Genomic DNA, 57176 nt, shown 5'->3' on the forward strand with positions numbered 1-57176 from the left:
TACGCGTGGAAATTACGGGTGGATGTTTCCATGCTGAAAGAGGGCAAATACGCGGCGTGGTTCAGAACCGCGCACGCGCAAGGCACCGGGATCGTGCATCTGGCCCAGGGACGGATCTCGGGCAGTGACAGCTTCTTCAACTATGGCGGCTCCTATCAGTTCGACAACGACCGGCATTTCACGGCCGTCCTGACCACGCGGCGACATGCCGACGGGCCGCCGACCGTGTTCGGGCTCGACGAGGTCGAGGTCGAGCTCTCCGGCGTTTATAGCGGGGCGATGGCGACCTGTTCGGGAACGGCCCGCCAAGCGCCCGACGTGAGATTCGAAGCGACGCTGATCTACAGCCAGGAAGAGGCGCCGGCTCCCGACCCCCGGGGCGCGGTCGTGAAGCTCAAGGCCGACAAGCTGCCCAAGAGGCTCGACAGCCGTTCACGGCCGCGGCATCCGTTCACGACGGGCGCGCCCAAGTGACCGTGGATCGGCAACAAGCTGCGGCGGTTCACCCGGGCTCGCGTCTGCGCGGCGCTTAGCATTGCGTTGACGTTGTTGGCTCGAATTCGCGCTGCAGCAACTCCGCATTCAGAAGCGAGAGCTATCTAGTCTGCGATAGATCAAGCGTGGTGGAAGAACATGCCTCAAATCTGGATGACATATGACGAACTCGGCGCGCTTTGCGGCTGCGATGCAACGGAAGCCCGGGACCGCGCCATCCATCTGTCGCTCGATCGTCGCAGGAGTCGCGACGGTGCAACGCGCGTCAAGCTCGATCTGGCGCTGACGGCCAAGTTCTTCGCATCCGTCCGCGAGGCGGATTTCGATCTCGACTGCGCCATCGAAGCGCTGCACGACACCCACCGGAAGATGGCCGAGCTCCTGGTTCCCTCCGAGCGTCACACGGGGCGCGGGGCGGCTTGAGCGGCGCGTGATGCGCTTGCGAAGGCCAATTCCTGCGAGCGTTGTCCCGAATCAGCATAAGCTCTGCGGTGGAATGTCCGGCAGTCCTCGGTGTTTTTCATCGCCGGAACCAACGAAATCCGCAGGAGGAAGTGCATGAGCAAAGCCGTGTGTCGACGGTCCGTGGCACTGTTGGGGGCATTGGCGCTGGTCGGAGGCGTCAGCGCGACGAGCGGAACGGCAGGTGCGGAGGTCGTGAAGCTGCGAGCGGAGCTCAAGGGAAGCAATGAAGTGCCGCCGAACAGCTCGACCGGGTCGGGCAAGGCGGAGGCGAGCTACGACACCGAAACGAAGGTCCTGACCTACCTCGTCACCTTCACCGGGCTGACGGGACCGGCGATAGGAGCGCATTTTCACGGCCCCGGCGAGGCCGGGAAGAATGCCGGCATCGCCCTGCCGTTCAAGACGGCGCAAAGCCCGATCGAAGGCAGTGCCACCCTCACCGAGGCGCAGGCGGCTGATCTGTTGGGCGGAAAATGGTACGCGAACATTCACACGGCCGCCAACCCAGGCGGTGAGTTGCGCGGCCAGATGATGAAGTAAGGACCGGGTCGCCCGCTCATTCCGCCGAGGCAAGCTCGCCGTTTCAGGCAGGTGGTCTGGGCAGGAACGCCAGGATCATCTGGGCGAGCATGACGCCCACCGTGCCCCCTGCCGCCTTCTGCAGCACGTCGAGAAAGCCCGGATCGCGGTCGGGTATGAACGCTTGCATCAGCTCCAGCCCCATGGCGACCGCGATAACGAGCGCGCAAGCGAGGCTGAACCGTCCCGGCAGCAGGAACGACAGCAGGAAGCCGAGCAGGCCATAGGCGCTGAAGCGCTCGATCACGACGACCCAATAGGCCTCGTGGTGACCCATGAGTGCAGGCCGGCCCGACAGCTTCGCCAGCGTGGCGTAGACGATCAGCGCCAGACAGATGCTCGCGGCTGCTATGAGGTGGCTCCTGCTCATGGTGCCAACATACAAGCTTGCTCGCCGCTCCGGTTCGAAAGCCGAAAACATCGTTAGAAAGTATCGTTAAAGCCTCTGCGGCGTGGAAGTTTATCGCATTTGAGAGTTTTTCGCTGCGGCCATCCTTCGAGACGCCCGCTTTAGGCGGGCTCCTCGGGATGAGGGCGGAGTGCGCGGCAGCAGTTTCAACGGGCACTGACGCTGATTAGCCTCATCCTGAGGAGGCGCGTCAGCGCCGTCTCGAAGGACGAGGCGTGCGCGCAGGCCGCCGCCACAAGTCATATGCGATAGCCCCTGTGCGGCGATGGGGCCGGCCAGTCAGGCCACCAAAGCCGTCGTACCGGATGTCGCCGTGCCCGGCTGCGCAATCCGACGCGACTCGATGAGCTCATTGAATTTGGCGGCCGGCAGGGGCGGCGCAACCAGATAGCCTTGGCCTTCCTCGACGCCGGCGGCGAGCAATGCGCGGAGCTGCTCCTCGGTCTCGATGCCTTCGGCGACCACGCTCATATTGAGGTCATTGGCGAGCGCCACCAGCATCTCCACGATCGTGGTCGTCGATGCGTCCGCCGTGATCGTATCCACGAAGAACTTGTCGATCTTGATCGTATCGGCGCCGAGGCCCTTCAGCCGCGACAGTCCGCTATGGCCGACGCCGACATCGTCGATGGCGACGCGGAAGCCGCGGTCCCGCAGCTCGGCGACGACCGAAGCGGCGCGCGCGAGATCATCCAATTCATCGCGCTCGGTGATCTCGACCACGATCTGGCGCGCGGAGACGCGCGCCGTCAGAACCGTGCGCCGCAGTGTTTCGATGAAGCCGGCACTCAGGAGGTGCTTGGGGACGACGTTCAGCGACAGCTTGAAATTCTTGTCCGCCCTGAGCAAGGGCCTGAGCTCGGTGAGCGCCGATCCCAGGATCTGCCAAGTCATCGCCTGGATGCGTCCGCTGGATTCGGCGAGCGGAATGAAGTTCATCGGCGGGACCACCGAGCCGTCGCGGCGCAGCCAGCGAACCAGAATCTCGCAGCCATTGATCCGGCCTGTCCGGAGATCGAAGATCGGTTGGTAATATGGCTTGAATTCGCCGGCCGTCAGCGCCCGGTCGAGATCGGCGACAGGCCCCTCCATGCGGCGGTTGCGTGCCAGCAGGACGCCGAAGATCGCGCCAAGTCCGAGCGCCACTGCGAGCGTCGGCCAATAGGCCTCGTTGTTCCAGCTCGACAGCACCGCGTGCTCGACATGGATCCTGGCATGAAGCGGGAGTCGAGCGGATGCTCGCTCGAAGCCGATCGGCGCCGGCAGAGACTTGCCGGCCTCGGTCTGGAATTCGCCGAGCTTCTCGCCATTGCTCAAGGCGAGGATCACCTGGCTGTGCGCGCGCAGCTCGGCCGGCATGATGTCGAACAGGCTGGCATTGACGCCGACAATGGCGACCAGGGCGGAGTTGCCATTGACGTCCCTGAGCACGCCCAGGGCGTCGCCGCCGAACTGCTCGACGCGGAACAGGGAAAGCGTCTTGTCGCGCGAAGGCAGCATGTCGCGGCGATCCACCCATCCCTTGTCGAATTCGAGCGTCTCGGAATAGGCCGAGCAGATCACCGAGCCGTCCGGCTTGACCAGGCGGACGTCCTTGATCGTCGAGCGCTGGTAGACGTGCAGGCGGATGGCTTGCAGCGCCGCTGGCTCGCAGTTGGCGAAATTGCGCCGCGCGAGCTCGTCCAGGCTGCCCGCAGCGAAATCGACCGCAAGCTCCGATCGGCGCAGAACCACCTCGGTGAGCTCATTGAGCTGATGCGCCTGGTGCTGGCGAATGACGGCGCCAGCGGCGAAATGGCCCGCCAAGGCGAATGCCATTGTGCTCGCAAGCACGAGCGCCGCAAACGGAAGGCTTGGTCGCAGCAATCTCATCTGGCTCGGGCGAAAAAGGGCGGGGCGGAATTTTTGAGCAAGGCGTTGAGATTGATCCTAGCCAGCGGGGGCTAAGATAGGGTTTAACGTAAAGACCAGCCCGAAGGCCTGCCCCCGCCAATCGTCTGGCGGCTCAGGGCGAGAACCAAGCATGGAAAGTTGAGCAATATGATCAGGACGTTAAGTTTCGTCGTGGCGTTGACAATCGGGAGCTCTGTGGCCTCGGCGCAGGGGACCAAGGACCAGCCATCGGGAACGCAGCCCACGTCCGCGACGCGCAGCGGCACGGGCACGAATTCCGGATCTGACACGATGGGCGGAGCCTTCAAGGGAACGGGGACGCCGAGCTACGGAACCAGCCCCGGCATGGGGTCCCAGAAGAGGACGCATAATTAGGTTGGGGCGGCTGGGCGGGCCGGAGCAGGCAACCCGCTCGATCGACCTTACTGTCCGAGGCGATGGCGGACCGGAATGCCTCCCGGATAAGGGCGGCTGGCCCTGTCGATGCGGGGCGCCGCGCCATCGCGGGTGGCCTGCAGCCGGAGCACCACGAAGGCGATGTTGAGCGCCAGCCAGACCAAGACTGCGGAAATGGCAAAGTGGAGCACTGCCAGACCTCGCTGTGAGAGCCGGACCAACATCCCAAGGTTGATTTTGTTCCGGTTCGCTTCGGCGATGCTGTGCCGCGCTCGCGCAATCAGCTTTTCTTGGCCGCCTTCGACTTCAGCGAAAGACCAAGCCGCAACGCCATGCGCCTGATCGCATCGGGCGAGCGCCCGAGAACTTTCGCTGCCTGCTCCAGCGAGGTTGAAGACTTGGCCAGCTCGATGAGCCGGCGATCTTCCTTGAACGACCAGGGCCTGCGCGCCATAACCGAAATGATCCTCTCGTCGACACAACGACAAAGCCGCCAAGCGGACCCATGTTCGCTCGACGGCTTTGCTTGGGTGGGGCCGAGCTTGGGGGAGCCCGGTGCGAGATGGATAAACAATCGCCGAAAGTTCGCAACAAACAACGCGGGTTAAGCTAACCTCTCAACCTTACCGCGATGAAGTTGGTGCATGGCGCTCCGTAGAAGCACGGATGTTTCGTCAGAATTGTTGTCTGCGATGGCCGCCAGAAACGTTCGAGAAACATATCGGCCTCTCGTGCAGATCGCGGCTGTGCCCGACGACAACGCATCCAGCTACTTCGTTCGAAGGCTGCTGCCGCCGTGAACACGGGTTAACATCGCCCGCTGGATATCGCCCTCGAACGATGAGAGATTTCGTCATCCTCTGGGGCTCGCGGTTCGTGCAACGACCAAACTTCAAGCACCGCGTTGCACAAACTTCATCTTCCTCTGACAAAACTTTCAGCGCCGATGATCTTGAAGTTCTCAGAACATCACGTTGAAATGTGCCGGGAGGAGCGTTCCGATCATTGGGAACATTCCAAATGCTTGCAATTCTGGTTTTGATTTCGATCTTTGCAGCTGGTTTTTGCTGCGGCTTTGGCGTACGGGCGTGGCGCTCGCGCAGGCGATCGGCGCGATATCGTCTCTATGCGCCCTACACGCCGGCAGCGATGGGGGCCAAGCAGAGCGAGCACCCATCGTAGTGGCACAGCCTGGCCGCGATGAGAGTGCACGCCGATCCTGCCGTGGGTCGGATAACCATGCGCAGTTAGGTTAACGCGCTGCGGCGCTTGAGAGCTTCGGAAAGGCAACCTAGAACGTAACAATTCATGGCGAGAGTTTGGCCGCCTGTATTTTTCGCGGCTCGCATAGGTGGGCGTGAATGGCGTATTTGATTGCGTTGCTGGGCGTGACTTGCGTCCTCATTTTGATCGCGTTTGTTCGTAGCTTTGAGCGGCGACTGAAGGATCGTTCGGGGCCTTGGATCATGAACGAGGGCTCTGCGAATGACTGATCAAATGACCGATCAAAAGCACAACGCGCCGCGCAGGTATTTCGTCGACGCCCAGGGGCATCGCGTGCTGATTGGCCTGTCTCCGAAAGAGACGGCGGAGTTCGAAGCGCTGGATCTCGAATCGAACGAGACAGGGCAATTCATATCCGAGGTCCGTGCGCGAAAAGGAGCCGCTGGCGACGGCGAGGTCCGCTGGCACGAGCTCTATTCCAAGCACGAGCGAGCTTGGCGGGCATGGATTGCACAAAGCCAGACCGGACGGGCGCCGGATTCAGGATTTGTTAACTACGTCTGACCGATGGTACCCGTCTGGATCTCGTATGTGGGATGGCCCGGATGTTTCAGCTGTTCCTGAGAGCGCGCGCACACAATCTTCTCGGCTCCCGCCGCGAGGACAAAACCTTCAAGGCCCGCTCGGCCGAGCGTGATGCGGAGACCGACCGCGTGCGGATCGGTGCCGTTCTGGCCGCGCTCGAAACGGCCTTGCAGGAGGCGGAGAGGGAGCAGGCCGGACTCAACCGGCGGGTCGACGATGCGCTTGCGCGTGCCTCCGTCACCTTCGGAAACGGCACCGATGAGTATCTCGAGCGGGAGGCGCTCGATAATTATCATCAGGATCTCTTCGCGGCCGACATCTCGAACGGCCAGCGCCGGCTCAAGGAATTGGCGAGCAGCATTGCCCACTTGAAGTTCGTCAAGACGGCAATGCTCACGCGCTTTCCCGATTTCAAGCCGCCGCAGCTGAACAGCTAGTCACGCGTCTGCGGCCATCCTTCGAGACGCCCGCTTTCAGCGTGCTCCTCAGGATGAGGAGGGAATGCGCGGCAGCAGCAATTTCAACGAGCACCGACGCCAAATGGCCTCATCCTGAGGAGGCGCGCAAGCGCCGTCTCGAAGGACGAGGCGTGAACATAGTCGCCGTCAGGAGGCGCCGCGGTAGCCCTACCGGCACGTACGGCAGATCGCACGACACTTCACCGGTTTGCCGTTTGGTGCTTCGATCCTTTTTGATATGATTACGAAAATCATTGATGGATTGAAGGAGCGTAAGAGGTGCCAGTCAAAAATTTGCGGACGTTGGTTGGATTGACAGGTGCTTTGACATTGGCCGTGCCGGCGACGGCCTCGGCCATCACTGCCGAAGTGGCGCGGGCATGCGATGCCGCAGTGGCCAAGGCCTTCCCGCCCAGGCAGATCGGCAACCCAGCGGCCGGGAGCGCCAAGGGAACGGGCAAGGATCAGCGCGAATACTTCCAAAAATGCGTGGCCAACAACGGCAAGGTCGACGACATGCCGGCCGCCGCGCCCAAGGACAACAAGCCGGCCAAATAGAAGACAAAGGCTGTGTTAGCGCCGGGGCGGCGGGCAGGGCGAGTGGAACGCGCCGTTCGCCGCATTGATGCGCTCGACGCATTGGTTGGGATCGGTGATCGTCCCAGCGATGGTGAAGTCATAGCCGATGCCCCTGACCACCACGACGTAGCGGCCGGGCGCGAGCGTGAAGCCGTCTTGCTCCGGTTGCAGCAACAGCATTCTCGACTGGTCGTCAATCGGACCTACCTTGTAGGGGTAGGACATGCTGCGGATGACCCAGGAATCGCCGGCGCTGACCATGGCCGCCTTTCCGGTGGCATCGATGCCCATCGCTCGCGAGACTTTTGCGATCACCCGAACTTCGGTCCCGCTGGCGTCGATACCCCCGTCGGGCCTGAACACGATGAATTTGACGTCGCCGTTCATCAACGTGGTCGCGCTCGGCGTGTTGATGGCGGCCGAGATCGCGACCCGCCGGTCCGGAATTTTTCCGGGCACCGGCTTCAGCTCATGGAGCTGGCCCTCGCTCAAGGCGTAGACGCCGAACGTCGTCGGCAAAGGCATCGAGGGGTGCGCCGCCGGCGCCGGCTCCTTTGCGCTCTCCGGGATTCGTTCAGCGGTCTCGCTGGCCGAGGGAGTCGGAATTGCGGTCGGCTGAGGCTCCGGGCTCTTGGCTGTACGTTCAGGCTGCGCCACCTGCGATGATGCCGTCAGTTGTGCCTTCAGCCGCGGCCAATACACGACCGCGGTGCCGGCGCCCGCAACGAGCAGGAGAATCGCGGTCAATCGAATGAGAGACTTGAAAGCGCCGCTCCGTTTGGGTTGGTCCGGCGATCCCGGCGGTGCGGCAGGACGCCGCGGCGTCTCGGCAGCCATCGGAATGGCTGATGACGCCGAGGCAGCGAGCGTCGGAATGGGCGGGGGGACGGGGACGTTCACCGGTGGAGAATTCGCCACGGGGACCGAGGCATCCCCGGGGGGTGAAGACTTCTCGCTTCGCTCAAAGGCGCGTTCGACCTCCCGAATGGCGCGTTCGAGGACTTGCTGAAGCTCTCGCGCTTCCCGCGCGTCGGCGTGGGTGAATTGTTCCAGAAGCTTGACGCGAGCCAGCTCGTAGACGACATCCCGCATCTGCCTGGGGTCGCCGGAGACTTCGCGAATCCGCTCCGATAACAGGCGGACGAGTCCGGCCTTGATCTCTTGCGCCTGCGAGGCGTTGGCTGCGGTGTCGCCGGTCTCGGTCATCAAGACCGATCAACTAGCCCGGATGGTGCTGTTTCGCTAGGCTTTTTCACCCCGGCTTGCCTCTGCGGCGGTAGATCGCTTTGATGTTCCGATCCGCACAGCTCCCGGGTGATCGTCTCGAAGAGCTTGCTTTTGAGCAGAAACGTGTGACATTTCGTCCAGCTTATCTTTCCGGTGTTTGACCATGCGCGGCGTTTTGACGGCAATCATGTTTTCGGCCCTTCTGGTTCAGTCTGCGTCTGCGCAAGGAACCAAGGATCAGGCCAACACCACCAGCTCCAGCATCGTGACGACACCCGACAAGAAGAAACAGACCACACAGGCCGCCTCGCGGCCGACCGCCGTCCGGAATGTGTCGGGAAGCCTTCCGGCCGGACGGGCGGCCCAAGGCGTCTGGCGGAACGGCAAGCTGGTTGCCGTGCCTCGGTGAAGGCAACGCAACTGTGAAGGAACGGTGTTCACCTCCCTGACGTTCTTGCTCGGGAGATGCCGCATATGAAACGAATAGTCTTGATCACACTCGCCCTTGTCGTGCCCGGCGGCGCCTGGGCCCAGGGCGTCAGCGATCCGTCGACGCCCAATCGCAACGTGATCATCGTCAATCCGTCGCAGCCCGCGCGCCCCAACGCGACGCGGAATATTCCGAGCCGGATCGAGCCTCCTGTGACGACTTACGGACGGGCCCGGCCCTATCACGGAAACACAACGCGGGGCAGCGGCTCGAGCCGCCGCTATTAGGGCGTTTTCGGGCGAAGTGGATACCGTTCGCGTCGTGGGCCTGCCTATTGCGGATTGACCTCGACCTCCAGGGTCGACGTCCCGGGATCATGACGGTTCTTGCCCGAAATCAGCAGCGTGAACTTATCGGCGCCTCGCGCTTCGCTTTCTGCAGAATAGCGAAAGCCGGACCCGACCACCGCCAGCTGTCCCCGTGATGGCCCGCTCACGACGGATACGTTGAAGATCTGCATGTATGACCAACGCAGTCCCTGGATGCAGTCTGCGCCAGGCGCGATCGACATCGTCCATTTCACCGTATCCTGCGACAAGGCGAAGGGCGTGCGCTCCTTGATGCACAGGGGGCTGGCGTGAGCCGTGAGGGCGGACATGGCATACGCCGCAACGGCAACACGCAACAACGATACCAGGCTTGCACGCATTCTCGGCAACTCCATCGACTGATGCCGAAGTCTAGCAGCGATGGCCTAACGAGGCCTTAGAACGACGCCATTGTCCTTGCTGTGCTCATCCGATGCTGATCGCAGATGGTCGATCATCGGTCGGTCTCTCTCCGGATCATGGCATACTAGCCCTGTTTTGCCCGACGGATCAAGGCGGATTTCGGGAAATTCGTAACCCATTGATTCGGTTGGTGCCGGCTACTGTGCATGGGGTTGTTTTTCGTCTTTTTGAAAGGAGGGCCGCCGCGTTCCGAAAATGTTGCAATTGGCAGCCGCATCAGCTGAAATTGCGGCTGCCGCTCGGCCCCATCGGAGTCATCGGAGTCATCGGAGTGCGACTCGTCCGCTGCAAGTCCCTGTCAGACCGCCGGAGACCGGCGCGGACGCCGGTTCAGGCGGCTGTGGCAGCCGCTGTCGGATTGGCTCTCTATGCCTGCCCGCTCTCATGCCGAGCTCAGACCCAGCCGGAGCCGTCCATCAACGACTATCTGCCGCCAAGCGAGCCGGAAGCCTCGCGCGACGAATGGCGGCAGCGCATCGAGGATGCGCGGCGCCGTGCCAAGGAGGTTGCGCGCGCGCGGCGCGAGCATCCGGAGTTCTACAAGCCCGTTCCGGAAGATCCGGATATCGTCGCGACCGAACGTCTCCTCCGCGACGACAGCCTGCAGCAAGGCGACATCGTCGCGACCAAGAAGGGCATGTTCGTCTATCAGGGGCGATCCGACCAGCCGCGCCGCGATCAGGACTTCGTGCCGGTCAACCCGAAATCCGTGCGCTGAGCTAATACCGGCGCAGGATCTCGTTGAACTTGGGATCGGTGACCTTCGTTGACTCCAGCAGCAGCGACTTGCCTTGCGGATTTGCCTGCACATAGGCCGCGATCAGCAGCGGCTCGTAACGCGAGCGGCTCGCCAGCGCCGAGCGGATGTCGGATTGCGCCAGCAGCTTGATCTCCTCGTCGGTTGCAGCGGCGCTCGAGGTCACGGTGCGGACGCGTGAGAAGGCAACGTCGATCGGCACCGACCCGGTGAGGTACGACATCTTCACCGCAGGCGTGACCGCCTCGCCGGCCTGGGCCTGTAGCGTGCCGAGCGTGAGCCAGAGCGCCGGCCTGATCGGTGAGACTTTCAAGGCTGCCACGACGGCGGCTTGGGCCGTCTTGTTCTCGCTGGCCCTTCCGCCTGCCTCGGTCGACGGACGGTGCAGAACGTCGGCGGCCATCGCCGCCGCGTAATTCGCCAGGAGGTCGCCATCCCACGAAACGGATGCCAGGCTGCCCGCGGCCGCGAGCTTGGCCTTGTCAGGCGGAATCTCGCCCGAGAACAAGTCGCTGGCGCGAAAGTTCGGCCGTACGAGATCGCCATAGAACGTCATGCCGGCGTGGAGCGCCAGCGCGATCGCGGTCAAGATACCAATGGCGCGAAGCGTGATCACCGAAGTTGCGGCCTAAGCTTTCAAATGGCGAGAAGACTATCGCCTTGGATCGTCAATAGCGTCAAGTTGCCGGTCGCGTAGGCGCCGGTGTCGATGTTGATGCGGTTGGGGCGGATATCGGGCGCGCTGACCGGCGTATGGCCGTGCACGATATATTTGCCGAAGCGCTCCTCGGAGGCGAGGAATTCCTCGCGGATCCAGAGCAGGTCCTCATCCTTCTGGCGATCGAGCGGGACGCCCGGTTTGACGCCGGCATGGACGAAGAAGAAGTCGCCGCAGGTAAAGGACGAGGGCAATTGCTGGAGGAAGGCGAGGTGCTCCGGCGGGAGCGCACGTCTCAGTCCCTCGATCAATTCGACCTGCTGCTCCGCGGAAGGGTTCATGGTCGGCGTGACACCATAGGAGACCAGCGTCAGCAGGCCGCCATAGTGGCGCCACTCCTGCAGGCGGGCGGGGTCCTTGAGGACCTCGAGCAGGAAGACCTCGTGGTTGCCCTTCAGGCAGACCGTCTCGTGCGATTTCGAGCGCGCGATCAGGAGATCAAGAACGGCGCGCGAGTCCGGGCCGCGATCGACATAGTCGCCGAGAAAGACCTGAATGGCGCGTTGGGGAGCCGAGCGGGCGAGATCGACGTCGATCACGGTTAACAGCGACTGAAGCAAATCGGCACGGCCGTGCACGTCGCCGATCGCATAGACGCGGACGCCGTCGGGAAGCCGAGGCTTGGTCTTCTTTCGAAAGCGGGAGGAAAGGCCCATCAGGTCGGTCGAATCGCTTCCAGCGTCACGAGCGGAACGTCGTGACCGCTCTTAGCAGAACAAGTCACACATCGGTATTCTTAATTGTTTCCGACCGATGAGCCCGTATTTTGATTAAAGCCTCGCTTGGCCTTTGAGCCGTATTTCAAGAGGTCTCGCGTAGCGTCTCCCCAACAAGAACGGGGAGCGCGACATGCGCAAAGTGGTAAAGTTCCTGGCGGCCGTGGCCGCAATCGCGGTTGCTGCGGGGGTGCAGCAGAAAGCGGAAGCCGCCTTCGTCGGCGCGCCCCTGGGGCTGCGCGGCGCCATCCACTACATCAAGTTCGACCAGCCGACGTTGGCGCCGATGGCGTTCACCATCTTCTGCCTGAAGTACAAGGACGAGTGCAAACCACGTCCGCAGCAGATCGTCTTCCGCGGCGGCCGCCTGAAGCTCACGGCCGAGCGCATGGCGCAGATGCAGGAGGTCAACCAGCGGGTCAACACCGCGATCCGTCCCGAGCCCAACCTGGAAGGGCTGCGCGGCGAGAAATGGCTGCTGCATCCGACGAGCGGCGACTGCAACGACTATGCCGTGACAAAGCGCCACGATCTCATCGCCAAGGGCTTTCCAGCGCGCTCGGTGCTGCTGAGCGAGGTCGTCACCAGCTGGGGCGAGCATCATCTCGTGGTCGTGGTACGCACCTTCTCGGGTGATCTCGTGCTGGACAATCTCTCCGGCCACATCATGCCGTGGTCGAAGAAACCCTATCGCTGGGTCCGCATCCAGTCGCCCAAGAACCCGAACTACTGGGCCTCGCTCGGTGACCGCGCGGTCTGATCAACTGCGCGCTATCGTGATCCGGATTGGCTGACGCTCTGCGACAGTCCGAGGCCGACGATCACCGAAAGACAGAGGATTGCTGCCGGGTGCAGCAATCCGGGACCCGCAAAGCTCTGAACGAGCGCAAACAGCACACAAGCCGCGGCCGCCGCCGGAAAGAACGAGTCGCGTCCGCGCTGCAGGGCGCCGACGAACAGGCGCACTAAAGCGAGCAGGCTCACCGCAATCATGGCGACCAAGCCGACCCAGCCCATCCCCGAGAACAAGGATGTGGCCGCCGAGGGCGCGGTCAGGACGGCGCCGGCATCGCTCTGATAGATCCTGCCCACCGCAGCAAAAGTCCCGGCGCCGGCGCCGAACCAGCGGGTGTCGGCCAGCATCCGCTCAAGCGCGGCCTTCGTCTCGGCCCCCATCTCCGGGACGAGCCGCAGGAGTATCGGTCCGGAGCTCTTCTCGAACAGGAAGGTCAGCACGATCGCCGCGCCGGCCAGGGCTGCCACCGACAACGCGCTCGCGGCCAATGGCGACAGATCCAGTCTGCGGATCACGAGGATCAGCAGGATCAGCACGACGCCAAAGCTTGCTGCGACCGCATTGTTGGTGCCGGAAAAACCAAAGACCGCAGCTGCGCTGATCAAGGCCCCCGCAAGCCCCAATAGACCAAGCACGATCGAGCGAGGTAGCGAATGACGGGTTTCGGCTCGCTCTGCGGCAAGTTGCATGACCGCCAGGTTCAGGATCAGACCGAAACCGGCCAGAGTTGTTGCCAGCTCGGACGTCGCGGTGGCTCCTGCCACTGCCGGCGCGAGCCGATGCAGATCCAGGGTTAAGGCCGAGACGGCGGTGACGCCAGCCAGGACAAACAGCACCAACTCGGCGCGGCCACGATCGCGAACGACGACAATCGTTACGCCGAGCAGCGCGATCGCTGCCAGTGCCAGCACCAATGCATTCACCGTCAAGCCGATATCGGCCGTGATCGGCCCGAACGAGAGGCCACCGATCACCTCGTGGGCGCTGGCCCAGATCGGATGCGCAACGCGCAGCGGAAGCGAAGCAAGCTGGGCCGCGATGCACAGCGGAATGGCGACCAAAATCCAGCGGCCCCAGGAGGTCGCACGGAGATAGTGCTCGTAGTCGGCCTTTCGCGCGCTCAAGGCGGCGGCCAGCAGGCCTAACGCTGCGGCCATCGTCCCGAGCTGCGCCCCCAACGTGGCGCCGGCGATTTCGAGAGCGGTAGCGGAAACGATGGAAACGATGAGGGCGAAATAGGCGAGGGACAAACGGCGCTCGACAAGGAATCCTGAAACGGTCAGGTCACCATACAAGCGAGCCGTGCGTTTTCAAACAGAGGCCTGCGTCACGATCAGCGGGTGGCCTTGACCGGTCGACCGAAGACGCGGGTCGCGCGTGCGGCCGCAAGGGCAAAGCGCGCCCCCGAACCGAAGAGGTAACCGCCCTGGAGGGCGATGGCGGCAAATGCCGCGGCCTTCATGCCTCCAAGGAAGCCAAGGCTCGTCATCATGCTGACCGGCAGCATGGTGAGCACCAGCGCAATTGTGACCGGCAGGAGCACGAACACGCGAAAGCGTTGGCCCAGCACGGCACCCGTGAGAAAGCTGAAAATCAAAAAGGCGGTCATCCGAAACACTCTCCGTGCTCCGGACCCTAAGTTTCCCGCCTAAAAAGACCCTTAAGTTGTATGGCTAAATTTGGCCTATTGGCCGCAATTTGCCAGCAGCGCATGATAGGCCTCCCGCAGCCCGTTGAGCGCCACCATACCCTTGATCTCGCTGTCGCCTTCCCGGACCACCACGGCCAGCGAGGCCGTCGTCTGCCACTTCCCGGCGGCAAAGGCCGAGACCTCGTCGGGCAACAGCACGGCGGCGCCCGCGGCCGCCATGCTGGCCTCAAAGGTCAAGGTGCCGCCGCCGCTCGCGGCAATGGTCACCTTAGGCCGGCTCCGGGGCGGGAAGGGCCGGATCAGCGCCACTAGCACGTCGACCTTCCCCTTCGGGGCGCAGCGGACGATCAGGCCGGCGAAGTCCGGATCCGACTGGGTGGTGTCGGCGGTCTTCGTGATGGCCGCGAAGCTTTCGCCGTCCTTGGTCCCTTGGGTTCGGGTGAATTTCCACACGGAAGTGGACGCAGGGCCGGCCACCTCAACAGCGGCCACGCCGCGACACCGCGCCCCGGCGTTGCCAGGGCAGGCGACGGCGGGGCGATCGGCGGCGCCAAAGAGGGAGCCCGCCAACAGCGGGATCAGAAGGAGGCCAGACACGGGGTTTCCTGCTCTTAACGGCCCAGCCTTAGCAGACGGTGGCGAAGCCAAGAAGCCTTGCCTCCGCCACATCGAGCCCTTGAGTCGGGCGCTTTGCCCTCGAACCCGGCACACGAAATACAACAAATAGTCACAAAGGGTTAAACTAGGCTCCAAACAGTGGCCCACACGCAACACTGGCCGACGGATCGCCCCGTTAACCACCGGGAACCCTTGTCGCACCACCCCCTAGGCCGTACCAATTTACGTCACTTGGGGACCCACGGGCGCGATTCATGTCATCTATTGCCAAGACCTATGTGTTGAAGCCAGCTTTTCTGCTGGCCGCTTTAGCGCTCGGGGCCTGCTCGACCAATCCGGGGTCGGGACCGCTCACCGACGACGTCAACAACAAGATCCAGACCGAAAATGCGCCGGCCTATGAGCTGGTGCCGCTCAATCCGGCGACTGTGAAGATCCTGCACACGCACGAGCCCAAGGGCCTCGCCGGCGTCTTCACCGACCGCCGTCCGCCCGCGAGCATCGTGTTCGGCATAGGCGACGTCGTCAGCGTCACCATCTTCGAAGCCGCGGCGGGCGGTCTGTTCATCCCGGCGGAAGCCGGTGTCCGCCCGGGTAACTATGTGACGATCCCGGATCAGTCGGTCGACAATGACGGCTTCATCACCGTGCCCTATGCGGGTCAGATCAAGGCCGCGGGCCTGACGGCGGTCCAAATCCAGCGCGCGATCGTCGAGAGGATCGGCAACCGCGCCATCGAGCCGCAGGCGGTCGTGGCGATGTCCTCGCAGCGCACCCAGCTGATCAGCGTGCTCGGCGAAGTCAACTCGCCGGCGCGTTATCCCGCGAGCGCGGCTGGTGCGAAGGATCGCGTGCTCGATGCGATCACCCGCGCCGGCGGCATCAAGGGCCAGGGCTTCGAAACTTGGGTCATGCTGGAGCGTGGCGGACGACGGGCCACCGTGCCATTCGAAAATCTCGTGATGGCGCCCGAGAACAACGTCTATGTGCGCCCCGACGACAGCATCTACGTCTATCGCGAGCAGCAGAAGTTCCTGGCATTCGGCGCCAGCGGCCAGAGCGGCGAGTTCAACTTCGATGCCTGGCGCATCAATCTCGGCGAAGCGGTCGGCAAGGCTGGCGGCCTCCTGGATGGCCAGGCCGATCCGGCGGCCGTCTATCTCTATCGCCGCGAGCCGCGCGAGGTTGCGGCCCAGCTTGGCATCGACGTGAGCAGGTACACCTCGGAGACGATCCCAGTCATCTTCAACGTGAACTTCCGCGATCCCGGCGGCTTCTTCCTTGCCACCAAGGTCATGATGAAGAACGGCGACATCATCTACGTCTCGAACTCGCGCAACGTCGAAGTTGCCAAGTTCCTGAACTACCTGCGGGTGATCATGGCGACCGGCAGCGATAGCATCAATCTCGCCAACGACGCCCTGATCTTCCGCAACAACATCAAGCTGGCGCCGTAAGTCGCCGACTTGACCGGCCAAAAACGATGGCACCGGGGCTTTGTCCCGGTGCCATTTTCGTTTAGCAATCGAAGTGGTTCTGCTGCGCCGACGAGCCCGGGATCTGGATCAAGGCGCCACTCGGCGTGCCGGTCATCGGTCACCCCGCGGTCTTGCAAGGGGCTTCATGCGCTTTCGAACGTTTCGCCGTCTTCTGGCTCTGAGTCTTGTTGCCTCCGTCCTTGCACCGGTCGGGCCGGTGCTCGGCGCTGCCGCGGAGCTGGGCGTCCGCCACCGCATCGACGTGATGGTGTCCGCCGAGCCCGATGCTCCCGTGCTGTCGCGCCTCAAGGGCGCCAAGGGCGAGCTGTCCTTCACCGTCCGCCTCTCGGCGAACTCCAAGGAGAGCAAGTTCTTCGGGATGCTGCGCCCGTCCTTCCCCGACATCGTCGTGCCCGACGGGCCGGGCAAGCCGCTGGTGCATCAGACCAAGCTCTGGGAGGAGGAGATCTGCCATCAGCGCCGCGGCCTGCCGAAGGTCACGGTGACCCAACTCGGCGGGCATTTTGCGCAAGGCGAGGGGCGGATCGAGATTTCCGCCATCAACCGGCACATCGGCGTCCTGGTCCCGCCCGACGAATTAACCCCCGGAATAAAACTCGATCAGGGGAGTGATAGCTTTGGACTATTCTACGCGTTCCGCGCGCAGAGCCGGAACAGCCGCCTCAACGTGGATCTGAAGATCTATCCCATCGATTGCTTCCTCTAAGCCCAGAGCACAGCTCGCAAGAACGACGATGCGCCTTTGGCTTCCCAAAATTCGCTGGTCATGGAGCTTGCCCGCGACCTTCATCCTGTTCTTCGTGGCCGCCAGTGCGCCGTTTCCGTTCGGCTCGACCAATGATCTGTCGATCGCGTTCTGGTGCCTGTGTCTCGGCGTCGCGGTGATCTTCGCGCCGACGCGCGATCTGCGATCGCCGCATCTCTGGCTGCTCGCCGGTATCGGCGTGATCGTTGCCGCTTACGCCTTCGTGCTGCACGAGCAGCTCTCCGACCATCCGTGGGTCGCGCCATTCCAGCCGATCTGGAAGCAGGCCTCGGATCTGCTCGGCGTGCCGATCGCACCATCCGCTTCCATTGTGAAGAACGAGGCGTTGTTCGCGCTCGGCGCGCCGTTCGCCAACATCCTCGCCATCGTCCTCGGCATCACCGTCGGCGCCGACCGGACGCGCGCGCGTCGCCTGCTCTGGGTCATCGCGATCTCCGGCGCGGCCTACGCGCTCTATGGCGTGGCCTCGTTCCTGATCGAGCCCACCATGATCCTGTGGCGGGACAAGACGGCGTATCTCGGCAGCGTCACCGGCACCTTCATCAACCGCAACACGGCGGCGGCCTATTTCGGCTCCTGCGCCGTGATCTGGATGCTGCTGATCCTGGAGGACGTCCGCCGCCGCCTGCCGGAGCGGCATATCGAATGGCGACGTGTATCGCTCGATCTGCGCGCGATCCCGCCAAGAGAGATCTTGCCGCAGCTTGCATGCCTGTTGATCTGCCTGATGGCGATGTTCATGACGGGATCGCGCGCCGGCGTCGGCCTGTCGCTGCTGGCAATGATCGTCGCCTTCACGCTGTTCCTGCGCAAGGACCTGCCGCCGCGCACCGGCATCTGGATCTCGCTCGGCGCAGGGCTCGCCGTCGCGCTCGGCCTGTTGCAGCTGCTCGGCGGCCGCGTCTCCAGCCGCTTCGACAGCCAGGGCCTGGTCGACGAGGGCCGCATCGAAGCCTGGAAATCCACGCTGCGGATCATCGCCGACAACCCCTGGTTCGGCACCGGCATGGGCACCTTCCAATGGGCCTTCCCGCCGTACCGCAGCCCCAACATCTCGATTCGCGGCGTCTGGGATGCCGCGCATTCGACGCCGCTGGAGCTTGCCTCCGAGGTGGGCATTCCCATGGCGCTACTGGTGGCGCTCGGCTGGGCCGCCATGCTGCTCGTGCTGGCGAGGGGCGTGTTCAGACGGCGGCGCGATGCCATAATCCCGCTGGCGGCGGCGGCGACCGCAACGCTGTCGCTGCTGCATTCGTGCCTCGACTTCACGCTGCAGATGCCCGGCTACAGCATTCCGTTCTTTGCGCTTTTCGGCGCGGGCCTGGCCCAGTCCTTCTCCAGCCGGGAGAGCCGCGCGAGCGCGGGGGCCGGCGCCACCGCACCGCGAGGCGAGGGCCGCTTCGCAACCGCGCCTCCAGCTCCGCGCGCTCGGCCCGAGCTTCACAAAACTGTCTAGATTTGAAGCAGTTGCGCCGTTTACGAAGTTTTTAGTATAAATGGACAGTCCTTCTTTCTTTCGCTAGGTTCTTGCACTGCACAGCCATTTTGCCCGGGCCGAGGAAGCAGATCGGGGCAGCTGATTTTTTGGAGGTTGTTTTATGAGCGTTATCAGAAATGCGCTTCGCATGGCTGCCGCCGCGGCGCTCGCCGCGACGATCATATCGGCCGCCAACGCCGCCATTTACCCGCCGCAGCGCCAGCTGCCGGCCACCGTAATTTCCGAGTTCAAGGCGTCCCCCAACAGCCTGCTGCAGCAATATCCGACCGGCGGCCCGCAACTGATCTCGCGCGTGCGCGACCTCGGCGCCTCTGATCCGACCACGCTGCCCGGCCTTATCGCTCTCCTGAAGGATCCCGCGACCACCAAGGACCAGATGAACGCGATCGTCGCTGGCCTCGCCCTGGTCGCTCGGATGGCCGCGCAACAGGATCAGGCCTACGCCAATGAGATCCAAACGGCGATCGCCGGTACCGGCAATCCCGACTTGATTGCCGCCTACCAGGCCGCGATCGGCGACGTCGCGATCGCCGCGGCCGGCGGTGCGGGCGGTGGCGGCAGCGGCGGAGGCGGGCCGACAGGTAACGGCTTCCCCACCGGCGGCGGCAGCAGCGGCATCGTCGTGTTCGGCAACAACACGACCGCCAACATCCCGCCCGGCACCTTCGGCGTCGGTGTCGGCACCGCCGCCAACAGCGTCAGCCCGTTCTGATTGAGGCCGGCCCTTAGGCTGCATTCTAGGAGACGGCAGCGGCGCCAGCGGGCGCCGCTTTGCTTTTGGACCGTTAAGCTTCACATGAAATGTCACGCGGGGGACACTGCGCGGCACATCAGGCGCGTTCAATTGAAGACGAGAGTGTGCTAGTCTCTCGTGTGGCGCGGGTTTGCTACGAATGCAGCTGCGGCAGATAGTAGATTTTCCAATCCTCAAGAACGCATCGATCCATTTTCAGGAATTGCTAGATGTTGCAGGTGAACAAGCCGTCGTCGGAGATCAACCATGATTTCGCCGAGGCTGACGGCTCTGCGTCTCAGACGCTGACCTCCTACCTCGAGATCGTTCGCCGTCAGTTCCCGACCATGGTCGCGATCGTCTCGGCCTGCGTGATCCTCGCACTGCTCTATCTCTTCACCGCCGCGCCTCAATTCACTTCCGAGGCCTCGATGGTGATCGACACCCGCAAGGTGCAGTTGTTTCAGCAGCAGTCGATGCTTGGTGACGTTGCCGTAGATGCTGCAGCAGTCGAGACTCAAGTCGAGATCCTGAAATCTGAGAACATCAGCCTCACTGTGATCCGTGATTTGCATCTCGTCGACGATCCTGAATTTACCGGTTCGGACGCCGGCCTGCTTGGCTCGGTTCTCAGCTTTGCGGGCAGCCTGTTCTCCGAGCGGCATTCGCTGTCTGAATACGAGCAAGTCCGCAATGCGCTGGGACGCTTCGAAAAGAACCGCGACGTCACCCGCATCAAAGGCACCTATGTGATGGAGGTTGCCTTCACATCGAAGGATCCGGGGAAAGCGGCGAAGATCGCAAACGCGATCGTAGACTCTTACATCGTCGATCAGCTCGAGGCTAAATACCAGTCGACTCGCCGCGCCAGCGTCTGGCTCCAGGACCGTATCAAGGAACTGCGTACCCAGGCATCCGCCGCGCAAAAGGCGGTGGTGGACTTCAAGACCACTAACAATATCGTCGACACCGGCGGGCGGCTAATGAACGAGCAACAACTTGCCGAGATCAACAGCCAGCTTATCCTGGCGCGTGCAGCCACCGCCGAGGCCAGGGCGCGGCTTGATCGCATGAATGATATCCAGAAGCAGGATGTCCCTGACGCCAACGTTGCCGATGCGTTGAAGAATGAGACCATCGTCAAGCTGCGCGCGCAATATGTCGATATGGCTTCGAAGGAATCGATCTGGTCGGCCAAATATGGCCGGGATCATCTCGCGGCTGTGAATCTGCGCAGTCAGATGGCGGAGATCAAGAAGAACATCCGGGATGAACTGAGACGTATCCAGGAGTCTTACAAGAGCGACTACGATATTGCTGTGACCCGTGAGGAAAGCATCAAGTCGAGCCTCGCCAATGTTGTCTCGGAATCCCAGCTCACCAATCAGGCTCAGGTGCAGCTTCGCGAACTTGAGAGCAATGCGCAGAGCTACCAGGCGATGTACGACAATTTTCTGCAGCGCTACATGGAAAGCGTCCAGCAGCAGTCGTTCCCGATCACCGAGGCGCGCATGATTAGCGTAGCGACCATGCCGCTGGTGAAGAGCTATCCGAAATCTCTCCTCGTTCTGGCCGTCGGTCTGCTTGGAGGCTTGATGCTGGCCTCAGGTGTGGCGATGGCCCGGGAGCTGACTGATAAAGTGTTTCGTACCACCAAACAAGTCGAGGATACTCTCGGAGTCAGCTGTGTCGCGATTCTTCCGGCTCTGAGCACTTTACCTGTCGAATCGCGGTCCGGCTGGAAGATGCCGAGTGGTCGGGGATTTGGAAGTAGCAGCCAGCAGCCTGATTTGCTCCGCTATGTCGTGGGCAATCCGCTATCGCGCTTTTCCGAAGCCGTACGTTCGGTGAAGGTTGCTGCCGATCTCAATCAGATCCTGCGCGAAAATCGCGTGCTGGCGACGACCTCGACCTTGCCGAACGAAGGCAAGAGCACACTCTCGAGCAATCTCGCTCAACTCGCGGCGCATGGCGGTGCGCGCGTCATTCTGGTTGATGGTGATCTGCGCAACCCCTCACTCTCGCGTGCGCTGGTGCCGGACGCGAAGGTCGGCCTGGTCGACGTCATCGCGCAGAAGGTCAAGCTCGAGGATGCGCTGTTGGTCGATCCAGAGACGCAGCTCTCGATCTTGCCGGCCGGGACCACCTCCAAATTGTTGCACACCAACGAGATATTGGCCTCGAAGGCGATGCGCGAGCTAGTCGCCTTGCTGCGCACCCGATTCGACTACGTGGTGATAGACATGCCGCCGATGGCGCCGGTTGTGGACGTGCGTGTCACGGCCAGCTTTGTCGACTCTTACATCTTTGTGCTGGAATGGGGCAAAACCAAAATCGACGTCGTTAGGCATAATCTGCGCACCGCGCCCGAGATCCAGGATAAGCTGCTCGGCGTAGTCTTGAACAAGGCGGATACGAAGGCACTTGCGCGCTATGAATCATATCAGGGACGCTATTACTATCAAAAGTATTATGCGCGCTATGGATACGTGGAGTAGTGGGCCGTCCGCAGATTGGTTCTTGAGCTTCTTGAAATGGCGACTGGGATGTGAGCGATCTTCGTAGAAGATGCCTGGGAAGCGCGCTGCGCGTTTGCCTGCTTGTGTTCGGTCTGGTCGGCCTTTTGTGGACCGCGATCACTTCGCCGGCTTTTGTTTCAGCTTCGCCGGCCCGCGATATCATTGGTCGAGTTATGGCGGCTGAACACTTCAAGCAAGGCGCGCTAGGAGAAAGCCTGGCGTACCTCGAGGAAACATCGAGGAGCTTGATTTCGGAGCCATCGATTTCACGGGCGAAGGCTCTCATCCGTTTGGAATTGGCGCAGAGAGCAATGGGGCGTCCCGATGGAATGGATGATGGAGACCGCCAGATCGCTGATACCGAACTTGACCTGAAAACTTCGCTTGCCACGAATCCAAATGACGCTTTTCTGTGGATGTTGTTGTATTCGGTGGCGCTGACTAGAAATGGATTTGATCCTGCCAACATTAAGTATCTTGCTGCATCGTATCGGATAGGTCCGTGTGAGGGTTGGCTCGCTTTGCGCCGGAATCGGATTACTCTTGGATTATTTCCGTTTCTCGATGGCTCTCTCAGGCGTGTGGCTATCTCAGAGTTCGCTCAAATCGTCGATGCCGGTTTCAGCAGCGAGGCGGCTTTGATCCTGAAAGGGGTGGGCTGGGCACATCGAGAAGAATTGCTGCCGGCTCTCGTGCAGGCGAATTTGGTGTCGCGAGAAAACCTCTACAGACGCCTTGCTGCGGATGGCCTCAAGTTGAGAATTCCCGACGTTCCCTATGACGAGAGGCCTTGGAGATGAAACATTTCCGATCACGATCTTGGTCCGGCATAGCTACTTGGACCCTGCTTGTCACCGTGAATGTCGCGGGGCAGGCACAGTCCGCCTCTCCGACGGCAAGCTCTAGCCTGACGCTGCAGGGAGCAGCAGAGCAGACCACTGCACCGATTATCAAAAATGCATTTGGTCGCCCCTGTCTGGACGTGGAGGCGGCAGCAAGATCGCGTGTGGTGAATCCCAAGCTTATGGATCACGTCGTGAGCGTCAAAAACAGCTGCCCTCGCGCGATCGATGTAACGGTGTGCTATTTCAACTCAAGCAAGTGCAACGCATTTCATCTGTCGGGATATGGCCGTGTAGATGCGATCCTTGGAACGACGACGGAGCGGAGTTTTCGTTATTCGATCTCGCAAAAATAGCGGTTTTGATATTGGGCGGATTGCAAGCGGGTGTTCAAGAAATATTGCCTAACCAAGCCGAAGACCGGCTTTGCGACATGGAGTCTTCGGACTTGCGATCGATATGAGGTGCACCTTTGCACGTATATAAGGAGCAAGATGTTGATACTCGCTTTTGACGAATTGAGATTCTGGAAGGCTCAGAGCATTCAGATGCTCGGTAGCGAAGCGTCCGCATTCTCCCGGCCGCTTGAGCCCGACGACGCGTACTAGTCCATGAAATCGAAGATGATCGTTTGGACGGGCTCCAGGTAAACAACCCAGCTCTGCGTTCAGCATACCCATGAACTCTTGCGAAAAATCTCTCGTGATGTCGTCTTGCGCAGTCATCGTAGGAAGACAGGTAGACGGAATATGAAGCTTGCTTTCGTCGGTTGCGGCTATGTCTTCGACATCTATATGCGCACACGCTGGGCCTATCCGGAGATGGAAATCTGCGGCGTCTTCGATATCGACAGGTGCCGCTCTGAGATCGTTTCGAAACATTACGGCATTCATGTCTATGCGGACTATGACGCACTTCTCGCCGATCCGCGTGTGGAGATCGTCGTCAACCTGACGACGATTAATTCCCACTATGACGTCACTAGACGCGCTCTGGAAGCAGGCAAGCATGTCTACTCCGAAAAGCCGGTGACGACCGAGCTCAATACGACCAAGGAACTCTTTGCCCTGGCGGAGAGGCGCGGCATCGTACTTGCCGGTGCCCCTTGCAATCTCTACTGCGATTCCATCGCCACAATGTGGAAAGCCGTTCTGGACGGCGCAATCGGCAAGCCGGTTCTCGTCTATGCTGAGTTAGACGACAATCCCGCCCATCTGATGCACCTGGAAGAGATGGAAAGCCCGACCGGCGCGCCCTTCCCCTATGTGGAGGAGCTGCAGGAAGGCTGCACGGTGGAGCATCTAGCCTATCACCTTGTATGGATCTGTGCGATGTTCGGTCCGGCAAGGGCGGTGGCGGCCTATTCCAAGAACCTGATCGCGCACAAGACGGATACGCCGCTCAATCCCGCCGACACGCCGGACCTCTCCGTCGTGTGCCTCGACTTTGAAAACGGGATCGCCGCGCGCATCACCTGCTCGTGGGTTGCGCCGCGCGACCACCGTTTCCGCATCATCGGTGATGCGGGTGAGCTCGGCGCGGATAATATCTTCCACGATCAGACGCCGGTTCATCTGGAACGGTATTCGCGCGTCAGTCTGGCTGCCCGCAAGGCCTATACGGCGCGTAACCAACCGCTCATCGGCCGGATTTTTGGTATCGGCGGCAGAAAGCTCAAATTGGTACGGCGCTGGAAATCCCATGCGGTCGAGGCGGAAAAAGGCGTCGGCATATCGCTTAAGCACAAGTTTGTCAGTTGGCTGCGGCGCCGAGAAATCTACGCGCAGGACAAGCTCCTAGGGCTGGCAGAAATGTACCGGGCCATGCGCGATGGACGAAAGCAGCCGATGCCGGCAGATTTTCTGATCCACATCAACGAGCTCACCATGATGGTGCAGCGCGCGGGTGCCGGCGGCATTGCGACTGTGCCCCGGACGACCTTCGAGAAGATCGGCCCGCTGCCTGACATGATCAGCGGGCAACGCGACTATAGGACCGGCTACCGGCAGCGCATCTCGGAAAACCGGCTCGGCAAGCTCATCGATAAGCTGCAAAAGCGGTAGTTGTGCGAAGAGGCGAAGGGACCGATAATGACATCAACCGCGCAGACAGATGCATCCATCAGCAAGATCGCCCGCATCGGGCTTGGTTGCAGCCGGCTGGGCTCGATCGGGGCCCAGGATAGCACGCCGCCCGAAAAGCTTCTTCAAACGGCGGCGGAAGCCGGGATCACGTTTTACGACACAGCCGACATCTACGCACAAGGCGACAGCGAACGTCATATCGGAAAATTCCTTCGAAGCAGCAGCGGCAACCTCGTCATTTGCACCAAGGTCGGCCAATATTTTCCGTGGTACTTCAAGCCTGCCTTCCTGATGAAGGGTCTGATCAAAGCTCTGCTGCGCCTAGCGGGCGGCGCATCGGCAGTCCGTACGGTTCGCGCGCGAACACTGCCGCAGGATTTTTCGAGCGACTATATCGAACGGAAATTCCGGGAGAGCCTCGAGCGGCTGCAGACAGATTCGGCCAACATCCTCCTTTTGCACAGCCCATCGGCGGATGTCCTGAGACGGAAAGACGCCATCTCTACGCTTCACGCGATCAAGCAGCGCGGCGCGGCCAAGAGGATCGGTGCAGCCTGCGATGACATCGAAGCCCTCGAGGCTGCGCTCGACGACGATAGGATCGACGCAGTCCAGGTCACACTTGGCGTCCTGGATGGTGTCGATCCGGAGCGGTTGCGCAAGCGCCGGGCAGCCGGTTTGTTCGTGATCGCACGCGAGATATTCGGTGGTGCCCGCCCGGCCGACAGCGTGCCTCTGTCACCGGAATTCGTGAGGGATCGGCTCATCCGTGCTGCGAGCCGTCCCGACGTCGATGTCGTCCTTGTCGGGACGACCAATGAAAGCCGGCTGCGTCGCCTCGTCAACGACTACCGGGCTTCGAAACGCCCGGCCTCGGACGTCGCCTAAACGGCAGAGATAGGAGACAACGAGTTGCGTGTTCTTTGGTTAGGCCGTTCGGTCGATTTGACCCTAGACGCGGGAGACCGCGTCTACAGCTACAGTTTCGTCTGCGCTGTCGCCGAGCAGCCCGGCGTGACGTTGTCCTATATTGGCCTCACCGATCAGGACAAAGGGCAGTTTGAGCCGTCATCTTTCGCGGTGGACTGGCGGCCTGTCCATGCCAGGGCGAACTCGAGCTTGAAATTCCTTTACAGCAGTCTGCCCATGTCGGGTGCAAAGAACGATGTGCGGGAATACACGGATGCGATCTTTCAGGCTCTGACGCGCGAGCCCTGGGACGTGGTGGTGCTCGATCACTATGCGCTCGCTCTTGCAATTCCCCTGATCGACAAGGCGGGTTTCCGGGGGCCGGTCGTCCATATCGCACACGATTTCGAAACGCATGTTACCCGGGACATCGCCGAGTCGTATTCTGGCAATCCGGTCAAGAAGGCCCTTCTCAAGCTGAATGCCAAGCGTACCGCAGACGCCGAACGGTTGCTGGCCGCCCGCTGCGATCTCATGGTCACGCTCACAGAGAAGGATGCTGTCAGTTTCAGAGAGATCAATCCCAGGCTGGACAGCTTGGTCATTGCCCCGGGATATCGCGGCGCGGTCGTCGAATCCCGTACGATTTCAGACGCCGTGCCGAAACGGGTGATCGCGATCGGCTCCTATACATGGCTCGCCAAGCGGATGAACCTGCTGGAGTTCGTCCAAAGCGCGGACGAGTTCTTTTTCCAGAACGGAATCGAATTTCGCGTCATAGGCAAGATCCCCGAGGACTTTCACGAGATTCGAGCGCGCCAGTGGAAAGCGACGCGGCTGCTCGGCTTCGTGGACAACCCGAGCGTCGAGTTCGACAATGCGCGGATGGGTCTTGTGGTGGACCGGACCGGCGGCGGCTTCAAGCTGAAGATGCTGGACTATATTTTTCAACGCGTGCCAGTCGGCGGTTACACGCATGCCCTCGAAGGGCTTCCCGACGAGGTTGCCCCTCACGTCGTCGGCCATTCGGAAACGGAGCCTCTGCTGAAGGCGATCGTCGAAGCGGTGAACAATCCCGACAGGCTCCAGAAAATGCAGGTCGCGGCCTTCCAAGCCGCCAAAGGGCTTTTCGACTGGCCCAGCAACGGCAAGCGGTTCATCGAGAAACTGAACGAGCTTGGGACAGATTTGCAATCGCCCGAAAGTCTGCGGCGGGCGGGCAGAATGCAGCGCAGCGAACCTCGGTCGCTGCAAGTTTAGCGGTTATCGCGAATGGCCTCAGACATTCACAACAACCCACCCAAATTCGGTCCGACGAGGTTCATCGTCGGTGATCCCGGCGCGCGAGTCTTCCATATGCTCAGCAAACGAGCTGTGCTCGGCATCATCGTTTCCTTTATTTTCCTTGCCTATTTTGGCATCGGCTTGAAGGAGGATTTTTCCCTCAGCATCAGCATGATCGCAATGTATGCGGCACTCCCGGCCCTGCTTCTCGAAAGAAATCTGACGCTCGATTGGGCGAAGCTGGGAGCCTACCTGATCTTCGTCTACAGCGTACTGCTGACGAAGCTATCGGCGACTGGGCCGAACATTTCTTCGGCGTCGATGTATTATCTTATCGTCCTCTACTTCCCGTTCGTATTTGCGGTTGCGCGAACGGCCAACACGGACGGACTCTATGAAAAGGCTATCGGTTTCTTCCTGAACTGCATGATCGCCATCTCCGTCATCGCTGTGGTGCAGTTCTTGTCCCAATTCGTCGTAAAGCTTTCCTGGGTTTTCAATATTTCGCTGATCATTCCTCGTGCCATCGTGGATAAAGGCGGCTGGAACACGGGTGCCGACGCAGGCAGCTTCTTCAAGGCCAATGGCTTCTTTCTGAGAGAGCCTTCGGAGTTGTCGAATCTTCTCGGGTTCGCCATTCTCATAGAATTTTTGTACTTTCGCAGGTGGCTGCGTCTCGCAATCTACGGCGTCGGCATCCTGCTGAGTTTTTCGGGCACCGGGATGTTCGTCGTCGCGGCAGGATTGCTAATACCGACCAAGCTGAAGACGCTTCTCCGTGCAGCGGCCATTCTTGCCATCGGCCTCGCGATCATACCTCCACTCGATGCATTTGCTTTCGACGGTTACTTCCTGCATCGGTTGGATGAGTTCAATCGAGAAGGTTCAAGCGCTTGGGCGCGCTTCATCGCACCGCAGTCGGTCGTTGAAGCGGGAATGAGCTCTGTCGAAAGAACATGGCTTGGCAATGGTTCCGGCAGTCTTGCACCTTCGTTGAGCATGTATTCCGGCATTTGGTATGAGGGACGATGGGAAATCCACGGCCCGACCTGGGCAAAATTGCTTTATGAATACGGAATTCTGGGCGCCGCTGCGGGCTTCCTGTTCTTGATAGTTTGCCTTTGGAGATCCCGAGGGCCAGCAGAACTGAAGATCGCCGGATTTTATGCTTGGCTCGCTTCGGGAGGACAATTGCTCCAGCCCGCATTGTTGGCCGTCATATTCAGCCTGATTATCCTGTGGCCGAAGAGTCGTCCACGGTTCTGCCGGCCGTCTCCCTCATCTTGGACGCAATCGACTAGGAAACCGTAATGCGGTAGGTTTTGATGTGGGTTCTCGGCCAATAAGACTAGGCTGGACCTAACGATCGGAGCAATGCCGTTCTTGCACCTGATTTTTCTAGATCAAGCAGCGCTGCGTCTTCCTTAAAATGAGGCTTCCCTTGCTTCCGATATCGACGGCAAGCACCATTGCAGGGCGAGTAGAGTTTCGCTAAATAGGGCGAATTTTAGAAAAGGAATATTTTATGCTGGAAGCGGCGAAGAAGATAGCCAAAGTCGCGAGAAATGCGATTTTGTTCAAGACTGTTCCTCTTCAGGAGCATGTCAAGTTCTTGGGCGTCGGTGATCTTCACTTCAACAAACAGGATAACCGCGGGAAGGCTATTGCTGCGGCTGCTGGTGTCACTCAACGACAGGTCACCAAGTTCTGGAGATTAGCAGTACAGCAATTCTCTCCAACGATTATTCTTGATGTTGGGGCGAACTACGGAGAGATAGCGCTTTCCTCTCGATATTTGCGTGGCTCAGAAGTTCATCTATTTGAGGCAAACCCTGCGCTGATCCCGTTCTTGCATAGGAGTATAGCTAGTCACGCCAATGCCGACGCCGTCAAGCTGCACGCGAAGTTGGTTTCAGACAGTATGGGCACCAAAACATTCTACGTTGACGAAAAGTGGTCTGGGACATCGTCCGCGATCGGTCGAATTCACGATGACGCCGGGTTCAAAGGTGCAGGCGCAGAGTCGTTTAAAGACCTTGACGTGGAGTCTGTCACAATCGACAGCTTGTTCAACAGCAGAACGCTGTCGAATGATCGACTGCTTTTTAAGATCGACGTTGAGGGATTTGAAGAAAAGGTTCTCCTTGGGATGTCGTCTACTCTTAGCTCTGTTGAAAGCTTTGTAGGAATTATGGAGTTCGACAAGAAATATCTTGTCCGAGCCGGCAGCGATCCAGTGAAAGTTTTTGAATGGCTGAAAAGCATTGCTACGGTTAAGGTTCTGACTAAGGCGGGCGTTGCTCCAATCCAGGACGAAATATCTGATCATGCTGACTTGATCATCTCATCTCCGAAGATCGCTGCGTCTGGTTGGCTGGCTGCGTCTATTGTACCATTTAACCAAAGGGTTTGGTTAGGACTAAGCTTGGACAAACCAGACCGTTCAATGAGGTGATCGCCCTCCACGACGGCTCAACAGACCACTCGCATTAGGTCATTATAACTCAACGGCGACAAGTTAAAGCCATTCGAGTAAAGCGTGGGCGTCTTCGCCGCTGTCAATATGACCTGAAGTTTCAAGCGGAGGCATTGTCATTTTCTTGGATACCGACGATGGAGGGGCAGCCGGGCACTGCTTGAAATAGAAGAAAAAGAGCAGTGTAAATGTATCGATCTTCACTATAGTTGTGCATCGAGCGGGAAAGATTAAGCGAGTGTTGAGGAGGGCATTTTGATCGGGAGTGGCGAATCTGTGGCTCAAGATTCTACTATCGCCAGGGGCCAGCACCTCAAAGCGCGCCCTAAGCGCATTGCCCTTCTCACAGACGGACTTGAAAGCTATGGGGTGAAGCGCAGTATCACAACGTTACTGAAGGCATTCCGTACATATGACATTGAGATCGTCTACATTGGGTTTTTCAATGGACCGATGGCCGAAGCGGCGGCTGAAGTCGGAGCCGAGATCTTCATCTGCGACTTCGGTCAAGCACCCGAATTCGGCGGATTCGTAAGCACACTGAAGAATTTTGCTTTTTCCTTCTCCCATGCACGCACGTTGGCTGAGACGATAAAGACGGCGCGTGTCGATTGTGTGATCGTAAGGCAGCCTCGCGAAGTACCATTGGTTGCCAAGGCGTGCTGGCATGCGAAGGTTTCCGGTTATTGGCTCATGCCAAATCTCATTAGCAGCAAATATCCCTTTCGAGTGAACGCTTGGATTTATGAACTAGTGCTGGCTGGCTTCGGCATGACGCCGATCGCAAACAGCGCTTTTACGCAAACAACACTGATTGGAAAATTGAAGAAGGCCTATCATTCCCATCTAGGGATAGATCCGGCAGAGTTCTCACCTGAGCTCTATCCTTCTGCAGATCGAGCGCAATTCGGCTTCACCCCGGACCATCGGATTTTTGGTATCTTTGCCCGTATCACTCCAGAGAAGGGACAACTCGAATTCATCCAGGGTTTCGCGACTGCGGCGCGAGGGTTTCCCGATGCGCGCCTTCTGATTTGTGGAGGCCCTATGGACAGCGACTACGGTCGGCTTATCAAGAACGCTGCGACGGATTTAAAAATTGCAGATAAAATATACTTCAGCGGACCAAGCGATAAGTTGGGCTTTCCTATCCAGAGCCTTTACGCAATGTGCGACGTCATCGTGAATTCGCGTATTGATCCAGAGCCATTCGGCCTATCTGTGATAGAAGGAATGCTGATGGAAAAGCCGCTGCTGGTGCATGCGTCCGGAGGCCCTGCTGAAACGGTGAAAGACAACGAGGATGGTTGGCACGTGCGAGCTGGCACGGCTGCGGCCTTCGGGGAGGGGGTCGCTCGCGCGCTGCGCCAGCAGAATTTGTGGAGCAAATATGGCAGGAATGCACGTCGTCACGCATTGCGGGACTTCACACACGTTGCGGCGGCAAGGCGTATACTATCGATCATGCAAGCATCGGCCGCACCGCAGTCTCAAAGGTGATCACCTCGTCCACAATTGCATACAAACTTCCTTGTAGCGATGGAGTGGCCCACCAAGGGTCTGATTTCTTATGACCCTCCGTCAGTCTCTGATTTCTAGCACGTTCTGGCTCAGTGTCGGAAATGCATTGAACCAGATATTCAGCATTGTCGTTTTTGCGATACTGAGCCGGCTGATGGAGCCGATGGAATTCGGGATCGTAGCTTTCGCAGTCATTTTCATCGACGTCACTGGTGTGGTCGCCTGGGCTGGCGTGGGAGATGCAATCGTCCGGCGTGATCCGATGGATGACGTGTTTTCTTCGACTGCGCTCTGGGTCAACATCTTTCTTGCAACGGTCCTGTTCGCGTTTCTGAGCGTGGTACTCGCGCCGGGCGTCGAAAGGCTCGGCTATGAGGATATCCAGCCGGTCATCACTGTTCTCGCTCTTATGCTTATCATCAACTCTTGCGATACTGTGTTCAGTGCAACGTTGAGGCGAGACTTCTCCTATCGCACAATTGCGATCAGAGGCATGTTGTCCAACTTTGTAAGCGGGTTACTCAGCATCTGCCTCGCATCTGCAGGTGCAGGAGTTTGGGCACTGGTCGCGCAGAGAGTGTTTGCGGTCGCTATTCAGTTTACGGTCACTTTGACGGCGGTGAAATGGCGGCCGAAACTGGTGTTCAACAAGCACTACGCGCGCGAGATCTTGACTTTTGCCATCAGCGTCATGGGCGCACAATTTCTCAATCAGTTGAATGGCCATGTAACTGGCATGATATTGGGCGTGTTTGCAGGTCCTACGGCTCTTGCGATCTACCGAACGGGGAGCCGCTTCTTGTCTTCTTTGACACAATTGATTATTGTCCCCATTCAGCAGCCGGTTCTTTCGGCTTTTGCCAGCCTTCCACGCGAAAAATGGCCGGAAGCGTTTCTTCGGATTGTCCAGACAACAGCGCTGATTGCCTTCCCTGCATACCTCGGGGCGTCTGTGATTTCTCCCGAGATCACTGCAATCCTGTTTGGCCCCAAATGGGCAGCGAGCGCCACCGTGATGGCGTTGCTGGCGCCGATGATTGGCGCAACCGTGTTTGACTTCATCCTTGCGCCTACCTTGATTGGGATCGGACGCGGAAAACTCCTCTTGTTCATTTCCGGCGTGTCGGTGCTTGTCAGCGCAACAATGGCCCTAGCTACTGTCAAGTACGGGCCAGATATTGTAGCGCTCGGGCAAACCCTCGGAGCCTATATCCGCATTCTGATTGTTATACCCATTGCTCGGCAGGTCACAGGAATTGGTTTCTGGTCGTTATTGAAAAGTATCTTCGTTCCACTGACGGCGTCCTTCATGATGGCTGCGTGCCTGTATGGAGTACGCGCTCTTTGGATTTCGGAACTTACTCCCGCTTATCGGCTCGTCATCCTTGGTGGTTTGGGTATCGTCATCTATGGTCTGTTCATCTTGATGTTCGGACGTAAGATGCTGGGAAACCTTACCTCCGGCATCGGACCCTTGCTTCCGGGTAGATTGCACCGCATCCTGGTCTCGTTGAGCGGTACAAGAAAAGTTTAGGGCTGTGGGCAGTTGCAGGTGACCTGAGGCCGGTTCGGAGTGCCTGCCGACTGCAAGACGCTGATTTTGGATGCTAGCTCGAAGAGCGCCGAATCCGAGTTGGGGTCGTTCAGAGCTGGGCGGCATCTGACTATTAGCGGTAATTTGGAGTACTTTACTTCAATGCTGATCACCTTAGGCTGGCAGGCGCCCGAGCAAATACCCCCGACATTGCGCATTCTCTGTAAATGGAAATCGAGGGTGTGACCTGAGCCGCAAGTTTCATCGTTCATGCGGCAGCGGTGGGATTTTGTTCGCCAAGCACTCATGGATCGGTTGGCACCATCTCAGTCACACAGAAGGCGTATCTGTTGCCACAAGCGAAACTGGGCATCTCGCTTTCCATGGCGAAAGCGCTGCTCCGCTCAACTGAGATATGCATTACGGCTTGGTGCATATTTGGACCGGCACAATGCCTGTAGCGCGATCGTCTGGTTCTCGTGCCGGGATATCACAGGCCTGCCGTTTGCGTAGCCGCTCCCTTACCGATTTTCCCAAACCCAGCATCGGCTTTTCGACAAACCACCAGCTGATCACTGCCATGGCCGCCGAACCAACAAGAGCTAGGACGACACAATACCAGCCGCTATAGCCAAGTTCCAGAAACAGATTCATCACGGGCCAGTGGAACAGGTAAAGGCCGTAGGAATAGTCATTTCCCATTAAAAGCTTTCGTCCCAAATCCGGATAACGAAATGCGAAGCTAAACACCAGCGCCGCGATTGCAATCATATTAGCAAGGCCGACATTGTTACCGAAGGGGCGAAGGACCCCGGGTATCTCCCACAGCGTCCCGACAACCGAGAGAACCAGGAAGATTGCCAAGATTGGAAAGAACCAACGGACGGCGGGCCTGACGATCGTGTCGAACCATAAGGCCGCAAGTCCGCCGCTGCAGAACATCCATATCCAACTGATGAAAGACAGCGGCGATACGGTAAGGGTTTTCGTCGCGAAGTCCGCCTTCTCGCCTGGCGGAGTCATGAAGTAGTGCGCGTAGACATTCACCGCCAGCGAGACTGCGATTACCGAAATGAGCAGGCGCGCCGTTCGGTGGCGATCCCGGCCCCAGAGGCCGATGGCAACCGCACAAGCATAGAACGAAATTTCGACCGGGATAGTCCAGAGCGAAGCGTTGACCGTCCCGTTGCCGTACTCTCTCAGAAAATCAGGATTCCAGCTTGGAAGAACGACGATCTGTGCAACCATCCATAGCCCCATTTGCTTCAGGTTCTGATGAACCGGATCGCTGTAAAGCACCACGATGGACACAAGCGAAAACAAGAACACCGCGTAATAAGCGGGCAGAATGCGAAACGCACGCGATACGCAATAGCGAGGAATATCGGGGTCGCGACGCCATGCGGCGGTTATGACGAAACCGCTGATGAAGAAGAAAACGGGCACGCCGGGAAAATACCTCAGCGCCTCGATGAACCAGCCCCCGCTGTCGCTCGGCTGGACGCGGGTCCAAATGTGATAGATCGCAACCTGCGCCGCGGCGATTATCCGAATCAAATCGAGGCTATTGTCGGAAAGGGAAAAGCCTGACTTCACCGCACTGACTTGCCTACGTGCCATCGCTCAAATCTCTAATCGTCCACACACAACAGGGCTTTTGTAAACGCCGGGTCATCCGAGAGCCTGCCCCTATGGATGATCCTGTTCGAATAATCTTAGTTTGCGCGGGACGTTGCCGCCTTGCCTTGGAAGGTTCAATCGGCGGCCGCCACGGTTCGTAGGCGCTTCAATCGGATATTCATCGGAAACCGGCTTGAGTCGAGCGAGACGAAGCCGTTGCTGACGAGGTCTGCGGAAGTCCGTTCCCACGGCAAGATCGGCCGCGATCCGTGCCCCCGCCGTGCGTGGCACGACCGCTCAACTTGATCGCGGTGAGCACGGGCTTTTCAATTAAGATATAACCGATCGCGCCGACGACAATGCCGGCGAGGGCTAAGAATGCAAACGTCGAAGTATCGCCGATTTCCAGCTTAATCGCCGCTTTTGCCGCTGCAGAGATCGCAAGCGTGTGCCACAAGTAAATCGAGTAGCTTGCGTTGCCAAGGAAACGCAATATCGGCCATTCTCTGACCGCGCCAATTTGTTCGTAACGGAGGACGCCGACGAAGACAAGCAACATTGGAACACCATAGAAGAGCAGTCGGTACTGGTCGATCGCAAATCGGCCGTAGAGCATGGTAGCCGAGAGCAGCAGCACGCCGACGCCTACTGAGATGGCGCCAAAGAATGATGGAATCCGGTAGCCTTCTTTCCAGGCCAAGCCGATCCAGCATCCCGCCAAAAACTCGAGGAGCATCGGGTTTGTAAACGTCTTGAGTATGGCTTGCTCCGGCTCGAGTTTTTGTCCCGCTGCAATAAGAACAACAAATACAGTGGTGAGAACGATGAGCCTGCGGCGTTCAGTAGTTCGCAGGCAGAGCATCATGCTAAAGCTGAGATAAAAGAACATCTCGTACGCAAGCGTCCATCCTGGAACGAGAAGCGGATAGATGTGTCCGTTACTTGGGGACACGCTTGGGATGAATAAGTAGGAAGAGACCATGTGCCAGACTGTCAGCCTCACACTTGGATAAAATCCCGCTACTGCCCCTGTCAGAAAGACGGTCGTGACCACCCAATAAAGCGGGACGATACGTTGGACGCGCTTTTGAAGGAATTCCCGCGGATTGCTGCGCTCGTTGGTAATCACCATCATGAGAAAGCCACTGATGATGAAGAACAGATCCACACCGGATTGACCGACTGAGAAGTCGATCTGTCCCTTGCCGCCACAATGGAAAAATACCACCGCGATACAGGCGATGGCCCTCAAGTACTGTAGACTGTTCAGTTCATTCATGCGGCTAAGCTCCAAAGCAGCCTAGACTGATTTCGAGGTTGTAGCGAAAGCGGTCGTATTTTTATGGCCACTTCGTTGGAGTCGCTCGACACCCGTGCATTTTCCGATTTCAATAGCGCCGGCATGGATGGTGGCCCTGTTCAAGCAGTCCTGGTTTTCGCTTGGCGTTCCCGCCACGTTTCGAAAGGTTCAGTCAGCGGCCGCTAAGATACGTAGTCGCTTCAGTCGGAACTTGATCGGAAACCGGCTGAAATCGAGCGGGAAGAAGCCGTTGCTGGTGAAGTTTGCGGAGGTCGTTCCCACGGCCAGATTGGCCGCGATCTGCGCTCGCGCCGAGCGGTTGTAGGTGAAGTTGCGCGCCCAGACTAGAATGCCGTCGATGTAGTAGAAGACCTGGTCGGTGGACCAGATCGCCTGAATCTTTCGGGTCTTCAGGCCCACGTTGTTTCCCACCACATATTCACCGTTATGAAAGGCGGTGTTGCGATAGATTTCGCTCGTGGGTTTGCCATTGGCAGGGCGATGGCAGTTTGTGCTCAGGTTGGACCAGTAAACGAACAGGTCCGTCATGTCGATTTCCGAGGCGCTGTCCTTGGGAGTGGGCATGCCGGTCAATTGATTGAAGTCACGAAACAGCCAGAAAGCCGGCCATGCGCCGACATCGGCAGTGTCGGGCAGGTTGCATTCCAGTTCGAGCGCGATCCAGTCGCGCCCGAACTCACCAGGCGTATAACCGATCTTCGACCATATCTGTCCCGAATGGATCGGCGGGTGGAAGAGGGCGGTGCCGTCCACCGGCATGGTGATGCGTCCACTCAGCGTTACTGTCTGCGGCGAGGAGGTCCGGTCGATGGCAACGACCTTAACATTATTGTTGGGGTTGGTGTCCTGCTGGATCACCTGATGCCCCACACTCACCCCGGCGGGGATCGCTTCGAAGCTCAGCATATTGCTGCTTTTGGCCTCGGCGGCGACTTTTGCCAGCCAGATAGGCTGCGAGGTGACGAACAGACCCTCCGTGACGTTAACGCCGCCGTTGACAGTGATACTGTCGGCCGTCTTCGAGACAATCGGCCGGTACTGACGGTCGTTGTAACCGAAGGTGACGGCCTGTCCGATTTCGAGTCTATCTGTGTCGGCCAGCGGAATGGTGGCGGAAATGCCTTGGTAGGCATCGGATCGTTCCATCATCTTTGAAGGCATGAGGTGGAGCCTTTGCCCAGCCTGCGCCGTCACCGGGTGATTGAGCGTGACGTTGTTGCCCTCGCGTCCCGTCACCCAGGTCAGGAAAACGCTGGCCTTGCGCTCATGCGTCACGCTGCCGTTTCGGCCGGTCGAAAGGCTCAGCCATTGCATCGAGCCGTTCGCCGCCTTACCGAACGGCGGGCCGCCAGGATTGTTCAGGCGGGGATAGGTGATCCAGTAGCTGCCGGGGCTGCCTCCCTTGACGGCAGCAATGCCTAGGGCGCTTAGCCGTGCATCGGCGTTGACTCCGTGGACGAAGGATTGCGCGAGCGCCTGATGGGTAGAGGTGGCACTTACGGACTCGCTAAACGTGATCTCTTCCCGGCCGATAGCAGACAGATCGAAGCTCAGCGTGACGCTGTCGCCGTTCGTCAGCTTGCCGCGGATGCCGCATCCCAGAGTGACGTGCTGGTTTGCGAGCTGGCGTTCGCCGAAAGAAACGACCTGCCCGACGAATATGGCGCTTGCGTCCGAAACTGCCAGGATCCGCGAACGGGCCGCATTCGCGGTCACGACGACCGACCCGAGACCGCCGCCGTGCGGCAGCGTCGCGGTCAACTCCAGCGCGTCTTCGGTGAAAACGAAGTTGTCCCTCGAAGAAAAGGGCATGTAGCGCTGGTTCTCGGTGTTGATTGTCGCGGTCGGTGAGCGAAGATTTGCCGCCCAGTGGTTGAAAAAGGAGGCAAGGATATCAGCATCGGCAATACGCGTAGCTCCACTGGGTGCTGCGCCCGTTCCGAAGCTATAGTCGGCGAGGGGAGCGTAGTTCTCGACGGCGGCGTCAAACGAAGCTGTGAAGTTCGGTTGACGGGCATTCGCCGGTCTGGCGAAATCGGAGCCAAGCCCAATTGCCGCGCCGTAGCCCAATGCGAGAAATCCTCTTCTGGTCGCCTTCATCGCCCGGCTACCGGTTGTGTTTCGAACTGGAATTTGACCACGGCATCCTATCTAACGGCCTCATCGGTTCATGCTTAACGAATAACGACAATCACTTAATGCTGTGACATTGACGCACGGGCTTTCTGCCATCAATGCCTTCCCGGGATCGTGATCGCATCAACGATCCGAGCCAAATCTGATCCGACGCCGTCAACGGGGTCCGCTTCAGTGTTTGAAGGGACCTGCATCAAGCGGCGGTCTTCATGGGCAACCAACGCTGTTCTCTTATGTTGATGAATCCCCAGAAGAAGCCCGATGCCCATGAGAAATGCATACATGCCGCCGCAGAACCAGCCAGCAGGCCGCAAACGGATTTGTGCTTGAATGCGAGCAGAAGCGACATGGCCGTCAGCGCGGCCAAATAGAGGAGTGGCCAGGCAAGAGCCAGCCAGCTTCCCGCGATCAGGGCGACAAGAAGCGAAACAATAGTAAGGACGAAATGAGCCGGCACCACGATCTGGCGCAGCCGCATTGCATGAGGATGCCGACGAACAGTGCGCGAGCGGCCCTTGCCATAATTGAAATATTGTCTAGCGAGGCTGCGGAACGTGCTGCGTGGGTGGTATTCGAGGCGAATATTTGCGTCGAGAAAGACCTTTCCTCCGCGAGCATTGAGCCGACAATCGAACTCGGCGTCCTCATTATGGCTGAAGGTCTCGTCATAACCGCCGTTATCGAGGAAACTCGACAACCTGAATGCTGCGTGATGGCCATGGTCGACCAAGCCACTGCGTTTGCCACCGCGATGCGCCGACCCGCCAGATCCTAAGGGAGTGTCTGAGACCCAGGCCACAGCCTTCTCCAAGCAGTCGCGCCCAATTGAATCCATCGGTACTACGACTGAGTCTGCTCCGGTATTGATTAGGGTCGTGAGCAATTGCTCGACGAAGCGTTCGGGATAGTGCGCATGCGCGTCGCAACGAACCAGCACATCGGCTTCATTGCGCCATTGCCGAGCAACCAGATTGACGGCCGCACTTTGCAAGCGCTTCGGGTTATTTATGACCTTGACGAAGGGAAATATCTCACCCTGTTCCTTGGCTAACGTGACTGTTCGGTCCGCGCTACCTCCGTCAGCGACGATAATCTGGAGATTGGTTAATCTGGCCTTTTCGCGAGCAAGCGAAGCAATAACGGCAACGATCGTTCGCTCTTCATTCAACGTCGGAATCACGACGATTATCTTGGAGTTTTGCCGGACCGTCTCTGAAAGGGAGGTGTGATGATTCATGATCTGCGTTGTGCGGTCAAAAGAAAGATAACGTCACCCGTTCGATAGCTTCTCATCGCAAGTAGGTACACTCCCCCTCTAGCATGCTCCAAGCAGCAACTATGTGAACAGTCCGGATGACTCGTCTTTCCAGCGGAGCAATGCGGATTGCAATCGTCCAAGCTGCGCTTGACCTTTAGATTGAAGCCAGCCGGGGACAATGTCCGTCGACCTGACGAGTTTCATGACACGGTCGGGATGAATGCCCAAACCAAGAGCAGAGAATGGCTTGAGAATGCCTGCTGCAGCCTTCACGGCCGGCTCGGGAATGAGAAACTCTCGCGCATTTGGAAAGGAAGTCGATCGGAACGCGGCTACAATATCCTCAATTGTATAGCGATCCGGATAACATGCGTTGAACAGCACGAAACGCTCGGGTGACGATCGGGCAAACTCAATGGCGTCAAGCAGATCGCCAACGTAAATGCAGGCTTTCACGGTGTTCTTTCGTCCCGGGTAAACGAAGAAACCCTTCTGGAGGAGCCTCGCAAGTCGCGTGAAATTGCCGCCTTCCCCCTTACCGAAGACCACGGCCGGCCTCACGATGGTTAGCCTGCGACTGCTATCTCCGTCGAACCAGTTTTGATGTATGCGCTCCGCGAGCGCTTTAGAGTGCCCATATGAGGAGGCAGGCTCTAACGGAGTCTCTTCTGTCTTTACGGACTCGCCAGGTCCATACACAGAAATCGAACTCGTGAATATGATTTCGGAAATGCCATGCCGCGCCGCGAAGCTGGTTATCTCCAACGCGCCGGCGACGTTCGTCTCGAAGTACTCGTGGTCCGCATGACCGGGGGTGGTATGGATCGCCGCCAAATTATATATGCGCGAAACGTCGGATTCTACGTTGACGTCGTGCAGGTTGCGCACATCGGCAACGCGGTAAGTGACTCCGGGCAGCCTTTCCTGGGGATCGTTGAGATCGAAAGAGATGATGCTGTTCGTGCCTTTTGAAACAAGGTGGCGAAGCAAATGGGTGCCGATAAAGCCGGACCCTCCAAAGACAACTATCGACTTAGGCATTTTCAATATTCCGATCTGGAGTTAGTAAGCCCTACTCTGCCCGAGGCTGATCAAAGCAGTTCGTATGACAATCAGGATGTCCAACCACAGAGTCCAATTGTTGATATACCAGAGGTCGAGTTCGACGCGCTTCTGCATCAAGTCGAGCGTACTGGTTTCTCCACGGTAACCATTAACCTGGGCCCAGCCGGTGATGCCGGGTTTGACGTGATGGCGGTAGGCATAATTGCCGATGATCTGCTCGTATTCGGTATTGTGGGCGGCCGCGTGGGGGCGGGGGCCTACCAGCGACATCTCGCCCTTGAGCACGTTCAAGAGCTGCGGTAGCTCGTCAATCGAGGTCTTGCGCAGCCACTTGCCGATTGGGGTTACGCGCGGGTCGTTCTTCTGCGCCTGTTGAATCGTCGGGCCGTCCTCGAGCACGCGCATGGTGCGGAATTTGAAGATCCTGAACGTGCGCCCGCTGAAGCCGTGGCGGGTCTGACGGAAGAACACGGGTCCCGTCGATGTCACCTTGATCAAGAGCGCGGTCACCAGCATGACGGGGGCGAACACAAGCAGCGCGAGGCTAGCGCCGACGAGGTCCAGCGCGCGCTTGAGCGCGCGTTCGCGCAACGTGAGCGGGGCGCGGCGCAGCTCGGCAGTAAGGGTGTTGCCGGTGCCGACTAGCGGGTAGCGCAGGAAGCGCGCCGTGTTGGCGTCCGGCACCAGATGCACCGGCAAAGGCAGGATCTTTAGCGCGTCCAGAATACTGTCGATCGCATGCTGCCGGCCCCAGTTCATCAACAGGAAGATGTGCTCGATCCGATTCTCGCGCGTATAGGTGATCAGTTCTTCGAAGCGCGGCGCCAACGAGGAGAGCAGCAGCGGCGAAGCGAGCTCCTTAGCTGGGACCTCCATCACCCGCATCAGGCGGTAGCCGTGCTGGCCGAGGTCGTCGACCGCGTTGGACGAGGTGACAAGGCCGAATTCGGCGATCATGATCGCGCGGCCGTTGGCGAAGGCGCCGGTGCGCAAGGCATGCGCGGTCCAGCGCGCGGCCAGGGCCTTCCAGGCGAGCAGAATGGCGAGGCCGACCAGATAGAACGAGATCGTGGCGCCGCGGGAGAACTCTTCGCTGACCTTCATCGTGAACGCGATCGCAAGTAGCGCGCCGAATAGACCGGTCCACGTCGTCAGTGTCATCCGAAATGTGCGTGGCAGATCGGTGATGATTTTGAGGCGATAGCCCTGCTGCACTAACGTTAGAAGGATGAAGTTTATAGCGACCAGGACGCTAGCCGCTGCATAGACGTTGGCTTTGCCGACGGTGCCCGCGGTGGACAAGAGATAGCCGACCGCGCAGCCAATTCCGCAAATAACGATCAACGCTCCATCAATTACGGCCATCGAGCGTTCAACAACCGGCGGGCGCAGCCAGCTGGGCGAAAAGCCCGCAGATGTTGATGCAGTTTGCTCGACCACGCGAATTCCCGTCGCAGAATCGGAGACGGGCACAGGTCGGATAGTAACAATTGTCATGCTGCCAAACCCATTGACGCAAAAATTTATTGCCCGAACAAGCCGTGCTATCGATCAAAGCCGCTGGTAAAACAACGTTAAGGGAAAATTAACCTTACCCCGGTCGCATTGTAGCTCACCTCGCATCAATTGATATGCCAAATTTACAGCTTGTTAGGAGGTTTTTATTGCCAACGAAATCCCGGCGGCGAACCCGGCCGAGAGGGAATCGTTACCTAGCCATTGGCCTTGCTGCCGTGGCATTCGTGGGTACTGTGCTTCTCCTTCTGCCCGACAAACCTTTACGAGGGCCGACGGCTTCCATAGGCGTGGCGACTAAGCTTCTCCTGGACGGGCCACCTAGCGCACGGTTCGCGGGCGAGCTCGCCGCATTCAAGCAGGGGTTTTTCTCCTCTCGTATTGAAGTGTCCGCCGAGCCCGGCGATCCTGACTTCGTCCAGACGGTCGCACGCCAACATGCCATCGGCGTGACAAGTGGCCAGAAGTTCTTGCTGGCAAGCTGGCGTGGTGTCCCGGTGACCGCTTTCGCTGCGAGCTTTCTCGACACCTCTGTGGCGATCTTCACGCTCGAAGCCTCGGGATTGCGGCGGCCGGCTGATCTGGTCGGAAAGCGAGTCGGATACCGAAGGACGAGTGAGGCAGACGCCGTCTTCGATGCGATGATGGCGCAACTCGGGCTTCCCCGAAGCCAAATCACCAAGGTCCCAGACCGCGACAGCTTCGAAGCCCTGAGGGCCGGGGAGGTGGATGCGATCATTGCCGCGATTGACGATCAGCCTGATCCTTCCAGCTCGACCTTCTTGAAGCTGAACGTCATCAAGCCGCAGGACTACGGCATCCATGTTCCGGGCCAAGTCTATTTCGCGAGCAATGATCTCATTCATGAAAAGCCGTCCGTAATCGCCGACGCTCTTAAGGGGCTCATTCGAGGATGGCAATTCGCCTACGCCGACTATGCAAGGAGCGTGCCTGTTCTCGCCGTCGGCGGTCAGGCCCGGTTGAACCCCGAACGGCTCAAATTCGAGCTCCAGCAGCAGCGCTCGCTCGTGCTACCGACGGGCGGCCGTATCGGGGACTACGACGAAAGCCGCTGGCGGACGCTTCGGGATATCGCGCTTTTCGCCAAGCTGGGTGAAGAGGATGTACCGCTGGCACAGGTGGTCAACTACCAGTTTCTTCGGGATGTGTACCGCCGTTCACCCGGCCTCGCTGTTCCGGGCGCCTGGAATGAGGACAAGTAGGACCAAGAAGCCACACCTGCGCGCCATATCGACCCAAAAAGCTCTCGGCCGCCCGGCAGCGGTTGCTTTTCTGCCTGCTGCGTTGGTAAATTTCGTCAACTATCTGGGCAGGCCGCGCGGCTCACCCAAGGCGCTTCTGTTGACTGGGATGGGGGCGAGCGCGACCGGAAGCCGCAGGCTCGAGGAGCTTTTCAGGATGTTTAAGACGTTGATGCGAGCGGGCCTTGCTGCCGTCGCGGTTACTCTGTGCGCAGCGAGCGGAGCTAATGCCGCGATGCAGATGCCGGCACCGGCGGTCCTGCTCGCGGGTCAGGGCCAGGTGACGCCCATTACGTTCTGGGCGCAGCCATACCCGTACCGCTATGCGCCGGTGCGCCGTTGTCCCTTGGTGCGGGTCGAGACGCCTTATGGTTGGTATATGGACCGGGTTTGTGCACCTGTCGGTCCTGTCCTGCGCCGGGCGTACTAGGTTGAAGTAAGCCGAGCGGCGGCCGCCGTTTTCAACGATCTTTCAAGGCAGCCGCAGAGCGAATGTGGCTGCCTTACTCGTTTTTGTTTCACTGTGTGCTGACCTTTTGTGCGCGCTGCGCAGGTTCACCATGCATATCTTTGTCGGGCCGGGACAGGCTGTCGCATAGTGAAGATTGTATTAGCTGTTTGGTGGGGCTGCATCTCACAGAGGTGATTGGAGCGCGTGTGTTCCTCCCCTCAAGCGATCTCAGTTAACTTTGATAAGCCAAACCCAGTCCATGCCTGAGCGGCATAGTCGCCCGCCAGCCGTGCTGAGCAAGGCGGCTGACGTCGAGCAGCTTGCGGGGAGTGCCATCGGGACGCGAAGTATCGAAGCTGATCGCGCCGCCATAGCCGACGATGTCGGCTACGACGCGTGCGAATTCAGCGATGGATGTCCTCGCCGACGCCGATGTTGACCAGCTCTGCGCCGGCATAGGTCTTCATCAGGCACACGCAGTCATCGGCCATATCGTCGACGTAGAGAAACTTGCGTCGCGGTGTGCCGGTGCTCCACACCACGACGTTCTGCGCGCCCGAGACCTTCGCTTCGTGAAAGCGGCGAATCAGGGTGGCGGCGACGTGGCTCATTTCGGGGTGAAAATTGTCGCCAGGGCGATAGAGGTTGGTGGGCATCACACTGATGAAGTCGCTGGCATACTGGCTGCCATGGTCGGAGTGGTGCAGTAATGCGTCCGGTTTGCCGCGTCGCCAAACGGCCGTCAGAAGCGCATCAGTGACCAATTGTGCGGTCATGACCGCGCTCATCGACCAGCCCACCATGCGGCGTCAGAACAAGTCGATCACCGCTGCCACGTACAGCCAGCCCTCGGCCGTCCAGAGATAGGTGATGTCAGCGATCCACTTCTGGTTTGGCCGCTCGGCGGCAAACTGCCGGTCAAGCAGGTTAGCTGGCACGGTCTCGAGCTGTCGATCGCCGCTGTCCTTCGGCAAGCGCCGGCGTCGCGGCCGCGCCCGCAAGCCTTGCAGGCGCATCAGCCGTTCGATTTGGTGGAGCCCACAGTCCACCCCATCGGCGAGCAGATCACGCCACACCCGGCGCGCACCATAGGTGCGGTCGCTCGCCATGAAGCTGACCTTCACCTTGCCGCCGAGCTCTTCGTCGCTGCGGGATCTGGCGCTGGGCGAGCGGTTCAGCCAGGCATGGAAGCCCGACCGCGACACCCCCAGCGCATCGCATAGCCATGCCACCGGCCAGATCGCCCGGTGCTTCGCGATGAAGACGAACTTCATGTCGCTTCCTTCGCGAAGAAGGCTGCGCCTTTTTTAGGATATCCCGCTCAACCTTCAAACTTGGCGACCTCACGGCGCAACCGCTCGATCTCCTGCTGCTCCGGCTTCATCTGCCTGTGGCCAGGAAAGGCCCGCACCGGGTTGGAGCCGAACTCCTTCACCCATTTGCGTAGAACTTTCTCATGAACGTCCAGGTCGCGACCGGCTTGCGCCACCGATATCCCACGTTCCCTGACCAGCTTGACCGCCTCGATCTTGAACTCGCGACTGAACTTCGGTCTCTTCATCGCCAACCTCCGGCTCATGAAACACCTAATCTCGGTGTCCCCAAACCGGCAGCAGCTCAGACGGCGCCATATGTTTGTGACCGACCTTCTCGGCTATCCAGCTCGATCTCGCGGCATCGAGACACTCATCATCGTGCGATGTTCCTTGCCATTCAAGCCGCTGACCTGCTGGTTAGGTCGCCCGGCGAGAAATCTCTTCGGCTGATGGCGACCGGAAGTAGTGTACTTGAATAGCCTTCGGCACACCCCGCCGGCTATCCAAATTAATGAACTCGCAGCGGCTCGTACTCGGCCGCCCTGGCACTTCGTTAGCAGTTCAAATGCAGCGCGGTATTGACCTAGGTTGATCGCTCTTACCGCCAATGCACGAGCGAGCACGAGTTCTCCTAACGCGAACTGTCGAGCGAGATCAGGGTGTGACAGGAGGAATTCAGCTTCGACCAATCTGCGCGAGCGCATCATCTGAGAAAGGTCATCGGACATGGAGCCAGCTGAGATCCGATATCCAATGAGATATTCCGGTACCATTCCTATTTCATGCATATCAGCAATCTGAAGGTAGAGCTTCCAATCTTCACAACCCTGTGCCCCGCGGGCCCGCAGCGTTTCGTCAAACCCCTCAGCCGATATTACGGCTTCCTTCCGGATCAAGGCATTGCTACCGCTTATCACGACGTTGCCAAGGCACATCTGCGGAAGTATTTTACCTTCGAGCCGGCACGGTGGAGCGGCGCCCGTGATAACGCCCGATGGGTCGATCCAGCAGCACCACGCGTAGACGAGTGCAGTATCGGAACCCCTCGATGCAAAGCGTTCCATCTGCCGTTCCAACTTCGTGGGATACCAAAGGTCGTCGGAGTCGAGCGTCGCGACGAAGTCTCCCTTCGCCTCGGCAATTCCTCGATTGCGCGCCGACGCTACGCCACCATTCTGTTGGTGGATGTAGCGAACTCTCCCGTCGTTCTTGATGAGCTCCGCCGCAATCGCCTTCGTGTCATCTGCTGATCCATCATCAACAATGATTACTTCGATATTCCGATAGGTTTGATCTAGCGCGCTCTTCACGGTTTCGCGAATGGTGCTGTCGGCATTGAACGCCGGCACGATCACCGAAATAAGCTGGTCAGTTTCGCAATACAAAAAGGCTCTCGGGCGGCTTTAATGGTTAACTTGAATTGAGCTGTACTGTGAGCGGCAATCACGTAAGGTCTTATCGGAAAAACCGACATTCTACTCTGAGCATAGCAATATAAGGTAAATATCTGAATACTACAGAGGGTTAGGCTTAGTGATACGCAAAGGCAAGAACATTCTAGTTACTGGCGGCGCGGGGTTTCTCGGTTCTCATTTGTGTGAAAAGCTGCTTCGCGCCGGACACGACGTTCTCTGCGCAGACAATCTGTACACCGGTTCAAAGGAGAACATCAGAGGATTGCTGAATTCGGCACAGTTCGAATTCCTGAGGCACGATATTACCTTTCCGCTTTACGTCGAGGTAGATGAAGTTTTCAACCTGGCGTGTCCTGCTAGTCCGATTCACTATCAATACGATCCTGTCCAAACGACAAAAGCCAGCGTGCACGGCTCGATCAACATGCTTGGCTTGGCCAAGCGAGTAAACGCAAAAATCCTGCAAGCCTCCACATCAGAAGTCTACGGCGATCCGGAAGTGCACCCGCAAGAAGAATCTTACTGGGGTAGAGTGAACCCGATCGGTCCCCGATCTTGCTATGACGAAGGCAAGCGTTGTGCTGAAACTCTGTTCTTCGACTACAGACGTCAGCACAACCTTTCAATTAAGGTCGCGCGCATATTCAATACTTATGGCCCGAGAATGCGTCTCAATGACGGACGCGTCGTTTCGAACTTCATCGTGCAAGCGCTCACAAACCAGCCGATCACGATCTATGGAAACGGCACTCAGACTCGATCGTTCTGCTATGTTGATGATCTGATCGACGGACTGTTGCGCCTGATGGATACGGGTGACGACATAACGGGACCTGTCAATTTAGGCAATCCGGCCGAACTCAGCATAATCGAACTCGCCGAACTTGTGATAGAGCTTGTCGGATCGCGCTCCTCTATCGAATTTAAGTTGCTTCCAATCGACGATCCCCGGCAGCGGCAGCCCAATATCGACCTTGCGCGCAGAACCTTGGGATGGTCGCCATCCGTGCAACTCCATGACGGCCTAGCGAAGACTATTGCCTATTTCGATGGTTTGCTGCGCTCTGAAGGACGCGTGCAGTGAGATGACGAAGACGGTGATTATTACAGGTGGCGCGGGTTACGTGGGGGCGCACTGCGCCAAGGCTTTCGCAAGTGCGGGCTGGAATGTCGTGACGATGGACAATCTATCGCGGGGCTGGCGCGATGCCGTCCGATGGGGCCCCTTGGTCGAATGCGATATTCGAGATTCAGACAGGGTACGTGGTGCACTGACGACCTACAAACCGGATCTGGTGGCGCACTTCGCCGCCTTTGCATATGTTGGAGAGTCAGTAACAGAGCCGGCAATTTATTATGAAAACAATGTAGCCGGTACACTCGCCTTGCTTGGAGCGATGCGCGCGTCCGAATGCTCTCGCATCTTATTTTCTAGTACCTGCGCGAGCTATGGCATTCCCGAATTTGTACCGATCGACGAGAGCCATCCGCAAATGCCAATCAATCCTTACGGCTGGAGTAAGATGATCGTCGAGCGCATGCTGGAGCACTACAGCGGGGCCTACGGCTTAGCCTCTGTTTGCTTAAGATACTTCAACGCCGCGGGCTGCGATCCGGATTGTGATATCGGTGAACATCACGAGCCCGAGACGCATGCCATTCCCCTGGCGATCGAAGCTGCTCGCAATCCGCTCCGTCCGTTCACGGTTTTTGGAACAGATTTTCCTACGCCTGACGGAAGCGCGATCAGGGATTACATCCATGTGGTCGATCTTGCACGAGCACATTTGCTTGCTGGTGAGATGTTAACGAGGAGAGACGGAGCGTTCGTTTATAATCTTGGTACGGGGGTAGGTACCAGCGTACTTGAGTTGATAGGTACGGTAGCTCGTGTCACCGGGACCGCGCCGGCGGTACGGTATGGGCCGCGCAGAGAGGGGGATCCACCGGAGCTCGTTGCATCGTTCGCCAAAGCTGCAGCAGAGTTAGGTTGGCAACCGACCCACTCGGAAATCGGTTTCATTGTGGAGACCGCGTTGCGCTGGCGCGATCATCATTTTGCCACCCAGAGCGCAAACCGTTTGAGGACCAGTCCAGCGATCCGACGATGCTGAGGCCGGTGAGACTTTGTGCCGCAGTTTGGCGCACCATGAGGAACGAGCTCTGCTATGTTTCTTGAAAGCCTTCGCTTCCTTTTCGGACGCGTGAATAAGACGGATGCAATCCAGTTCGGATTGAGGGGGCTGCTGTTGCCATCCCGCATTAGACATCTTAGTGGACCTTCCCAGGTCAATTCTGGGCCCCGCGACGTAACAATAATTAGCGTGGTACGAAACGGCGAGCCCTGGCTAGATTCGTTTTTGACTCACCATAGGGCCATGGGCGTTAAACATTTCGTTATCCTGGATAATGGATCGACCGATTGTTCAATCAGTATGCTCGCCAACCAGGCCGACGTCACGCTGCTCTCGAGCTTCGTTCCCTACCATGCTTATGAAAACACAATGAAGCGCTATCTGGCGAACACTTACTGCCGTGACCGGTGGTGCCTGTGCGTCGACGTGGACGAGCAGTTCGACTTTCCTGGGTCGGCTAAACTGCCTTTGTCCGCTTTGATCAACTACCTCGACGGAAGGGGTTTCAATGCTGTGATCACCCAAATGCTCGACATGTTCAGCGACAGGTCAATTTCTGAGGTGAAGATACAGCGAGGGATCGATTTGCGCTTGCAGTTTCCGTTCTACGACGTGTCAACGATCGACAAGTCTCCCTACACCTTCGGAGAGGTTAGCAACCCCGAGGTCATGACCCACCACGGCGGTATCAGGAAGAAGGTGTTCGGCACAAACAATGGTCTTACCAAGGTTTCGCTTTTTCGAATGGACGGACAGATCAAGCCATTCGTTGCCTGGCACCACGCATTGAATGCCAGATTGGCAGACATTTCGTGCGTTCTTCTCCATTTTCCGTTCGTTGATTCCTTTTATGCAAAAGTGGCTGACGCGGTCCGAACCGGACGATACGGCTATCTAACGAGCGATGAGTATTCGAGTTATTGGGCAGGATTGCAGAGGCTGCCTGGTCTCTGCCTGAAGTTTGATTCGGCAAGTAAGCTTTCAACTGTCGATGAGCTGCTCGACAATGGCTTTTTGGCTATTTCGAAGGAGTATCGGAATTGGCTATGTAAGAACACGCGTGTACCTGCATGAGCAAGCCAGCAGATGAACAAGGTAATGAGCCGCCTGGACGACAGGTGTATATTCGAAGTCCTCGCCGATCGAACTTTCGCCCGGACTTGCGTGATTGCGTATGACCGCGTTTTCCCCGTTTCGTCGCATCGCAAGGTCTTGCCGCTCCCAACTGCTGAGGCTCGTCGCTCGGAGCCCCTCTTCAATCGGTCGGCTATTGCCGCGTCGCTTTTGGACGCCTCCGCCCGGAACCATTGATTTCGGCGATTTTGGAAGGACGGAACCGATCAGCGTCGACTTCGGCTTTGACCGCGGGGTCCCGATCGATCGCTATTTTATCGAGCGCTTCCTTGAGCGCAATTCATCAATTGTCTGCGGCAGAGTGCTCGAAATCGGTGACAATGAGTATACTCTTCGGTTCGGCGGCTCGCAGGTGGAGAAAAGTGATGTTCTCCACGTCGACGCGACGCATCCAGCCGCTACCATCGTCGGGGATATTTCGGTCCCTGGTACTTTGCCGGACCGGGCTTTCGATTGTATCATTCTCACGCAAACGCTGCATCTGATCTTCGATATGCGCGGGGCGTTGGCGGAGCTTGCCAGGGCTCTCAAGCCGGGCGGAACGCTGCTCATTACAGTGCCGGGGATTTCTCCCGTTGATCGAGGGACCTGGCGCCACACTTGGTACTGGTCCTTAACTGAGAATGCACTTGAGCAACTGCTGGCCTCGGTGCTTGCGGAAGACGGCATTGAGGTCGAGACGTTCGGAAATGTCTTTGCTGCGACGTGCTTCTTGCAAGGACTATCGCTGTCGGAAGTACCGCCGGCCAAGCTTGACGTGCTCGATAAAGCGTTTCCCTTAATTGTCGCTGCCGCAGCAAAGAGGCTGCCCCAATGATACCGCAGCCGATGCGAAGGTTAAAGCGATCGATTGAACGGTGGGTCTCTGGCGCTGACCCGATCATACTCATGTATCACCGTGTGGCAGACATCCCGGTCGATCCCTGGGGGCTGGCGGTACAGCCGGTGCGCTTCGAGAAACAGATCACGCGTCTTAAGCACTCTCGACGTGTCGTACACCTCCACGAATTGCTTGACTTGGAGCGGAGCCGTACGCCCTCGGAAAAGCCGCTTGCAGCAGTCACCTTCGACGACGGCTATCATGATGTCTATTTGAACGCTCGGCCGATATTGCAGCGGCTAGATTGCCCGATGACGCTGTTCGTAACTACTGAGATCATCGGCACTGCCAGGGAATTCTGGTGGGATGCTCTGGCGCGGGTCCTCCTTGAAACCGAATACTTGCCAGATAGTCTGACGCTCCACGTCGGGGGCAAAGATTGCCACTGGCGGGTCCCCCCGTTCTCGAATCTTCAAGGGCGAGACCGCGTCTTCCGAGAAATTTGGGGAGCTTTGCGAGTTCTTCCACACCAAGCTCAGAGGCAGCTCCTAACGAAGATCGGTATATGGTCGTCCTGCGATCTTTCAGCTCGGGAGATGCATCGGGCCATGACAGCTCAAGAGGTTCGTAATATCTCGGACGATTTGATCACGATCGGGGCGCACACGCTGACGCATCCCACTTTGCCGGCGCACAGCGCAGACATTCAGCTCAGGGAAATTGCCGACAGCAGGCGAGCCTGCGAAGAAATCACGGGTACTGCAGTGCGAGCCTTTGCCTATCCATTCGGCGATCATAGTGATGTGACTGTCCGAGCAGTCAGAGAGGCCGGTTTCGATCTTGCTTGCACGGTGGACGCTCGCTCTGTCGGACATAATCCCGCTCCCCTGACGCTGCCACGGATCTACGTGGGAAATTGGGAGGCCGACGAGTTTCAAATGAGGATCGAGGATCCCTCGCTATGACAGGAAGTCTAAAGCGAGTTACGATCGTCAGGCGTCGGAGCGGCTGGTTCGACCTGGACTTGCGGCGCGCATGGGGACATAGAGATCTTTTATTTCTGTTTGCCCTGCGCGACATCAAGGTTCGGCATAAGCAAACCTTACTTGGCCCCGGTTGGCTGGTCCTTCAGCCTCTCGTGTGGACGGCTGTCTTTACAGCCACGGTCAGCGGTGTCGCCGGTGTGTCGACAGCAAATCAGCCGGCACCACTATTCTATCTTTCGGGGCTGATCGCGTGGTCCTATTTCTCACAGGTCATCCACGCTACCAGCCAGGTCTTCATCGAGAACGAACACATCTTTAGCAAGGTCTACTTCCCCCGCATCATTGTCCCGTTGTCGTCACTGATTTCGAATGCCGTGGCGCTCCTGATTCAGTTCCTCGTAGTGCTTGCGTTCCTTATCGCTTTTCAATGGCTCGGAAAGGCCGACGGTCTCTCATGGCGCATTGTCGCATTTCCAATGGTCGTTCTGCACCTTGCGGCCTTTTCTCTTGCGATAGGTCTCCTCCTTGGCGCGTCAACCGCGAAGTACCGCGATCTGGCCTTCATGACGCCGTTCCTAATCCAGGTCTCGATGTTCGTAACCCCGGTGCTCTATCCTTTCTCGGCTATTCCAGAACAGTTTAGGGGGCTTGCGAGCTTCGCCAACCCATTGACAGCCATCGTCGAGGAAAGCCGTTGGTGCCTCCTAGGCGAATCGATGCTCACGCCGGGCCAGCTCCTCGCTTCCCTTTTCACAACGTCTGTCGCTCTGGGATGTGGTGCTCTGCTTTACCAGCGCGTTGAGCGCACGGTCATGGACACGATCTGAAATGCAGCATCAACAAGCAATCGACGTCGAAGGTCTTTCGAAGCGATATCGCCGAGGAGCCATAGGCATGAGCTCGCTGAAGGAGGAAATCCATTATTTTCTTGATCGACTTCGAGGTAGGCAGTCCGCACGGCGGAGCAGCGAGTTCTACGCGCTTCGGGATGTAACCTTCTCGGTTCCGGTGGGAAGTGTTTGTGGGATTATCGGGCGGAATGGCTCGGGTAAGACGACACTTCTCAAAGTGCTGACCTCGATCACCGAGCCAGACGAGGGAGAGGCCAGGCTTAGGGGGCGAGTCGGCAGTCTTCTTGAAGTGGGCGCGGGTTTTCATCCTGAGTTGGACGGGATCGAGAATATCTATCTAAACGGCGCCATCCTGGGAATGAGCAGGTCTGAGATCACATCGAAGCTTGATAGCATTATCGAGTTCGCCGACGTGGGAGCGGTGATGGAAACGCCGGTCAAGCGCTATTCCTCCGGAATGTATGTCCGCCTCGCCTTTGCAATTGCTGCGTATCTCGAGCCGGATATACTGTTGGTTGATGAAGTTCTGGCGGTCGGCGATGCCGACTTTCAGCGCAAGTCGCTCGCCAAAATGAAAGACGCTGCAGGTGAGGGGCGAACCGTGCTGTTCGTCAGCCACAATATGGCGATGGTCCGCCAGCTCTGTGATATAGCCATCTTTCTGGAAGAGGGGTGCGTGAAACAGATTGGCCCGTCCTCGGCCGTCATCGATCGCTATCTGCTTGCATCCACGCCACAATCGGTTCAGGTGCAACGCACTGAGACCGATGCTGTTTGGGGAGAGCTCCGTGTTGTAGAGCCATCGAATGAGACTGTATGCCCTCATCTCAAATTTGGTGGAGACTACGATTTTGTATTGCGGTTAGGAGCTAAGCAGCCGTTCAAGCGTGGCGTCGCGCAAGTCAGGATACTCGATCAGGAGGGAGTGCTGATCTCATCTCTGGAAAGCCTCGCGGAAGGTGTCGATCAGTTCGACATTTCGGAGGTCGTTGAGGTCGTGTTCAGCATACGCTCGTTAGGCTTGTTGCCGGGGACGTACCTTGCTGGTTATTCGCTCTATGCCTGGGGTGAAGAAGAGGCGAGATTGTCCGCGGAGGCTTGTCTAAGCTTTGAAGTCATCCCAGCCACCGTGAATGATGCGTATTGGCCCTACCTACGAGAGCATGGCATCGTTCGGTTGGCCCATTCGGCAAACCTGCGCTACCCGCTTCTTAGTCCGCAGCTCTCAGACCCGGCTGGACTGGCCAGTAGGCCTGAAGGGCTTCCGCCCGTGGAGTAGATGATGCTTTCCGACGCGCCGAAGGACCCGTTCAAGCAATTCGTAAGGGAACATTAGAAAGCCGTAGATTATTGGGTGCGCATAACGCCACATCGAGCGATCGATGGCTTCATCGATCTGCGGCTCCGTCACCCCCTTTGATCTCAAGTAGCGTTTGAGCCATGACAGATAGTACAAGCGCACAGTTCCGTACTGCCCTTCGCGGCGCACCGTGGTGAGACAGGAGGCTCGGTGTTGTCGGTACTTGAGCCAAACATGGCTGGAAAAGAAGACAGGCGCTTCCAGATAAAGTTTGGAGAAGCATCCCTGGTCTTCATAGGCTTGTTTTTCGCCGGTAAAGTGCTCCTCAAATCCTCCAATGCGCGCAAGGATATTGGCCCGGATCATGACGTCGGAGGGACATGGTGCGTCTGCCTTCCCAAGCGGATAAAGCGCGAGTAGGGCCTCGGGCTGCGGAACGGGGCGATCGAAAATGTGTCCCGTCGGGATTAGGAAATCGTGGTCACCCGTCCAGCTCCCCCAGTAAAGTACCGCGCCGCAGACCATGCCCAGCTCGGGATGGTCTCGCATGATCCTCACCTGATCGGCCAGCTTGTTGGGTTCCCAGACATCATCTGCATCGATGAAAGAGATTAATTCGCCACGCGCTGCACGTATTCCAAGATTCCTGGTCGCGCTCATTCCGCGGTTCACGTGACCGGCGTGCTCCAGGTATCTAACCTTCTCGGGATATCGGCTAGCGTATTCCATAGCCATTCCGCTGCTCTTGTCCGTCGAGCCATCGTCAACGAGCAAAAGCTCCCAGTTGGCATAACTCTGAGTAAGCACGCTTTCCACGGCTTCCGCCATAAAAGTCTCAGCGTTAAAGAAAATCATAATGATGGAAACAAGGGGATCAGATAGCTGCACCGCTTGGTCCTTTGGATATTCCGAAATCATCTCTTACCAAAATCGTCTTGAAAAATGAAAGCTTTACTGAGGGGTACGAGTGCAGCGGCCAACAAACTTTGCCTGTTGAAGTTGTACGCCTCAAGAACCTTGGGAATTCATTCGAGTGGGTCGCAAATCGGACATCGCGTGTTCGGTTCGATCGTTCCGAAGTGGCATCCATGAATTGAGGCACTCACGTTTGTGCCGAGATGATAGACCTTTAGCACGGTCCTCAAAAGGCCGCGCGCTAAATCGCTCGAAAAGCCGCCTCTTTTCGAGCGGATCCCTAAATCACGCCTTGTCGCAGCAAGCATTTCTTGGATCTTGGAAGTCCGGGTCGTGTCTTGGATACCAGAGATGTAGAGGTCAAAATCGCGGCGCGACTTCGCAAACAGGTCCTCGGGCACATTTGGGCGGCTCGCCCGAGCATAATTCATAGTCAGTTCGTACGATTGCGTCATTTGTCGCACATTTCTCGACATCATCTGGGGAAGTTGACGGTAACCCACGAGAAGGGCTGGTGAGAGTACGGCGCGCGCGCGCTCGGCAATCTGGAGGTACAGCAGCCAGTCCTCGCATCCTTGCGCATTGGCTGCGCGGAGGCCAGGGTCCCAACCGCCGATCTGTTCAAGCAGGGTCCTCCGAATTAGCGGAACGCTTGAATTGCCTATAAAGTTGCCAACGATAAGCGGTTGGTAGATATCCCCCTGGAGGCGACTCATGTAGCAGCGGGTTATCTTCGAGTCGGCGTCAATGTCGACAAACCAGCAATAGTCCAGCCCGACGTGGTCAGGCGCCTTGAGCAGATTGGCGACTTGCCGTTCGATTTTGGTCGGGTGCCAAAGATCGTCGGCATCGAGCGGGGCAATGAGGGAGCCTTTTGACCTGGCAAGAGCGGTATTTCGAGCAACAGCAACGCCCGTATTGGATTGACGTATCAGGCTAACCCGGGGATCTTGGTCACTGACTTGAGACACGATGTCTGCTGTCTCGTCGGTGGACCCGTCGTCGACCACGATGATCTCAAGGTCGCCGTAAGTTTGCTGCTGCGCAGCTTTAAGGGTCTCGCCGATCGTTTTTTGTGCGTTGTAGGCAGGAATAAGAACGCTGACCAATGCCATGATTGCAGCCCTTTAGCCGGTCCCATTGGGAGCTAGGCACATTATCCATATCATCCCGGACTGTCCCGGCAACTTCCCTGTTAGGGTAACCAGCGTAGCCAAGTAGCACTGGCTCGCTTTTCCAGCTATTCTGCGGACTTAAGGAGAAGCACTGCCTTTACCTTTATTTTTCGAGCGGTGGCGGCTGAGAGTTACTGCTTGTCAATCCAATAGTCCGATCCTTGAAGAGCTTCATGACAAGTTCCGTCGCACTTGTAATCAATACATATCAGCAGGCTCATTTCCTCGCCGCGTCAATAGAAAGCGGTTTGACGCAGACGGTGTCATTCGACGATATCATCGTCGTCGATGATGGATCGACCGACGACCCTGCATCCGTTGTTGCACGCTATCCAGGGGTTAGGCTGATCACCCAGCCCAATGCTGGACTGGCAGCGGCGCGGAATACAGGGCTCAAGGCGTCAACATCAACGTACATCGTCTTCCTCGATGCAGATGATCTGCTGATGCCAAATGCGGTCTTCCTTGGCCTGGCCAGTCATGCACTTAATCCTCTCGCAGGTCTGGTCTATGGAGCGCATCGTCGGGTCGGACGGCGAGGTGAGCCATTGGGAGGAAAAGTCTACTCGGAAATCGGCGTCGACGCTTTTCGCACCCTTTTGACGGGTAACGCCATCGGGATGCATGCTACTGTGATGTACGACCGACAGAAGTTGCGAGACATCGGTGGATTCGACGCGTCCTTACCTCGTTGCGAAGATTATGACGTCTATTTCCGCATGGCGGCGAAATATCCGATCCACTCGCATCCAGAGATCGTTGCTCTCTATCGCTGGCACGGACAGAATATGTCCGGAGATCCATCTGCCATGCTGAAATGGGTCCTCCTCATCAATGATCGCCAACGGGCTCACACGGCCAATACTTTGCTCCTGGAGGATGAACGTCTCCTCGGACGGCGAGTGTGGGTCAGATACTACAAGGATGAGATCGTAAGTGACCTTAAAAGTGGCTATCGATCGCGAATTGCGCTTCTTTCCTTCGCGCGAAGCCTGCGTTTCGGAAAGATCGCCGCGCTAGAAATGGGACGATGGTTCATCCACCGAGTTCGAACCCATATACGGACGCCGGGCAAAATCGCCTTTCCATAGTTCCATAAAAACGCGTTGAGGGCCGGCATCCTACATGGCAATCCTGGTGACTGGAGGGGCAGGCTATATCGGCAGCCAAATGGTTCTTGACCTGGTTGACGCCGATGAAACCGTTCTCGTGCTCGACGATCTTTCCACCGGTTTTGAGGCCGCCGTTTCTCCCAAATCGCGATTGGTTGTCGGAGATGTGGGCGAGGCGAGTCTAGTGTCCAGTCTCATTGTCGAGCACAACATCGATGCCATCATCCACTTCGCGGGCTCGATCGTCGTTCCAGAGTCGGTTGCTAACCCCCTCTATTACTACTTGAACAATGCAAGCAAGACACGGACACTAATCGAAGTCGCCGTCGCATGCCGCGTTCCGCACTTTATTTTCTCCTCGACCGCTGCGGTATATAGCGCGCAAGGATCACTGCCCGTCAAGGAAGGCGATCCGCTTCTGCCGCAATCTCCGTACGGACGATCTAAGCTGATCTCGGAGTGGATGCTGCAAGATGTTTCAAGGGTGCAGCCTATCAAATTCGCCATCTTGCGGTACTTCAATGTAGCAGGAGCCGATCCGCAAAGAGGCATCGGGCAGTCTACACGAGGCGCTAGTCACCTGATCAAGGCGGCCATCGAAGCGGCAACTGGGAAAAGGCCGTTCGTCGAAGTATTCGGAACAGATTATCCCACTCCAGACGGGACCTGCGTCCGAGATTATGTCCACGTAAAGGATCTAGCTGGCGCTCACCGGCTTGCGTTGGCACGGTTAAGAGAGGGTGGAGAAAGCATCGTTGTGAATTGCGGCTATGGTCGCGGTTATTCTGTCCTGGAGGTCTTGCATGCTGTTGAAAAGATATCGGGAATAAAGCTGGACATTCGCATGGCTGCGCGGCGGCCAGGTGATGCGGCTATGATCATTGCGGACCCAAGTGTCGCGACCACGCAACTAAGCTGGACACCGACGTTCGACAGT

Annotated in this window: 54 protein-coding genes and 2 pseudogenes (1 of these 56 running past the window's edge); 34 read left to right on the forward strand and 22 right to left on the reverse strand. The window is 58.4% G+C overall.

Translation table 11 applies throughout. The annotated features are described in order from the left end of the window. The first annotated feature begins 30 nt into the window (after window positions 1–30). The 3 genes from P0R31_RS06060 to P0R31_RS06070 all read left to right on the forward strand — a co-directional run bounded on the left by P0R31_RS06060 (window position 31) and on the right by P0R31_RS06070 (window position 1500). Window positions 31–474, forward strand: coding sequence for a hypothetical protein (locus tag P0R31_RS06060; protein ID WP_036011297.1), 444 nt, complete (start codon window positions 31–33; stop codon window positions 472–474). 159 nt (window positions 475–633) lie between these two features. Further along, window positions 634–918 (forward strand): hypothetical protein, encoded by a 285-nt coding sequence (locus P0R31_RS06065; RefSeq protein ID WP_275513249.1) that lies wholly within the window; start codon window positions 634–636, stop codon window positions 916–918. A gap of 135 nt (window positions 919–1053) precedes the next feature. Beyond that, window positions 1054–1500, forward strand: coding sequence for a CHRD domain-containing protein (locus tag P0R31_RS06070; RefSeq protein WP_225151523.1), 447 nt, complete (start codon window positions 1054–1056; stop codon window positions 1498–1500). 43 nt (window positions 1501–1543) lie between these two features. Here P0R31_RS06070 and P0R31_RS06075 read toward each other — a convergent pair whose 3' ends face one another. From P0R31_RS06075 to P0R31_RS06090, 4 genes are all read right to left on the reverse strand, one after another. Beyond that, window positions 1544–1909, reverse strand: coding sequence for a VanZ family protein (locus tag P0R31_RS06075; protein WP_275513250.1), 366 nt, complete (start codon window positions 1907–1909; stop codon window positions 1544–1546). A 318-nt stretch (window positions 1910–2227) separates the two neighbouring features. Beyond that, window positions 2228–3820 carry an EAL domain-containing protein gene (locus tag P0R31_RS06080; protein ID WP_430516800.1) on the reverse strand — a complete coding sequence of 531 codons (1593 nt, stop codon included), beginning with the start codon at window positions 3818–3820 and terminating at the stop codon, window positions 2228–2230. Between the two features lie 443 nt (window positions 3821–4263). Then, complete coding sequence (locus P0R31_RS06085; protein ID WP_275513252.1) at window positions 4264–4428, reverse strand: hypothetical protein; 165 nt, start codon at window positions 4426–4428, stop codon at window positions 4264–4266. A gap of 89 nt (window positions 4429–4517) precedes the next feature. Further along, window positions 4518–4811 (reverse strand): hypothetical protein, encoded by a 294-nt coding sequence (locus tag P0R31_RS06090; protein ID WP_275513345.1) that lies wholly within the window; start codon window positions 4809–4811, stop codon window positions 4518–4520. Between the two features lie 911 nt (window positions 4812–5722). Between P0R31_RS06090 and P0R31_RS06095 the strand changes: the two genes are divergently transcribed. The 3 genes from P0R31_RS06095 to P0R31_RS06105 all read left to right on the forward strand — a co-directional run bounded on the left by P0R31_RS06095 (window position 5723) and on the right by P0R31_RS06105 (window position 7062). Beyond that, entirely contained in the window at window positions 5723–6025 is a 303-nt protein-coding gene (locus P0R31_RS06095) for a hypothetical protein (protein ID WP_275513253.1), read from the forward strand. A 41-nt stretch (window positions 6026–6066) separates the two neighbouring features. Further along, window positions 6067–6483, forward strand: coding sequence for a hypothetical protein (locus P0R31_RS06100; RefSeq protein WP_275513254.1), 417 nt, complete (start codon window positions 6067–6069; stop codon window positions 6481–6483). Window positions 6484–6840: 357 nt separating this feature from the next. Further along, window positions 6841–7062 carry a hypothetical protein gene (locus P0R31_RS06105; protein ID WP_275513342.1) on the forward strand — a complete coding sequence of 74 codons (222 nt, stop codon included), beginning with the start codon at window positions 6841–6843 and terminating at the stop codon, window positions 7060–7062. A 15-nt stretch (window positions 7063–7077) separates the two neighbouring features. Here the strand turns inward: P0R31_RS06105 and P0R31_RS06110 are convergent, their stop codons facing one another. Then, on the reverse strand, window positions 7078–8289 hold the full coding sequence (locus tag P0R31_RS06110) for a hypothetical protein (protein WP_275513255.1): 1212 nt from the start codon (window positions 8287–8289) through the stop codon (window positions 7078–7080). A 208-nt stretch (window positions 8290–8497) separates the two neighbouring features. Between P0R31_RS06110 and P0R31_RS06115 the strand changes: the two genes are divergently transcribed. Both P0R31_RS06115 and P0R31_RS06120 read left to right on the forward strand, forming a co-directional pair. After that, window positions 8498–8719, forward strand: coding sequence for a hypothetical protein (locus tag P0R31_RS06115; RefSeq protein ID WP_275513256.1), 222 nt, complete (start codon window positions 8498–8500; stop codon window positions 8717–8719). 65 nt (window positions 8720–8784) lie between these two features. Continuing rightward, window positions 8785–9027, forward strand: a complete 243-nt coding sequence (locus tag P0R31_RS06120; RefSeq protein WP_275513257.1) for a hypothetical protein — start codon at window positions 8785–8787, stop codon at window positions 9025–9027. Between the two features lie 44 nt (window positions 9028–9071). Here P0R31_RS06120 and P0R31_RS06125 read toward each other — a convergent pair whose 3' ends face one another. Continuing rightward, window positions 9072–9449, reverse strand: a complete 378-nt coding sequence (locus P0R31_RS06125; RefSeq protein WP_275513258.1) for a hypothetical protein — start codon at window positions 9447–9449, stop codon at window positions 9072–9074. Window positions 9450–9541: 92 nt separating this feature from the next. Here P0R31_RS06125 and P0R31_RS06130 point away from each other — a divergent pair, with 92 nt between their 5' ends. Continuing rightward, a complete protein-coding gene (locus P0R31_RS06130; RefSeq protein WP_275513259.1) occupies window positions 9542–10249 on the forward strand; it encodes a hypothetical protein in 708 nt (235 codons plus the stop codon). A 1-nt stretch (window position 10250) separates the two neighbouring features. On the opposite strand, the gene P0R31_RS06135 is transcribed toward P0R31_RS06130, so the two are convergent. Beyond that, complete coding sequence (locus P0R31_RS06135; protein WP_275513260.1) at window positions 10251–10904, reverse strand: hypothetical protein; 654 nt, start codon at window positions 10902–10904, stop codon at window positions 10251–10253. 20 nt (window positions 10905–10924) lie between these two features. Further along, the gene (locus P0R31_RS06140; RefSeq protein ID WP_275513261.1) at window positions 10925–11662 is read right to left on the reverse strand and encodes a metallophosphoesterase family protein; all 738 of its coding nucleotides are present in this window, start codon (window positions 11660–11662) and stop codon (window positions 10925–10927) included. Window positions 11663–11855: 193 nt separating this feature from the next. On the opposite strand from P0R31_RS06140, the gene P0R31_RS06145 reads away from it, so the two are divergent. Continuing rightward, window positions 11856–12482, forward strand: a complete 627-nt coding sequence (locus P0R31_RS06145) for a transglutaminase-like cysteine peptidase (RefSeq protein WP_275513262.1) — start codon at window positions 11856–11858, stop codon at window positions 12480–12482. Window positions 12483–12493: 11 nt separating this feature from the next. Here the strand turns inward: P0R31_RS06145 and P0R31_RS06150 are convergent, their stop codons facing one another. The 3 genes from P0R31_RS06150 to P0R31_RS06160 all read right to left on the reverse strand — a co-directional run bounded on the left by P0R31_RS06150 (window position 12494) and on the right by P0R31_RS06160 (window position 14766). Beyond that, window positions 12494–13768: a hypothetical protein gene (locus tag P0R31_RS06150; RefSeq protein WP_275513263.1), complete on the reverse strand. Its 1275-nt coding sequence runs from the start codon at window positions 13766–13768 to the stop codon at window positions 12494–12496. An 83-nt stretch (window positions 13769–13851) separates the two neighbouring features. Beyond that, window positions 13852–14127: a hypothetical protein gene (locus P0R31_RS06155; RefSeq protein WP_275513264.1), complete on the reverse strand. Its 276-nt coding sequence runs from the start codon at window positions 14125–14127 to the stop codon at window positions 13852–13854. A gap of 75 nt (window positions 14128–14202) precedes the next feature. Beyond that, window positions 14203–14766: a hypothetical protein gene (locus P0R31_RS06160; RefSeq protein WP_275513265.1), complete on the reverse strand. Its 564-nt coding sequence runs from the start codon at window positions 14764–14766 to the stop codon at window positions 14203–14205. 275 nt (window positions 14767–15041) lie between these two features. Between P0R31_RS06160 and P0R31_RS06165 the strand changes: the two genes are divergently transcribed. From P0R31_RS06165 to P0R31_RS06230, 14 genes are all read left to right on the forward strand, one after another. After that, window positions 15042–16244, forward strand: coding sequence for a polysaccharide biosynthesis/export family protein (locus P0R31_RS06165; protein ID WP_157285492.1), 1203 nt, complete (start codon window positions 15042–15044; stop codon window positions 16242–16244). Window positions 16245–16410: 166 nt separating this feature from the next. Next, window positions 16411–16992 (forward strand): hypothetical protein, encoded by a 582-nt coding sequence (locus P0R31_RS06170; protein WP_275513266.1) that lies wholly within the window; start codon window positions 16411–16413, stop codon window positions 16990–16992. Window positions 16993–17059: 67 nt separating this feature from the next. Continuing rightward, window positions 17060–18508, forward strand: coding sequence for an O-antigen ligase family protein (locus P0R31_RS06175; protein ID WP_275513267.1), 1449 nt, complete (start codon window positions 17060–17062; stop codon window positions 18506–18508). Between the two features lie 142 nt (window positions 18509–18650). Continuing rightward, the gene (locus P0R31_RS06180; protein ID WP_275513268.1) at window positions 18651–19262 is read left to right on the forward strand and encodes a hypothetical protein; all 612 of its coding nucleotides are present in this window, start codon (window positions 18651–18653) and stop codon (window positions 19260–19262) included. 251 nt (window positions 19263–19513) lie between these two features. Next, window positions 19514–21781, forward strand: coding sequence for a polysaccharide biosynthesis tyrosine autokinase (locus tag P0R31_RS06185; RefSeq protein WP_275513269.1), 2268 nt, complete (start codon window positions 19514–19516; stop codon window positions 21779–21781). Window positions 21782–21831: 50 nt separating this feature from the next. Next, on the forward strand, window positions 21832–22602 hold the full coding sequence (locus P0R31_RS06190) for a hypothetical protein (protein ID WP_275513270.1): 771 nt from the start codon (window positions 21832–21834) through the stop codon (window positions 22600–22602). Then, complete coding sequence (locus P0R31_RS06195) at window positions 22599–23000, forward strand: hypothetical protein (RefSeq protein ID WP_275513271.1); 402 nt, start codon at window positions 22599–22601, stop codon at window positions 22998–23000. The genes P0R31_RS06190 and P0R31_RS06195 overlap by 4 nt, the downstream gene beginning before the upstream one ends. Window positions 23001–23393: 393 nt before the next feature. Beyond that, window positions 23394–24707, forward strand: coding sequence for a Gfo/Idh/MocA family protein (locus P0R31_RS06200; protein WP_275513272.1), 1314 nt, complete (start codon window positions 23394–23396; stop codon window positions 24705–24707). Between the two features lie 27 nt (window positions 24708–24734). Then, a complete protein-coding gene (locus P0R31_RS06205) occupies window positions 24735–25616 on the forward strand; it encodes an aldo/keto reductase (RefSeq protein WP_275513273.1) in 882 nt (293 codons plus the stop codon). Window positions 25617–25640: 24 nt separating this feature from the next. Continuing rightward, window positions 25641–26897 carry a glycosyltransferase gene (locus P0R31_RS06210; protein WP_275513274.1) on the forward strand — a complete coding sequence of 419 codons (1257 nt, stop codon included), beginning with the start codon at window positions 25641–25643 and terminating at the stop codon, window positions 26895–26897. 12 nt (window positions 26898–26909) lie between these two features. Beyond that, on the forward strand, window positions 26910–28232 hold the full coding sequence (locus P0R31_RS06215) for a hypothetical protein (protein WP_275513275.1): 1323 nt from the start codon (window positions 26910–26912) through the stop codon (window positions 28230–28232). A gap of 214 nt (window positions 28233–28446) precedes the next feature. Further along, window positions 28447–29376 carry an FkbM family methyltransferase gene (locus P0R31_RS06220; protein WP_275513276.1) on the forward strand — a complete coding sequence of 310 codons (930 nt, stop codon included), beginning with the start codon at window positions 28447–28449 and terminating at the stop codon, window positions 29374–29376. Between the two features lie 276 nt (window positions 29377–29652). Beyond that, window positions 29653–30897: a glycosyltransferase family 4 protein gene (locus P0R31_RS06225; protein ID WP_275513277.1), complete on the forward strand. Its 1245-nt coding sequence runs from the start codon at window positions 29653–29655 to the stop codon at window positions 30895–30897. A 70-nt stretch (window positions 30898–30967) separates the two neighbouring features. After that, window positions 30968–32452 carry an oligosaccharide flippase family protein gene (locus tag P0R31_RS06230; protein ID WP_275513278.1) on the forward strand — a complete coding sequence of 495 codons (1485 nt, stop codon included), beginning with the start codon at window positions 30968–30970 and terminating at the stop codon, window positions 32450–32452. A 420-nt stretch (window positions 32453–32872) separates the two neighbouring features. Here P0R31_RS06230 and P0R31_RS06235 read toward each other — a convergent pair whose 3' ends face one another. The 6 genes from P0R31_RS06235 to P0R31_RS06260 form a co-directional block, all read right to left on the reverse strand. Next, the gene (locus tag P0R31_RS06235; protein WP_275513279.1) at window positions 32873–34072 is read right to left on the reverse strand and encodes an acyltransferase family protein; all 1200 of its coding nucleotides are present in this window, start codon (window positions 34070–34072) and stop codon (window positions 32873–32875) included. Window positions 34073–34250: 178 nt separating this feature from the next. Then, window positions 34251–35351, reverse strand: coding sequence for an acyltransferase family protein (locus P0R31_RS06240; RefSeq protein ID WP_275513280.1), 1101 nt, complete (start codon window positions 35349–35351; stop codon window positions 34251–34253). A gap of 189 nt (window positions 35352–35540) precedes the next feature. Beyond that, window positions 35541–37493, reverse strand: a complete 1953-nt coding sequence (locus P0R31_RS06245; protein WP_275513281.1) for a hypothetical protein — start codon at window positions 37491–37493, stop codon at window positions 35541–35543. A 229-nt stretch (window positions 37494–37722) separates the two neighbouring features. Then, window positions 37723–38766: a glycosyltransferase family 2 protein gene (locus P0R31_RS06250; RefSeq protein ID WP_275513282.1), complete on the reverse strand. Its 1044-nt coding sequence runs from the start codon at window positions 38764–38766 to the stop codon at window positions 37723–37725. 99 nt (window positions 38767–38865) lie between these two features. Then, window positions 38866–39828, reverse strand: coding sequence for an NAD-dependent epimerase/dehydratase family protein (locus P0R31_RS06255; protein WP_275513283.1), 963 nt, complete (start codon window positions 39826–39828; stop codon window positions 38866–38868). A 21-nt stretch (window positions 39829–39849) separates the two neighbouring features. Beyond that, window positions 39850–41217 carry an undecaprenyl-phosphate glucose phosphotransferase gene (locus P0R31_RS06260; RefSeq protein ID WP_275513284.1) on the reverse strand — a complete coding sequence of 456 codons (1368 nt, stop codon included), beginning with the start codon at window positions 41215–41217 and terminating at the stop codon, window positions 39850–39852. A gap of 440 nt (window positions 41218–41657) precedes the next feature. Between P0R31_RS06260 and P0R31_RS06265 the strand changes: the two genes are divergently transcribed. Beyond that, window positions 41658–42590 carry an ABC transporter substrate-binding protein gene (locus tag P0R31_RS06265; RefSeq protein WP_275513285.1) on the forward strand — a complete coding sequence of 311 codons (933 nt, stop codon included), beginning with the start codon at window positions 41658–41660 and terminating at the stop codon, window positions 42588–42590. 722 nt (window positions 42591–43312) lie between these two features. Here the strand turns inward: P0R31_RS06265 and P0R31_RS06270 are convergent. The 3 genes and pseudogenes from P0R31_RS06270 to P0R31_RS06280 form a co-directional block, all read right to left on the reverse strand. Continuing rightward, window positions 43313–43766: pseudogene (locus P0R31_RS06270) on the reverse strand (NAD-dependent epimerase/dehydratase family protein); the annotation flags it as partial. Continuing rightward, window positions 43749–44641, reverse strand: a pseudogene (locus tag P0R31_RS06275) (IS3 family transposase); the annotation flags it as partial. The pseudogenes P0R31_RS06270 and P0R31_RS06275, both read right to left, overlap by 18 nt. A 93-nt stretch (window positions 44642–44734) precedes the next feature. Further along, entirely contained in the window at window positions 44735–45781 is a 1047-nt protein-coding gene (locus P0R31_RS06280) for a glycosyltransferase family 2 protein (protein ID WP_275513286.1), read from the reverse strand. Between the two features lie 151 nt (window positions 45782–45932). On the opposite strand from P0R31_RS06280, the gene P0R31_RS06285 reads away from it, so the two are divergent. From P0R31_RS06285 to P0R31_RS06315, 7 genes are all read left to right on the forward strand, one after another. Continuing rightward, complete coding sequence (locus P0R31_RS06285) at window positions 45933–46895, forward strand: UDP-glucuronic acid decarboxylase family protein (protein WP_275513343.1); 963 nt, start codon at window positions 45933–45935, stop codon at window positions 46893–46895. A 1-nt stretch (window position 46896) separates the two neighbouring features. Continuing rightward, window positions 46897–47925 carry a UDP-glucose 4-epimerase GalE gene (gene galE / locus P0R31_RS06290; protein WP_275513287.1) on the forward strand — a complete coding sequence of 343 codons (1029 nt, stop codon included), beginning with the start codon at window positions 46897–46899 and terminating at the stop codon, window positions 47923–47925. A gap of 54 nt (window positions 47926–47979) precedes the next feature. Continuing rightward, window positions 47980–49020: a glycosyltransferase family 2 protein gene (locus P0R31_RS06295; RefSeq protein WP_275513288.1), complete on the forward strand. Its 1041-nt coding sequence runs from the start codon at window positions 47980–47982 to the stop codon at window positions 49018–49020. Window positions 49021–49120: 100 nt separating this feature from the next. Beyond that, on the forward strand, window positions 49121–49897 hold the full coding sequence (locus tag P0R31_RS06300; protein ID WP_275513289.1) for a class I SAM-dependent methyltransferase: 777 nt from the start codon (window positions 49121–49123) through the stop codon (window positions 49895–49897). Between the two features lie 71 nt (window positions 49898–49968). Then, the gene (locus P0R31_RS06305; protein ID WP_275513290.1) at window positions 49969–50865 is read left to right on the forward strand and encodes a polysaccharide deacetylase family protein; all 897 of its coding nucleotides are present in this window, start codon (window positions 49969–49971) and stop codon (window positions 50863–50865) included. Next, window positions 50862–51713 (forward strand): ABC transporter permease, encoded by an 852-nt coding sequence (locus tag P0R31_RS06310; RefSeq protein ID WP_275513291.1) that lies wholly within the window; start codon window positions 50862–50864, stop codon window positions 51711–51713. The genes P0R31_RS06305 and P0R31_RS06310 overlap by 4 nt, the downstream gene beginning before the upstream one ends. A 67-nt stretch (window positions 51714–51780) precedes the next feature. Further along, the gene (locus tag P0R31_RS06315; protein ID WP_275513292.1) at window positions 51781–53016 is read left to right on the forward strand and encodes a polysaccharide ABC transporter ATP-binding protein; all 1236 of its coding nucleotides are present in this window, start codon (window positions 51781–51783) and stop codon (window positions 53014–53016) included. On the opposite strand, the gene P0R31_RS06320 is transcribed toward P0R31_RS06315, so the two are convergent. Both P0R31_RS06320 and P0R31_RS06325 read right to left on the reverse strand, forming a co-directional pair. After that, the gene (locus P0R31_RS06320; RefSeq protein ID WP_275513293.1) at window positions 52963–53955 is read right to left on the reverse strand and encodes a glycosyltransferase family 2 protein; all 993 of its coding nucleotides are present in this window, start codon (window positions 53953–53955) and stop codon (window positions 52963–52965) included. The two genes, P0R31_RS06315 and P0R31_RS06320, sit on opposite strands and share 54 nt — an antisense overlap. A 107-nt stretch (window positions 53956–54062) precedes the next feature. Then, complete coding sequence (locus tag P0R31_RS06325; RefSeq protein ID WP_275513294.1) at window positions 54063–55067, reverse strand: glycosyltransferase family 2 protein; 1005 nt, start codon at window positions 55065–55067, stop codon at window positions 54063–54065. 233 nt (window positions 55068–55300) lie between these two features. On the opposite strand from P0R31_RS06325, the gene P0R31_RS06330 reads away from it, so the two are divergent. Together P0R31_RS06330 and galE (P0R31_RS06335) are read left to right on the forward strand one after the other, a co-directional pair. Continuing rightward, complete coding sequence (locus P0R31_RS06330; RefSeq protein WP_275513295.1) at window positions 55301–56218, forward strand: glycosyltransferase; 918 nt, start codon at window positions 55301–55303, stop codon at window positions 56216–56218. 34 nt (window positions 56219–56252) lie between these two features. Further along, on the forward strand, window positions 56253–57176 hold the 5' portion of the coding sequence (gene galE, locus P0R31_RS06335; protein WP_275513296.1) for a UDP-glucose 4-epimerase GalE. Its footprint extends 54 nt past the window's final position; only the first 924 of its 978 coding nucleotides appear in the window; its start codon is at window positions 56253–56255; the stop codon falls past the right edge of the window.

The organism is Bradyrhizobium yuanmingense (assembly GCF_029167105.1).
Classification (GTDB): Bacteria; Pseudomonadota; Alphaproteobacteria; order Rhizobiales; family Xanthobacteraceae; genus Bradyrhizobium; species Bradyrhizobium yuanmingense_A.

Excerpts from the sequence above, each read along its gene's own strand:
- P0R31_RS06060 (WP_036011297.1), top strand. The coding sequence starts at position 31 with ATGCTGAAAGAGGGCAAATACGCGGCGTGGTTCAGAACCGCGCACGCG.
- P0R31_RS06065 (WP_275513249.1), top strand. The coding sequence starts at position 634 with ATGCCTCAAATCTGGATGACATATGACGAACTCGGCGCGCTTTGCGGC.
- P0R31_RS06070 (WP_225151523.1), top strand. The coding sequence starts at position 1,054 with ATGAGCAAAGCCGTGTGTCGACGGTCCGTGGCACTGTTGGGGGCATTG.
- P0R31_RS06075 (WP_275513250.1), bottom strand. The coding sequence starts at position 1,909 with ATGAGCAGGAGCCACCTCATAGCAGCCGCGAGCATCTGTCTGGCGCTG.
- P0R31_RS06080 (WP_430516800.1), bottom strand. The coding sequence starts at position 3,820 with ATGAGATTGCTGCGACCAAGCCTTCCGTTTGCGGCGCTCGTGCTTGCG.
- P0R31_RS06095 (WP_275513253.1), top strand. The coding sequence starts at position 5,723 with ATGACTGATCAAATGACCGATCAAAAGCACAACGCGCCGCGCAGGTAT.
- P0R31_RS06100 (WP_275513254.1), top strand. The coding sequence starts at position 6,067 with ATGTTTCAGCTGTTCCTGAGAGCGCGCGCACACAATCTTCTCGGCTCC.
- P0R31_RS06110 (WP_275513255.1), bottom strand. The coding sequence starts at position 8,289 with ATGACCGAGACCGGCGACACCGCAGCCAACGCCTCGCAGGCGCAAGAG.
- P0R31_RS06115 (WP_275513256.1), top strand. The coding sequence starts at position 8,498 with ATGTTTTCGGCCCTTCTGGTTCAGTCTGCGTCTGCGCAAGGAACCAAG.
- P0R31_RS06120 (WP_275513257.1), top strand. The coding sequence starts at position 8,785 with ATGAAACGAATAGTCTTGATCACACTCGCCCTTGTCGTGCCCGGCGGC.
- P0R31_RS06125 (WP_275513258.1), bottom strand. The coding sequence starts at position 9,449 with ATGCGTGCAAGCCTGGTATCGTTGTTGCGTGTTGCCGTTGCGGCGTAT.
- P0R31_RS06130 (WP_275513259.1), top strand. The coding sequence starts at position 9,542 with ATGCTGATCGCAGATGGTCGATCATCGGTCGGTCTCTCTCCGGATCAT.
- P0R31_RS06140 (WP_275513261.1), bottom strand. The coding sequence starts at position 11,662 with ATGGGCCTTTCCTCCCGCTTTCGAAAGAAGACCAAGCCTCGGCTTCCC.
- P0R31_RS06145 (WP_275513262.1), top strand. The coding sequence starts at position 11,856 with ATGCGCAAAGTGGTAAAGTTCCTGGCGGCCGTGGCCGCAATCGCGGTT.
- P0R31_RS06155 (WP_275513264.1), bottom strand. The coding sequence starts at position 14,127 with ATGACCGCCTTTTTGATTTTCAGCTTTCTCACGGGTGCCGTGCTGGGC.
- P0R31_RS06165 (WP_157285492.1), top strand. The coding sequence starts at position 15,042 with ATGTCATCTATTGCCAAGACCTATGTGTTGAAGCCAGCTTTTCTGCTG.
- P0R31_RS06170 (WP_275513266.1), top strand. The coding sequence starts at position 16,411 with ATGCGCTTTCGAACGTTTCGCCGTCTTCTGGCTCTGAGTCTTGTTGCC.
- P0R31_RS06180 (WP_275513268.1), top strand. The coding sequence starts at position 18,651 with ATGAGCGTTATCAGAAATGCGCTTCGCATGGCTGCCGCCGCGGCGCTC.
- P0R31_RS06185 (WP_275513269.1), top strand. The coding sequence starts at position 19,514 with ATGTTGCAGGTGAACAAGCCGTCGTCGGAGATCAACCATGATTTCGCC.
- P0R31_RS06195 (WP_275513271.1), top strand. The coding sequence starts at position 22,599 with ATGAAACATTTCCGATCACGATCTTGGTCCGGCATAGCTACTTGGACC.
- P0R31_RS06200 (WP_275513272.1), top strand. The coding sequence starts at position 23,394 with ATGAAGCTTGCTTTCGTCGGTTGCGGCTATGTCTTCGACATCTATATG.
- P0R31_RS06205 (WP_275513273.1), top strand. The coding sequence starts at position 24,735 with ATGACATCAACCGCGCAGACAGATGCATCCATCAGCAAGATCGCCCGC.
- P0R31_RS06215 (WP_275513275.1), top strand. The coding sequence starts at position 26,910 with ATGGCCTCAGACATTCACAACAACCCACCCAAATTCGGTCCGACGAGG.
- P0R31_RS06220 (WP_275513276.1), top strand. The coding sequence starts at position 28,447 with ATGCTGGAAGCGGCGAAGAAGATAGCCAAAGTCGCGAGAAATGCGATT.
- P0R31_RS06230 (WP_275513278.1), top strand. The coding sequence starts at position 30,968 with ATGACCCTCCGTCAGTCTCTGATTTCTAGCACGTTCTGGCTCAGTGTC.
- P0R31_RS06235 (WP_275513279.1), bottom strand. The coding sequence starts at position 34,072 with ATGGCACGTAGGCAAGTCAGTGCGGTGAAGTCAGGCTTTTCCCTTTCC.
- P0R31_RS06240 (WP_275513280.1), bottom strand. The coding sequence starts at position 35,351 with ATGAATGAACTGAACAGTCTACAGTACTTGAGGGCCATCGCCTGTATC.
- P0R31_RS06245 (WP_275513281.1), bottom strand. The coding sequence starts at position 37,493 with ATGAAGGCGACCAGAAGAGGATTTCTCGCATTGGGCTACGGCGCGGCA.
- P0R31_RS06250 (WP_275513282.1), bottom strand. The coding sequence starts at position 38,766 with ATGAATCATCACACCTCCCTTTCAGAGACGGTCCGGCAAAACTCCAAG.
- P0R31_RS06255 (WP_275513283.1), bottom strand. The coding sequence starts at position 39,828 with ATGCCTAAGTCGATAGTTGTCTTTGGAGGGTCCGGCTTTATCGGCACC.
- P0R31_RS06260 (WP_275513284.1), bottom strand. The coding sequence starts at position 41,217 with ATGGCCGTAATTGATGGAGCGTTGATCGTTATTTGCGGAATTGGCTGC.
- galE (WP_275513287.1), top strand. The coding sequence starts at position 46,897 with ATGACGAAGACGGTGATTATTACAGGTGGCGCGGGTTACGTGGGGGCG.
- P0R31_RS06295 (WP_275513288.1), top strand. The coding sequence starts at position 47,980 with ATGTTTCTTGAAAGCCTTCGCTTCCTTTTCGGACGCGTGAATAAGACG.
- P0R31_RS06300 (WP_275513289.1), top strand. The coding sequence starts at position 49,121 with ATGACCGCGTTTTCCCCGTTTCGTCGCATCGCAAGGTCTTGCCGCTCC.
- P0R31_RS06305 (WP_275513290.1), top strand. The coding sequence starts at position 49,969 with ATGTATCACCGTGTGGCAGACATCCCGGTCGATCCCTGGGGGCTGGCG.
- P0R31_RS06310 (WP_275513291.1), top strand. The coding sequence starts at position 50,862 with ATGACAGGAAGTCTAAAGCGAGTTACGATCGTCAGGCGTCGGAGCGGC.
- P0R31_RS06315 (WP_275513292.1), top strand. The coding sequence starts at position 51,781 with ATGAGCTCGCTGAAGGAGGAAATCCATTATTTTCTTGATCGACTTCGA.
- P0R31_RS06320 (WP_275513293.1), bottom strand. The coding sequence starts at position 53,955 with ATGATTTCGGAATATCCAAAGGACCAAGCGGTGCAGCTATCTGATCCC.
- P0R31_RS06325 (WP_275513294.1), bottom strand. The coding sequence starts at position 55,067 with ATGGCATTGGTCAGCGTTCTTATTCCTGCCTACAACGCACAAAAAACG.
- P0R31_RS06330 (WP_275513295.1), top strand. The coding sequence starts at position 55,301 with ATGACAAGTTCCGTCGCACTTGTAATCAATACATATCAGCAGGCTCAT.